Origin of the sequence: Kutzneria sp. NPDC051319 (genome assembly GCF_040682195.1) — a bacterium.
GTDB lineage: Bacteria > Actinomycetota > Actinomycetes > Mycobacteriales > Pseudonocardiaceae > Kutzneria.
This window is the reverse complement of the sequence record NZ_JBFBAM010000058.1, coordinates 20,707-61,678: the sequence shown is the minus strand read 5'-3', so window position 1 is coordinate 61,678 and position 40,972 is coordinate 20,707. Positions and strand designations below refer to the sequence as shown.

Below are 40,972 nucleotides of genomic sequence, written 5' to 3'. Positions count from 1 at the left end.
GGTCGCGGCCATCACGACGGTCGGGTCGGGCGGGTTGTTGCTGACCGGCATGAGGTACGGCGCCGAGGCGTACCAGTTGTTGGACAGGGCGTTCGAAGCCAGGGCGTCGACGGATGGGCCGCCGGTCGGCACCACTTCGGCGGCCTCGGCCACGGCCGCCGCGCCGCAGACGGCCATGGCCGCCAGGACGGCCGCGACAAGTCGGGCTTGCTGCATCAATTCTCCTTGTGTAGAGCGGGTTCTGCCCGAGTGGGGCGGTGGGCGGGACGAGTGTCGGTCCGAGAAGGACACCCGTTCGACGCGGTGCCGAACTTGGACTAGACCAATGCGAGTGTCAAGGAGTTGGCCCGCACCGGCTCGGTTTTGGTCCGTTCGGCCGCGGCCCGGCGGCACCGTCGGAACGATCACGTTCGCCCGAGATGATCATCATGACCGGTCCATTGAGGACGGTCGGTCGAAGCGCATCCCTTGGTCCAAGTCGTGGAAATTGCAATGGCTGACACGACCGGCCAGAAGCCACCGGAAGCCTTGACCGGCCGAACGCGTGTCGAGCACGATCGAGTGAGATCAGACGCGAACCGGGCAACGAAGTCAGGGGAGAGGTGTGCTGTGCTGATCGGACGGCTCGTCGCGACCGTGCTGGTGTCCGCGTTGACTTTTGTCGGTGTGGCCGGGGTTTCCGTTGCGGCGCCACAATCAGCCGGCCGGTGGACGATCACCGCCCCGGATGGTGCGGGGCCGACGGCAACCCTGACTCTCGATGGCACGGGCACGCCGTACCTGGCCGTGAGTCGTTCCGGCGCAACGGTTCTGTTGCCCGGCCGGCTCGGTATCACGACCGCGGACCATGAGTTCGACTCGGGTCTGACCTATGTGGGACGCCGGGATCAGCTCGTGCGCCAGTCCTATCGGATGGTCACCGGCAAGCAACGTGACCGGGCAACCACCATGCGCGAGGCCACGTTCACCTTCCGGGCGGCCGACGGCGCGACTCTCGGCCTGTCCGTGCGGGTCGCCCACGACGGCGTCGCCTACCGGTACCATCTCGACGGCGCCGGCCCGATCACCGTACAGCACGAGGAATCCACCTTCGAACTGCCCGCCGACGCCGACGCCTGGGTGCAGCCCTACCGGAGCAGTTACGAGAACGAACGCACGCAAGCGACGGCCGCGACGGCCAACATCGCCACGCCGAAGACCTGCTCCGGCGCCACCTGCTCGTTCGGCTATCCGACCCTGTTCAAGGTGGGCGCCAACTATGCCCTCCTCACCGAGTCCGATGTGGACGGCCGGTATGCCGGCAGCCACCTCGACCACGTCGACGGCTCGACCGCGTACCAGGTCGCGCTGGCCGACGGCCGGCCGGTCACGGCAGCCGGGCCGTTGGACACGCCGTGGCGCACCGCGATCATCGGTGACCTGGGCACACTGGTCAGCTCCACCCTGGTGGACGACCTGGCACCACCGGCCCGGCTGGCCGACACGTCCTGGCTGCGGCCGGGCATGGCCGACTGGTCCTGGCTGAGCGACCCGGACAGCCCGAGCGACCCCGCCAAGCAGCGGCAGTTCATCGACTTCGCCGCGGCTCACGGGCTCGAGTACACGCTGGTCGACGCCGGCTGGCAGGAGAGCTGGGTGCCGGAGCTGGTCCGCTACGCCCGGGCGCGGGGCGTGAACGTGCTGCTGTGGTTCGACTGGAACGACCTTCGTACCCAGCAGCAGCGCGACAACTGGTTGCCCAAGGTGAAGTCCTGGGGCGTGGCCGGCGTGAAGGTCGACTACATGGACTCCGACGCGCAGTCGCAGTTCCAGTGGTATGACGCGATACTCGCCGACACCGCCCGACTGCACCTGATGATCAACTTTCATGGTGCGACCATTCCCCGTGGCCTGCAACGCACCTGGCCGCAGGTGATGGGCGTGGAGGCGGTGCGCGGCGAGGAGAACGGGCAGAACCCGACCAGGGACGTCTGGCTCGCGTTCACCCGGAACATCGTCGGCTCGATGGACTACACGCCGACCTGGTTCTCCCGGCCGAACCGGCAGAATTCCCTGGCCCACGAGCTGGCGCTGCCCGTCGTCTACGAGTCGGGCTGGACCCATCTCGGCGACAGCCCGGCGGGCTTCGACGCCCAGCCGGTGGGCGAGAAGTACCTCGAACAGCTGCCGACGACGTGGGACGAGACCCGCCTGGTCTCCGGCTCGCCCGAGCTGACGGCGGCCGGCAACCGGCAGGTCGTGATGGCCCGCCGCAACGGTGACCGGTGGTTCGTCGGCGGCATCCTGGCCGGCGACGCCGGCACGATGACCGCGCCGCTGGGCTTTCTCGGCCGTGGCCGTTGGCTGGTGGAGACGATCGCCGACGGTGCCAACGGCCTGGAGCGCACCACGAGAACGGTGACCTCGGCGGACTCGCTCTCGGTTGCGGCACAGGCCGACGGTGGCTTCGCCGCCGTCGCCTGCCCGGCGCGACCCGACAGGACCACCTGCGACTCACCGATCGTGCTGGTCCCTCCGACCACCTTGACGCTCACCCCGTCGACCGTGCCGGCGGACGCAGGCTCGTCGGTGTCGATCGACGCGAACTTCGTGCTGCCACAGGGCAACCCGTTGCATTCGGTGCGGATGGCCATGGACACGGCACGATTGCCGTTGTCCTGGAAGGTGTCCGGCCACAGCGTCACCGCCGAGCGACTGCCGGCCGGCCGGGTGTTGACCGGCCACTGGCAGGTGACGCTGCCGGTCGATCAGCAGGCAGCGGTGGTGGAGGTGCCGGTCGTGGTCACCTACGGCAATCCGGCCGGCCGGGGAGATGCGATCCACGTCGAGCAGGTGGTCACGGTGACGGTGCCGCCGCACGGCAGCGTGCAGGTCAGCGATCTGCCGTTCGTCTCGGCGAGCAATGGATGGGGTCCGGTCGAACGGGATCTGTCCAACGGTGAGACGGGGGCGGGCGACGGCAAGCCCATCACCCTGCGCGGCACGGTCTATCCGAAGGGACTCGGCGCCAACGCGGTCAGCGATGTCTCGGTGTTCCTCGGCGGCAGGTGCGGGACATTCACCTCGACCGTCGGCATCGACGACGAAGTCGCGGCGTCCGGTCAAGGCAGCGTGACCTTCACGGTGCTCGGTGACGGAGTCCAGCTCGCGACCACGCCGGTGATCCGCTATGCCGACGGCGCCAGGCAGGTCACCGCCGACGTGACCGGCGTGCAGAAGCTCGATCTCGTGGTCGGCGACGGCGGCGACGGACCGGCCTTCGACCACGGCGACTGGGCCGCACCGATGCTGCACTGCGGGTAGTTCTCGCTGTCGCGCGCACCGGCGCCGTGATTGCTCGCCGGTCGGCGTTGACGCTCGACCGTCCGGCAGACACACTCTGGCCAGCGCGGTCCGGCCCTCGGCGGCGCGGACCGGGACGACAAGGAGATTGCCGGTGGGCGAGTTCACCGTGACCCGGACGTTGGCGGCCCCGTGCGAGCGGGTGTGGCAGGTCTTGACGCAGGCTCCGCATTTCGAGCGCTGGTTGCCGGCCAAGCCGGGAACCGCGGTGCTGGATGTGCGCACCGGTGGTTCCTGGCAGGCTACCGTCGTGTCGGAAGGCGGGGAAGAGATTCCCTTGACCGGGCGCTACGACGAGGTGCGTGCGGCCGAACGCCTGGTGATGACGGTACCCGGCGACGCCGTCACCGAGATCACGCTGGCCGCTGCCGGTGACACCACCGAGATCGCCTACACCTTCGACGTGCCTGAGGACATGCACGGGATGGTTGAGGCGAGCGTCGACACCGTGCTGGGCAAGGTGTCGCAGGTCCTCGACGAACTGGGCTAGCGCGCGAGTGCCGTTCGGCGCCCCGCCAGCACCCACCCGAAACGGTCAGACCGCGCGGGCGATCGCGATGGAACCGGCGAGCCGCTCGCCTGCCTCGTAGAACATGTACTCCTTGCCGTCCATGGTGCCGAACGAGGCCGAGGCGCACCGGCCGTTGTCGGGCGCGCCGGCCAGCGGGGCGTGGAACACGCCGAGATGGTTGCGCTTGCTGAAGTCGTTGCCCACCTCGGTGATCAGCATGTTTCCGCCCGCCTCGATGTTCTCGTGGTAGACGACGTACGTGGAGTTGTTGCGCTGCACCACCGCCGGCGAGCCCAGGTTGCTCGCGCCGACCTCTTCCGGCCGGATCAGCGGGGTTTGCGAGAAGGTCCAGTCACGGGCGTCGGCCGACCAGCCCCAGCCGATCGTGCGGTGGTTGGTGCTGTTGTTGATCATGAAGACCATCACGTACTTCGCGCCCAACGCGGGAAGATTCTGTTCGAACACGCGTGCGTAGGAGGTTTCGGTGGTGCCCGCGGGCAGCATCGAGGTGGAGAGCACGACCTTGTCGTAGCTGAACGTGACGCCGTCCTTCGAGCGGGCGAGGCGGGTCGTGGTGTTCTCGCCGTGGAAGTACAGCCACATCTCGCCGGCTTGCGCGTTCCACAGCACGTGCGGTGAGGATACGTGGGAGACGGTGTAGTACGGACTCCACACGTTCTTCACGATCGGGTTGTGCGGGTACTCGGTGAAGGGGCCTTCCAGACTGTCGCCGTAGCACAGGCAGATGCCGCCCGGGGCGTCGTGAGGGGCGTAGTAGAGGTAGTAGCGGCCCAACGGATTCGCCACCCGCCCCGCAGTGCCGCGGATACACGGGAAGATCAGCTCGCCGGTCGGGTTGTACCTGAACTTGGTTTTGTCGAAGGCCGTGCGCAGGTAGCGGTAGTCGGGGAACCCGGCGGGCGCGGCACTCGCGGACACGGCGCCCAGCATGGGCAGCGCGGCCAGGCTCACACCCGCTCCGGCGACGGCGCGCAGGGCTGCGCGACGGGAAATATCGGTCATGCGGCAACTCCCTCTGATCGGCGGCGACCCATCGCGACTGTTGGACGGCCGGCTCGCCGTGTCAAGGTGCTGATACGTATTAGTCCACGTCCGGCGCAGACAGGACACAAAAGGGCCGGCCACTTGAATCCGGTGCGGGCTGCGCAGATCCTCGGCTGATCCGCATTAGCGCCGGGAGGTGTGGAATGACAGCACGGGGACGAATGCCGAGGCAGACCGACATCGCCCGCGTCGCCGGGGTGTCGCAGGCCACCGTGTCGGTCGTGCTCGCGAGGAACCGAGCGGTGCGGATGGCCGAGTCCACCCGGCGCCGGGTGCTGGAGGTCGCCGAGGAACTGGGTTACGTGCCGCACCCCGTGGCCACCCGGCTGGCCTCGTCGCGGGCCAACCTGCTCGGCCTCTACACGTTCCGCGCCGCGTTCCCTACCGACGAGGCGGATTCCTACCACCCGATCCTGTCCGGGGTCGAGGAGCAGGCCGCGGCGCTCGGCCAGGACCTGATCCTGTTCACCGGCACGAGCGGGCCGGAGGCCGTGCAGGAGGCGGCGATCCGCCGCACCCGCATGGCCGACGGCTGCCTGTTCTTCGGCCGGCACGTGCCGGAAGGTCCGGTGTCGCGGCTGGTCGGCTCGGAGTTTCCGCTGGTCTACATCGGACGGCGGCCCGAACTCGACGGGCGGATCCCGTATGTCGGCGCCGATTACGTCACGGCGTCGGCGCAGGTGCTGGAGCGCCTGGTCGGCCTGGGACACCGCCAGATCCGCTATGTGCGCGAACCGGACGAGGCGCCTTCGTCGGAAGACCGTCAGCTCGGGGTGCTGCGTGCGGCGCCGCACACCGCCGTCGTCCGGCTCGGCGAGCCTGAGCTGCCGGTGGCCACGGTGCGGGGCTGGATGGCCGAGGGCGTCACGGCTTTGGTCGTGGAGGGAACCGACACGGGCGCGGCCTACCGTGCGGTGCGCGCGGCGGTCGACGCAGCCGGTCTGTCCACTCCGGACGACCTGTCGCTGGCCGTGCTGGGCGGTCCGGCCGGCGTGAGCGGTTTCGAGGTCCCCATGCGGGAGATGGGCCGGCGTGCGGTGCGCCTGCTCATCGATCTCGTCACCGGCAGGACGAGCACACCGCAGCAGCTGCTGCGGTGTCGACCGGTGGCCGGCTCTGAGGTCGGCCCACCACCATCCCGTTAGGACGGACCATGCCTGAACTCGGCGCCGATATCCTGGTCGCGGGGGGCGGGGTGGGCGGCGTCGCCGCCGCGCTGGCCGCCGCCTCGGCGGGGCATCACGTCGTGCTGACCGAGGAGACGGACTGGCTCGGCGGCCAGTTCACCGCGCAGGCGGTGCCCCCGGACGAGAATCCCTGGATCGAGCGTTTCGGCGGCACAGCCACCTATCGACGGTTCCGGGAGGGGGTGCGCGACTACTACCGCCGGCACTACCCGTTGCGGGCGGAAGCCATTGCGTTGCCCGAACTGAACCCGGGCGCCGGACGGGTGAGCAAGCTGTGTCACGAACCGCGGGTGGCCCTCGCGGTGCTGGAGACGATGCTGGCCCCGCACCGCGCCGCCGGACGCGTCACCGTGCTGCTGCGGCATCGTCCCGTCGCGGCCGACGTCGACGGCGACCGGGTCGAGGCCGTCACGTTCGAGGGCCCGGGCGGGAAACGCACCACGGTGCGGGCCGCGTACGTGCTCGACGCGACGGAGAACGGCGACCTGTTGCCACTGACGGGAACCGAGTTCGCGATCGGGGCCGAGGCCCAGGCCGAGCACGGCGAGCCGCACGCGCCGGAGAAGGCGGATCCCGGCAACCTCCAGGGCATCACCTACTGCTTCGCCCTCTCGCACCACGCCGGGCAGGACCACACCATCGACCGGCCCCCGATGTACGGCTTCTGGCGCGACTACACCCCGGAGTTCTGGCCGGGCCCGCTGCTCGGGTTCCTCGCCCCGGATCCCAGATCGCTGGAGCCGGTCGGCCGCACCTTCGAGCCCAACCCGGCAGCCGATCCGCTGGCGATCAGCGCCGACCAGAGCGCCGACGCGGGCGACAGGGAGCTGTGGGGCTTCCGACGGATCCTGGCCCGCAAGCTGCACCGGCCGGGCGCCTTCGACTCCGACATCACACTGGTGAACTGGCCCCTCAACGACTACTGGCTGCGGCCCGCCGTCGAGATCGAGGGCGTGAACACCGCGGCGGACGTGGTGCGGGCGCACCACGAGGCCAGGCAGCTGTCGCTGTCGGTGCTGTACTGGCTGCAGACCGAGGCGCCACGGCTGGACGGTGGCACCGGGTTTCCGGGGCTGAAGCTGCGGCCGGACGTGGTCGGCACCGACGACGGCCTGGCCAAGTCCGCCTACGTGCGGGAGGCCCGGCGCATCCGGGCCGTGACGACGGTCGTCGAGCAGGACGTGTCGCTGGCCGTCCAGGGGCCGACCGGACGCAAGCGGCACGAGGATTCCGTCGGCGTCGGCAGCTACCGGCTCGACCTGCACCCGTCCACCTCCGGGGACAACTACATCGACGTGCCGAGCGTGCCGTTCGAGCTACCGCTCGGCGCGTTGTTGCCGCGCCGGATGCGGAACCTGTTGCCCGCGGGCAAGAACATCGGCACGACCCACATCACCAACGGCTGCCACCGCTTGCATCCCGTGGAGTGGAACATAGGGGAGGTCGCCGGCCATCTCGCGGGCTTCGTGCTGCGCGAGGGCGGCGAGCCGCATCGCGTCCGCGAGGATCCGGCGGTGTTCGACGAGTTCGCGCGGCTGCTGGACCGGGCCGGTGTCGAGCGGCGCTGGCCCGAGGTCCGGGGCTACTGACCATCACCCACAGGAGGTGCGGACAATGGCGTTGCGTCCCGGTCCGGTGCGCATCGGCATCGACGTCGGTGGCACGTTCACCGACGCGGTCGCCGTCGACGCGCGGTCCTTCGAGCTGCTCGGGAAGGTGAAGGTCCCGACCAGCCACGACCACGAAGACGGTGTCGTCCACGGCATCCTGGAAGCGCTGGAGAAGCTGCGGGCCGACGTCGGGATCGGCGCACGTGACGTGTCCTTTCTGGCGCACGGCACCACCCAGGCGACCAATGCGCTGCTGGAGGGCGACGTCGCGACGGTCGGCATCGCCGGCGTCGGCACCGGGTTCGACGCCTTCGCGACCCGTCGGCTGAGCGCGTTCGCGAAGATGGAGCTGGCGCCGGGGCACCGGCTGCCGGTGCGGTTCGCGGCCGTGCCCGACCTCGCCGCCGCGGGCGCGGCGGTCGAGGCGCTCGCGGCCCTGGGTGCCGAGGTGGTCGTTGCCGTCGAGCCGTTCAGCGTGGACGACCCTGATGGGGAGCTGGCGGTCGTGACCGCGGCGCGGCAGCGGGGCGTGCTCGCCACGGCCACGCACGAGATCACCGGTCTGTACGGGCTGACCAAGCGGGCGCGCACCGCCGTGCTCAACGCCGGCATCATGCCGCGCATGGTCTCGACCGCCGACCTGGTTGAGACCGGCGTGGAGCGCGCGGGGATCACCGCGCCGCTGATGGTGGTGCGCGGCGACGGCGGTGTCATGTCGTTGCCGGAGATGCGTCGTCGGCCGCTGCTGACGGCGTTGTCCGGGCCGGCCGCAGGCGTGGCGGGGGCGCTGATGAGTGAGCGGCTCAGTGAGGGAGTGTTCCTGGAAACCGGGGGCACCTCGACCGACATCAGCGTGGTCCGGCGCGGCCGGGTGCAGGTGCGGCACGCACGTCTCGGCGGGTACGAGACGTACTTGCCGGCGCTCGACGTGCGCACCGTCGGTGTCGGCGGCGGCTCGCTGGTCCGGTTCTCCGGACATGCGGTGACCGGCGTCGGGCCGCGCAGTGCCCACATCGCGGGCCTGCGGTACGCGTGCTTCGAGCCGGCGTCCGCGCTGGCCGGGGCGAAGTTGGTGGTCGTGTCGCCGCGGCCGGGCGACTCGCCCGACTACGTGGCGCTCGAAGTGGCCGGCGGGCGTCGCTACGCGCTCACGCTGACGTGCGCGGCCAACGCACTGGGAGTGGTGCCGGCCGGAGCCTACGCCCACGCGGACGCCGAATCGTCGAGGTTGGCGATGCAACCGCTCGCCGCGGCATTGGGAACGTCGGTCGAGAAGGCCGCGCGAATGGTGTTGCGGCAGGCGGTCAAGCCGATCCGCGCGGTCGTCGACGACCTGGTCCGCGCCTACCGGTTGGATCGGCCCACCCTGGTCGGCGGTGGTGGTGGCGCCGCTTCGGTGACGCCTTTCCTGGGCGGCGACTCCGAGTACGAGTGGCGGATCGCCGCGCACGCGGAGGTGATAAGCCCCCTCGGCGCCGCACTCGCCCTGGTGCGGGAGTCGGTCGAGCGCATCGTGCCGAATCCGTCCAATGTGGACATCCTGGCCGTGCGCGCGGAGGCCGAGTCGGCCGTCGTGGCCCAGGGCGCCGACCCGGCGGGCGTCGAGGTGGACGTGACGGTGGACCCGTTGCGCAATCTGGTGCGCGCGGTCGCCACCGGGGCCACCGAGCTGCGCACCAAGGACCGGTCGTCCACTGTGGACGACGACGGGGTGCTGACCGCGGTGGCACGAAGCATCGGTGTCGCCCCGGAGGAGGTACGGGAACGAGCGGCGACCGCGCAGCACCGCGTGTTCGGCGCGCGGGCTCCTCGCTCCGGTGTCTTCGGCCGTTTCACGCGGCCGGTCGAGCACGTGCGGGTCGTCGATGGCGAGGGCGTGATTCGTTTCCACAGTGCCGGTGCCGTGGTGGAGACCACCGACGCCGGTTCGGCGCAGGCTCGGCTCGCGACCCTGGTCGAGCGGCACACCCGCTACGGCGACGGCGGTTCACGCGCCCCGGCGGTGTGGCTGCTGGTGGGGCCGAGGATCGTCGACCTGTCCGGCGTGCTCGACCGCGATCAGCTGGTCGCGCTGGCGGGTGCCGAACTGAAATCCCGCGCGGACGACGAGCCGGTGGTCGTGCTCCTGGAGGATCGCCGATGAGCGCCGGAAGCTCCGACCTGGACCTGGCGACCCGCCTGCTGCGGGCGACTCCCACGCACGAGCACCGCGCCGTGGAGCAACTGCGTGCCTGGGCTGGCGTCGCGCTCGCTTACGGTGACGAACTGGCTGCCGGGGCCGACATCGACACGGGCGACGTCCGCGTCGTCGAACGCGAAGGCGGGGTCGGTGACGGCGAACTGCTGCTCGCCGAATACAGCCGCGGCGCCGTGACGCTCTACACCGACTCCCTGCGCCGCGTGGAGGAACTCGCCCGCGCCAAGGGCTGGCCGGTCACCGGGGAGTCGCTGCGCCGGGCCGCCGTGGCGCACGAACTCGCGCACCACCGGCTCGATGTGCGTGAACTCAACCGCCGGCTCGGGCACACCGCGGCGCGGCTCGGACCGTTCCGCGTACGCGGACATGTGGCCGGCGCGGACGAGATCGCCGCGCACCGCTTCGCCCACCACCGCAGCGGTCTCGGCGTGAGCCCGCTGTTGATCACCGCTGCGCTGGCGGAAGGATACTGACCATGGGTATCGCGATTCTGGTGCTGATGGCCGTCGGGGTGGTGCTGATGCTCACCCGCGTCCTGCCCACGGCGTTCGCGCTGGTGCTCCTCGCGCTCGGCATCGCCCTGCTGGCCGGTGCCCCGTTCACCGGCGCGACGAACAGCATCCTCACGAGCGTGTTGCAGACCGGTTCCGCCGCGCTGGCGTCCACGATGATCGCCGTGCTGCTGGGCTCCTGGCTCGGCACGCTGATGGACGAGTCGGGCATCGCCGGCACGCTCGTGCGCAAGATCGTGGAGTTCGGCGGGGAGCGCCCGTCGTTCGTCGCGCTCGGCGTGTTCGCCGTCTCCATCCTGTGCGGCAGCATCACCGGCTCAGCCCCGGCGGCGATGTTGGCCGGCGTGGTCGGCATCCCGGCGATGATCGCGGTCGGGGTGCGTCCGGTGGCCGCCGGCGGCACGGTGCTGATGGGCATCTCGGCGGGTTCGCCCCTGGAGCTGCCGGTGTGGCAGTTCCTGTCCGACGCCGTCGGCGCGCCGGTCGGCGACGTGCAGTCGATCATGGTGCGCCTGTTCCCGATGGCACTGGTCGTGGGCATCGTCTACGTGTTCGTGGAGACCCGCCGGACCCGGCACGCCTGGGCGGTGCGGCTGGACCGGCCGAAGGCCCGCGTCCGCCGCGGTGACGCGCCGTGGTACGCGCTGATCACGCCGCTGGTGCCGATCGTGCTGGCACTGGGCCTGGCGGTGCCGATCGTCCCGTCGCTGCTGGCCGGCGTCGTCTTTGCGCTGGTGACCACCACGCGGTGGGGCGAGCTCAACGGACGCGCCCTGCGCTCGCTGTACAAGGCGTTCGAGGTCGCGGCGCCGCCGATCGCGCTGTTCGTGGCCATCGGGATGCTGCTTGCCGCGGTCAAGCTGCCCGGCGCCAAGAACGCGCTGACCCCGGTCGTGTCCGCGATCAGCCCGTCCGGCGCCGGGTGGTTCGTGGTGGTCTTCGCGTTGCTCGTCCCGCTGTGCCTGTTCCGTGGACCGCTCAACGTGTTCGGCCTCGGCGCCGGCGTCGCGGGCGTGCTGGTGACCGGCGGCATCTACCCCCTGCCGGCCGTGGTCGGGTTGATGGCCTCCTACAACCAGGTGTTCGGCGTGTCCGATCCGACGAGCACCCAGACGGTCTGGGCGGCGCAGTACGCGGGCGTGCGGCCGGAGCGTGCGATGGTCTCGACCCTGCCCTACACCTGGGTGGTGGCCATCGGCGGCATGGTGTTGACGGCGGTGCTGTACCTCACGCCGCAGCCATGATCTGCTCGTTGAGGTAGAGGAACGCGCCGATGCCGTGGAAGTCGTTGGTGGCGCGTGGCCGCGCTAGGTAGTAGGCCGCGTCACCAACGCTGGTCCCGGTGCCGATCAGGGTGATCTGAGTGGTTCCGCCATCGGCGATCGAGACACGGTCGCGCACGCCGGCGTATCCGCTGTCGACCACCGGCTGGTACTGCCGTCCGATATAGCCGCGCTGGACCGCACGGGAGAGCACGTAGGTGTAGAGGCTCGAACACGAGGTCTCGGTCCAGTTTCCGGCGAGCGTGGGCTTGACCGGCAGTTGGAACCACCGACCGGTCGCGGGATCCTGCCACTTCCGGTAGCCGTCGGCGAGGTGGCGCACGATGCCGATCAGCGCGCGGCGATCCGGTGACGTCCGGGGCAGTGCGTCGAGGACGTCGACAGTCGCCGCGCCGAACCAACCGACCGCGCGGCACCACACCTCGGGAGAAAGCCCGGTGGCCGGGTCGGCCCAGCTCTGCGTCCGGGTTTCGTCGTAGGCGTGGTAGAGCAGCCCGCTCGGATCTTCGAGGTGGCTGAAGTAGGTGAGCAACTGTTTCGCCGATTGTGTGGCGGCGAAGGAATCCCCGGTGGCCGCACCGTAGTTCGCGAGGAACGGGGTGAGCATGAACGCGCCGTCGGCCCACAGTTGCCCGGTGAACCCGGTGTTGTGGATGAAGCCGCCGTCAGACGTTCGCGGGTAGGTGTCCAGCCTGGTGCGAATGCGCGTGGCGGCCAGTGAGTAGCGGGTGTCTCCGCTTTCCCGGGCGAGGACCAGGAAGACGTTGCCGGCGAGCATGCTGTCGAGATCGTTGTAAGGATTGCCGGTGTCGCCGTCCGGGGCGACCTTCGCGGCTCCCCACGCCTCGATGTAGTCGAGATAGCGCTGGTCGTGTGTGCGCTGGTAGACGCGGTAGAGGCCGAGCAGGAACAGGGCGTCGGTGTAGCCCAGCCCCAGCGACGCCGCGGGGTGGGCGGTGATCGTCGAGTCCGCGACCGCTCGGGACAGGTCGGCGCGCGGCGCGGCGGCCGCCGTCGGGCTCAGCAGCGCGACTGCGGTGAGAATGGTGCACAGCAAACGGAACACCGTGCGGATCGCCAAGAAAACCAGCTCCTCTGCCGGGTCGGGTGCGGCTGGCCACCGGTGGTGGTGTGCCACCGGCACTTCCGCGATCGTCGGGGCAATCGGCCGGCGCGGTCAACCGCCCGTCGGGTAACCGCGCAGGACAGAAAGCCGGACTGATATTATTTCCGACTCCGGCTCGTTGACTTCGCCCGATGGCTGCGGTTTTACTGCTTCGGCTGGGTGTTCCCGCCGTTTCCACCGCTTGTGCGGTGTCCTGCCGCGCGTCCTGTTGAGGAGGCATCATGAGCAGAACCGGGTCCGTTGTCACCTCCGCCTCGCTCGTCGCGTTGGCGGCGCTCACCGCGTTGGCGGCGCCGGGCGCACAGGCCGCACCGGACACCGCCCGGCAGGTTGCCGCGCTGGCCACGCGGCTCGGCGTGGACAGCCCTGGGTCCTATGTGGACAACAGCGGCCAACTGGTGGTCACCGTGACCCGCGAGGCGGACGCCGCGACCGTGCGGGCCGCCGGAGCGCGGGCGCGGGTGGTCGCACGCAGCGCCGCGCAGCTCCGGGCCGCCACGGCCGAACTCGATCACACAGTCGCCTTTCCCGGCACGTCGTGGGGTGTCGACCCGGTCGCCGACCAGGTCGTGGTCACGGCCGACAGCACCGTGACCGGGTCCACGCTCGATCGGCTGAAGTCGGTGGTGTCGGCACTCGGCGCGGCCGCCCGGCTGGAGCGGACCGCTGGCGAGTACCGGACCACGATCGCCGGCGGCGACGCCATTCTCGGCGGGGGAGTCCGGTGCTCGCTCGGCTTCAATGTGAAGAAACCCGGCACCAGCACCGCGTACCTGCTCACCGCGGGCCACTGCGGCAACGTCGCGAGCACCTGGGCGACCTCCGGCGGCCAGATCATCGCCGCCCGGGTGGGCACCAGCTTCCCGGACAACGACTTCTCGCTCTTCCAGTACACGAGCGCCATCGACCGGCCGGGCACCGTGGACCTCTACGACGGCACGCAACGCGACATCTCCGGCGCCGGCAACGCCGTGGTGGGCCAAACAGTGGGCCGCAGCGGCAGCACCAGCGGCCTGCACCGAGGCACGGTGACACAAGTGAACACCACCGTGCACTACAGCGACGGCACCACCGTCAACGGCATGATCGCGACCACGGTCTGCGTGGAGGCCGGCGACAGTGGTGGCCCGCTGTTCGCCGGCAACACCGCGCTGGGGCTGACCTCCGGCGGCAGCGGCGACTGCACCAGCGGCGGGCAGTCCTTCTACCAGCCCGTCACCGAGGCGCTCAGCGCCTACGGAGTGAGCGTCTACTGAGCGCCTTGGTGCTTGTCGCCCAACGGGATCCGTACGAAGGAGCCGACCATGCTGTTGTCGAGGCGAGGAATGCTGCTCGGAACGGCAGGGCTGGGGGCGGCTCTCGGGCTCGGTGCCGGGCCGACCGCGGCTGCCGCTGTGCCGCCGCCTGCCGGCCCGTTCCCGTCGCTGCCGGCCCTGCCGGCCGGAGCGCCGGTGCGCCGCTTGTTCGCGCCGCTGGAGCAGAGGTTCGCGTCTTACCTGGTGATTCTGCCCGGCATGGCCAACGACGTCGAGGTCACCGACCTGGCGACGCTCGGCTATCTCGGCGGCGGGTGGTGGCGCACGCCGAGCACGCCCACCAACGCACGCGTGCAGGAGCACGTGTACACGTTCAGCTGGTTCCTCGCGAACTGCCGGCCATGGAACCCCTACTCAGGCAGTGTGCCACTGCGCAACCGGCTCGATGCCGCCATCGCCCACTACCTCGACCTGCAACACGCGGACGGTTCGTGGCCCGAGTACAGCAGCACGGAGGAGTCCAAGGCGGCGACCGGGTTCGGCATCGGCTACCTGGCCAAGACGCTGCGGAATCTCCGCCAGGCCACCGTGCTCGGGTCGCGGCGCGGCGAGATCGCCACCGCGTTGCACAGCGGCATGAGCTGGTTCCTGAACCCGGACAACCCGATCTGGGCGTCGCCGATCCAGTACGCGAACCAGAACGCGGCGGGCCTGTCTGGCGCGACGCTGGCGCTGGGGCTCGACCCGGACCCCGCCATGCGGGCGAAGCTCGCCGAACGCATCGCCTACCTGGCCGCGCACGGACAGAGCCCGGCCGGGTTCTTCTACGAACCGACCGGCATGGACATCAACTACAACTTCGAGGTCCTGCTCCCGGAGATCGCCGAGATCCACGTGCTGACCGGCGACCGGACAGTCGTGTCGATGGCCGCGAGGTTCGCCGAGTGGTTCGGCTACAACGTGCTGCGTGAGCCGGACGCCACCGGCTCGCTGACCTACGTCGGCATGTCCGCGCGCACCACCGTCACCGGCTACGACGACGTGGTGCCCGATCCCGACCGCACCAACCTGGGTTCCTTCTTCGTTCCCGAAGTGCCCGCGCTCGCACCGTTCTTCACCTCCGCCGAGGACCGGGCGGCCACCCGGGCGGCCTGGCATGCCGATCCCTCCCCAGTGGCGCCACTGGCCAAACAGGACACCTCACCGCGGATCATCGCGCACGCGCCCTACGGTGAGGCGCTGCCGTCCGCATCCACGAAACGCCAGGCGATCCGGCAGCTGCCCTACCTGCGCAGCACCGATTTCGCCGTCCAGCGCAAGGACACCGCGACCGACCAGACCTACACCTACGTGCGCCGGCCCGCGTTGTACCTGGCCGCCTTCTTCGGGACGCGGCCGTCGGAGCATGTGCGAGCCTCCGCCGGGCTGCTCTGGCACCCGGCAGCGGGCACGATTGTGCAGAGTCAGCAGGACGACGCCATGTGTTGGGCCAGTCTGCTGCCCAACGGCAACCCGGACGCGCGCAGTCTCCTGACGGCGAGCTACCGCGTCGGCGACCGGGCCTGGAACGGGGATGCGGTCCAACCGCGCTCCGCGCCGGTGACGGTCGACTATGCGTTGCCGGACGGCCGGATCAGTACCCGGCTCACCATCACGCGGAACACTGTGACGCGTGCGGTGCAGGGCACGAGCATGCTCACCGAGCAAGTTCCACTCGTGCTCAAGCCGACGGACATCGTCACGTTCGCCGGTGGGGCTCCGGTCGTGTTCGGACAGAACTCGTCGGCGACCGCGACCTGGCTGATGATCCGTCGTGGCACGAGCACGATCACCATCGAATGGGGTTGCGGGCTGGCCGCCTCGGTGACCGCGACCGACGTCACGATCCTGCGCACGGGCGGACGGCGGCTGCACGTGCTTCGCGTTCCGCACGGCGGCACCCTCACCACGACGATCACGTTGTCCTGAGCCCCAGGGACTCCTCGGTGACCATGGTGTCAGCACGTCCGCCTCGAAGGGCGACCGCTGCCAGCACCCCGGCGACCAGGGCCGCCGCGCCGCACACGAGGTAGCCGATCGAATACCCGTTGCCCAGGGCGTCCACCGCGAGTGCGGCGGCCTGTCCGGGCGGGCTGGCCGGCGGCACCGAGTTGACGGCGAGCGGACCGCCTTCCTGCGCTACGGCTGACGCGGCGCCCTTAACCTGAGGGGCGAGGGAGGAAGCCGCCAGGTTGGTGTCGAACACAGAGGCGGCGCGGCTGAGGGCGACCGCCCCGATGATGGCGGGGCCGAGGGTGAAACCGAGGTCGCGCAGCAGGCTGGTGGAGGCGCTGGCCATGCCCGCGAAATGGATCGGCACGGTGTTCACGGCGGTCGCGGTGATCGAGGAGACGGTCAGGGCGAAACCGATGCCGACCAGGGCCAGGGGCAGGATCAGGGACGTCAGCGCCGTGTCGTGCACGTCGAGGCCGGCCGCGAGGAAGTCGCCGACGGCCATCAGCAGCAGGCCGGCGCCGAGCAGCCAGCGCGGGTTCACCCGCTCCAACAGCCGGGACGTCAGGGGCGCCTGCACCAGGGTGATGCCGTTGAGCAGCACGAACGCCACCGAGGTGCGCAGCGGGCTCTGGTGCTGGATCGGGCCGAGCCGAATGCTGGTGGCGTACGCGGTGCCGAGGAAGCTGAACATGCCGACCACGGCGATGATCGAGGCGACGGTGAATGCCCGGTTCCGGAACAGGTCCAGTCGCAGCATCGGCGCGCGGGCGCGGCTCTCCGCGACCACGAACAGCACGAGGAACACGGCGGCGACGACGAAGGCGATGATCACCGACGGCGCCGACCACCCGTCGCTCTCGCCCTGGATGACCGCGTAGAGCAGGGCGAACAGTCCTATCAGGATGGTGACCTGGCCGCCCCAGTCCAGCGATCTGCCCTGCGGCGCGCTGGAGTTCTTGGCCAGCAGCTGGGAAACGACGGTGCTGAGCACCGCGAGGACGGTGACAACCACGAACGCCGCACGCCAGGACCCGTTGCCGGCGGCGACACCGGCGACGACGGGGGCGACGAAGCCGCCGCTGGACAGCGCGGCCGCCCAGGTCGCGATGCTCCGCGCCCGGTCCCGTGCGGTGTGCGTGCCGGCCGCGATCATCGCCAGCGAGGTCGGGAACACGGCCGCCGCGCCGAGACCGGCGATGGCCTGGCCGACCCACAGCAGGTCGATGCCGCCGGCCGCGGCGGCGACGATCTCGCCGAGCACGATCAGTGCCGAGCCGCCGACCAGCAGTCTCTTGCGGCCGAACAGGTCGCCGAGCACGCCGAAGGTCAGTTCGAGCACGGTGACCGGCAGCAGGAACGCGTCGGAGATCCAGGTCAGCTGGGAGCCGATCGGGTGCAGATCGGACTGGAACAGCCCGTTGAGCACCGCGGGCATGGCCAGCGCGATCTGGGCGAGACAGACCGCGAGACAGCTGGCGATCAAGGTGCCCGGGCCGAGGGAGCGCGTCGTGTTTGGTGAGTCGATCTGGCTCATCTGGTCACCGTCCTCGCGGGTCGCGGGTGCTGCTCTGCACTCACGACGTGGAGGGTGGCACAGAATCCGGCGAACGTACAGGATTCCTGTCAAACAGGTTTCCTGTTGATTGTGCGGCTCGTCCATTCGGTCGAGCGGGCTCGCGCGATGGGTCAGTGCGGCGGAGTGTCGGTCAGGGCCGCCCGGCACTCGTACATGTAGTCGCGCAGGTGGGCGGCCTGCTGTGGCGTCAGGCGGGACAGCATGCGTGTCTCGAGATCGGCGACGTCGTGACGGTGGCGGTCCAGCAGTTCTCGGCCGGCGGCGGTCAGCCGGAGCTTGAGCCGGCGCCGGTTCGTCTGATCGCGGCACCGGCTGATCAGGCCGCGGTCAAGGAGGGCGGCGACCATGTCGGCCATCGTCTGGGTGGTGACGAACGAGTTGCGGGCCAGTTCCGCCGAGGACATGTCGGTTCGCCGCTCCAGCACGGTCAGCGCGGTGTACTGCAGGGCGGTGATGCCGGACGGTCTGAGCAGGCCGTCCAGCTGCGCGCGGACCGCGAGTTCGACCTGCTTCATCACGTACAGCAGGGTCGGCTCGGCACGCCCGGTCGACATGGGGTCATCTTCGCCATGCATGTGTCCGATTACAACAGAACCCGCCGCCGGAAGGTGGTGTCGGTGGCGGCCAGGCGTGCCGTATATGTGACGTAAGCCAGACGATAGTCAACAACTTGTCATTTGTGTGGCATCATCGGGCCATGGCCACCACGTCAGGCGTCCCAGCCGGACCAGACCTCGGCGCTGCGCTCATGGCCGACGACCATGCCGCTCGGGCGCTGGGCATCACGATCGAGGTGTCCGCTCCCGGGGCCGCGACGGCACGGATGTCGACCTCGCCGGAGATGGGGAACGGTCACGGCATCGTGCACGGCGGCTACGTGTTCACGCTCGCCGACACGGCCTTCGCGTTCGCCCTGAACAGCCACGGCCTGCCCGGCGTGTCCGTGCACGCGGACATCGCCTTCCTGCTGCCCGCTCGCGTCGGCGTCGAGCTCGCCGCGCACGCCACGGAGCGCGTCTTCGACGGGCGGGCCGGGATCTACGACGTCGAGGTGCGGGACGACGACGGCGCACTGCTGGCCGAGGTCCGCATCCACGGCCGTATTCCTTCCGCCCGCACGCCTTGAGGGGCTGAGACCACACGAGGACCGATGACTTCTCCCGACAGCACCGTTTCTGTTGAGCGACACGGCTCCACCGCCGTCGTCCTGATGCACAGCCAACCCGTCAACTGCCTGAACCATGCCCTGCGCACCGACCTGCTCGCCACACTCGAACAGGTCGAACACGACTCGACCATCACCGCGGTCGTGCTGACCGGTGCCGACAGGACCTTCAGCGCCGGCGCGGACCTCACCGAGTTCGACCGCGGCGAGGCGTTGCTCGAACCATCCCTGCACCTGACGATCACCGGGACGCTCGACATGATGCGCACCCCGGTCGTGGCGGCGATCCACGGCGCGGCGCTCGGCGGCGGCCTGGAGCTCGCGCTGGCCTGCCACTACCGGATCGCCACGCCGGACGCCCGACTCGGCCTGCCGGAGATCACACTGGGCCTGATCCCCGGTGCCGGCGGAACACAGCGGCTGCCGCGGGCGGTCGGTTTCGAGACTGCCCTCAACCTCGTTCTCGGCGGTAGCACCGTGACGGGGACCGTCGCGCAGGGGCTCGGGCTGGTCGACGAGGTCGTCCTCGGCGATCTCGTCGACGCGGCGGTGCGGTTCGTCCAGCGCGTTGCGCTGACTGCGCCACCGCGGCTGCGCGACGTCGAGGTCCGGGCGTCAGAGCGCGAGGGGCTGATCGCGTTTGCCCGCCGCGCTGCCGGCCGCAGTCGGGCCACGCGGCCCGGGACCGGCTACGCGTTGGACGCCCTCGCCGCCACCGCCCTGCCGTTCGACGATGGCCTCGCCACCGAGCTCCGGCTGTTCCAGAGCTTGTGTGCCAGCACTTCCGCGCCGGCGTTCCGATACCGCTTCCTGGCCGAACGCAGGGCCGGTCGGGTCAAGACGGCCGGCAGCCGCGTGCCGAACGTCGCGACGGCGGCAGTGATCGGCGGCGGCACCATGGGGCGAGGCATCGCCCTCGCACTGCTGGCCGCCGGCATCTCGGTGGTCCTGGTCGAGACCGACCAGGACCGCGCCGACGCCGCGGCCGCCGCGGTCATGGCCGAGCTGAAACGCCGTCGGCTCAAGCCCGAGCAGTTCCGCGGCGAAGTGGGGCTGCGGCACATCGGCGATGCCGACCTTGTCATCGAGGCGGTGTTCGAGGACCTGGCGGTCAAACAGGCGGTGTTCGCCGAGATGGATCGTCACGCCAAACCGGGAGCGCTGTTGGCCTCCAACACGTCCTCGCTCGACCTGGACGCCATCGCGGGCGTGACCGGACGGCCCGCGGACGTCGTCGGGCTGCACTTCTTCAGTCCGGCCGACGTGATGCGACTCGTCGAGATCATCGAGGGCGCGGCCACCTCGGCCGACACGCTGGCCAGGGCCGCGCGGATCACCCGACAGCTGAACAAGATCGGGGTCGTCTCCGGTGTCGGCGACGGGTTCATCGGCAACCGCGTCATGGACGCCTATGTCCGACAGGCCATGATCCTGCTCAGCCGGGGCGTCCCGCCCGACCGGGTGGACGCGGTCCTCGAATCCTGGGGGATGGCCATGGGCCCGTTCCGGGTTCTCGACCTGGTGGGAAACGACATTCCCTGGCAGGCGCGGCAGGCGCGCGGCGCCACCGGACCGGAGTGGTGGCTGGCCGACCAGTTGGCCATCCGGGGACTGCTCGGCCGCAAGTCCGGCGCCGGCTGGTACCGCTACCCGCAACGCACGCTGAATCCCGAGGTCGGCGACCTGATCGCCGAGTGGTGTCGGGACCCGGCCGCGATCAGCGACGACGAGATCGTGCAACGGTGTGTCTACGCCCTGGTCAACGAGGCCGCCGCCGTCATGCAGGACGGCGTCGCCCGCCGCGCCTCGGACATCGACGTGGTTTTCCTCAACGGCTACGGCTTTCCGGCCGAGCGTGGTGGCCCGCTCCACCACGCGGACCACATCGGACTGGACCGGGTCATACGGGCGATGCGCCGGTTCGCCTGGACGCCGACGCCGCTGCTGACCGAGTACGCCCGCGATGGACTGTCGATCACGACCTGGGAGAAGGCAACCGCATGAGCACGCCACTGATCGTCTCCACCGCTCGCACACCACTGGCCAAGGCGTGGACCGGCGCGTTCAACCTCACCCACGCCGCGACGATGGGAGCGCACGCGGTCGACGCGGCGTTGCAGCGCGCGGCGGTCGATCCGACGGAGATCGACGATGTCGTCATGGGATGCGCCAATCCCGAGGGCGCCAACGGCCAGAACATCGGCCGTCAGGTCGGCATGCGCGCCGGGCTGCCCGACTCCGTGCCGGGCATGACGGTGAGCCGGTTCTGCGCGTCGGGCCTGCAGGCGATCAGCCTGTCCGCGGCGCGGATCGCGGCGGGGGAGTGCGAGGTGGTCGTCGCGGGCGGGGTCGAGTCGATCTCCTGTGTGCAGAACGAGATGAACACGCACATGATCACCGATCCGTGGCTGGCCGAGCACCGGCCGACGCTGTACGCGCCGATGTTGCGGACCGCGGAGAACGTCGCCGAACGCTACGGGATCTCACGCGAACGACAGGACGAGTACGGGGTCGCCAGCCAACAGCGTGCGCACGCCGCCCAGCGGACCGGACGGTTCGATCAGGAGATCGCGCCGGTGACGACCACGATGGTGGCCCAGCAGGACGACGGCGTCCGGACCCGCACGATCCGCATCGAACACGACGAGGGCGTGCGCCCCGGCACCACTCTCGACGGCGTGCAGCGCATCCGGACCGCGCTTCCCGGTGGGACCGTCAGCGCCGGCAACGCGAGCCAGTTCACCGACGGAGCCTCCGCCTGCGTGCTGATGTCGGAGCAGCGGGCGGCCGCGTCGGATGTCGAGGCTCTCGGCCGGTTCGTCGACTTCACGGTGGTCGGCTGTGATCCGGCCGAGATGGGCATCGGGCCGGTGCCGGCGGTGCGCCGTCTGCTCGAACGCAACCGGCTCACGGTCGAGGACATCGACCTCTGGGAGCTGAACGAGGCGTTCGCCAGCCAGGTGATCTACTGCCGCGACCAGCTCGGCATCCCGGACGAACTGCTCAACGTGAACGGAGGGGCGATCGCACTCGGGCATCCCTACGGCTGCTCGGGAGCGCGGCTGACCGGTCACGCGCTGATCGAGGGACATCGACGCGGCGCCCGGCGCGCCGTCGTGACGATGTGCGTCGGCGGTGGCCAGGGAGCCGCCGCCCTGCTTGAGATCTTCTGACGGCACGAGCACCGCGGCCCCCGTCCGACTCGACCGGACGGGGGCTGCGGTGCGTTCAGCCGCCGAGACCGTCGGCGCCGACCCGCACGGCGCTCTCGTCGATGGCGGACTCGCTGACCGGCACGACGTTCCCGTCGAGGTCGAGCACCGGTGTCGCCTCCTTGTACCAGGACTCGATCACCGCGTTGCCCCAGTAGTCACGGCGACGGTCGTCGTGGACGCTCCACCGGTAGGTCTCGTGATCGGGGTCGCCGGTGTAGTAGTCGGAGGTGTAGATCTCGACCCGGTGCCCGTCCGGATCCCGCAGGTAGACGTAGAAGGCGTTCGACACGCCGTGGCGGCCGGGCCCGCGCTCGATGTGGGATTCCGCGTGCAGCGCGCCGAGGATGTCGGCGATGTGCAGCACCTGGTGCGACTCGTGGGTCGCCATGCCCAGGTGGTGCAGTCGCGGACCCGCGCCGCCGGTGAAGGCCACGTCGTGCACGGTCTGCTTGCGGTACATCCACGCCGCGTACATCTCGTGCTCGTCCTCGATCGTCTCGGAACAGCCGAAACCGAGGGCGGTGTAGTGCGAGTACGCCGCCGGAATGTCCGGCACCACGATGTTGAAGTGATCGAGCCGGGCGATGGCCGCGCCGCGATGCAGGTCGTAGCGCTGGATCAGCCGCTCCGCCTGCTCGATGTCGTAGTAGAACTCCACCGGGAAGCCAAGCGGGTCGACGGTGTGCAGGGCGTCCCCGACACCGGGCGTGCCGTCGCCCTTGGCCACCCGGCGCACCGGACGGCCGAGCGCGGCGAAGTACTCCTCGGCCCTGTCGACGTCGGCGGCGCCGCGGACCCGGTAGGCGATGTGGTCGAGGGCGGCGACCGGACCGCGCCGCAACACGAGATTGTGGTGGGTCAGCTCGTCGGTGCCGCGCAGGCACAGCACGTCCGAGGTCTCGGCCTGGACGTGCAGGCCGAGCACGTCGACCCAGAACCACCGCGACTTCGCCAGGTCGGTGACGATCAGTTCGGCGTAGGAGGAGCGGACCACGTCCGGAGCGCTCGGCCGGCCTTTCATCGCGTGGCCTCGTATCCGCCGGCCCCGAAGCGAGGAACGGGCACGTCGGCCAGGCTGACGTGCACGATGCGCGACTCGGTGTAGAAGTCGATGCTGTGCGAGCCGCCCTCGCGGCCGACACCGCTGGCCTTGACGCCGCCGAACGGGGTGCGCAGGTCGCGGATGTTGTGCGAGTTGATCCACAGCATGCCCGCGTCCACGGCCGCCGCGACGTTGTGCGCGCGTCGGAGATCGTTCGTCCACACGTAGCCGGCCAGCCCGTACGGCGTCGCATTGGCCAGCGCGACGGCGTCCTGTTCGGTGTCGAAGGGCGTCACGCACAGCACGGGGCCGAAGATCTCCTCCTGGAAGATCCGCATCGACGGCCGCACGTCGGCGAAAACCGTTGCCTCGACGAAGTTTCCCGTCGGCAGTCCGGCCGGCCGTCCGCCGCCGACGAGCAGTCGCGCGCCCTCCTCGACGCCGATCCGGATGTAGTCGAGGACCCTCGCGTGATGCTCGGGATGGATGAGCGCGCCGAGTTCGGTGTCCGGTTCCGACGGCCGGCCGACCCGCACCGCCGCGGCCCGGACGGCCAAGCGGTGCAGCACTTCCTCGTAGACTCCTCGCTGCACGAGCATTCGAGAGCCGGCGGTGCACCGTTCGCCGTTGAGACTGAAGATCTGGAAGACCGCGGAGTCGATGGCGGCGTCCAGGTCCGCGTCGTCGAAGACGATGCACGGGCTCTTGCCGCCCAGCTCCATCGACAGCGCCTTCAGGTGCCCCGCGGAGTTGCGGGCGATGAGCTTGCCCGTGGTGGTCTCCCCGGTGAACGAGATCAGCGGCACGTCGGGGTGGTCCACCAGCGCCGCCCCGGCCTCCTCGCCGATGCCGTGCACGATGTTGAGCACGCCGGCCGGCACGCCGGCCTGCTCGGCGATCTCGGGCAGCAGGCCGGCCGACAGCGGCGACCACTCCGCCGGCTTGAGCACGACCGTGCAGCCGGCGGCGAGTGCCGGGGCGAGCTTCCACGTCTCCAGCATGAACGGGGTGTTCCACGGAGTGATCAACCCGGCGACGCCGATCGGCCGCCGCAGCACGTAGCCGATCTGGGTGCCGCCGGTGCGGAAGGCATCCTCGTGCACGCCGACCGAGATGTCGGCGAAGAAGCGAAAGTTCTCCGCCGCCCGGTGGGCCTGCCCACGCGCCTGGGTGATGGGCAGTCCGGTGTCGCGGGACTCGTACTCGGCCAGCAGACCGGCGCGTTCCTCGATCGCGTCGGCGATGCGCATCAGGATCCGGGAGCGTTCCCTGGTGCTCAACCGTCCCCACGGTCCGGCCAACGCCGCCCGCGCGGCCGTGACGGCGCGGTCGACGTCGGCGGCCTGCCCGGCCGCGGCTTGGGCGTAGGCCTGGTTGGTCGAAGGATCCAGCACGTCGAAGGTCTCGCCGCCCCGGCTCGCGACCCGTTGGCCGTCGATGTAGTGCGCGATGAAGCCGGTGAAGGCCGAGCCGGCGGTGCCGGGCAATGAGGATGCGAGCGTCATGACGTTGCTCCGATCGGTTCCGCGACGAGGTCCGCTGCCTGGGCGCGGAGCCGCTGGATCGACTCGACCACGTCAGGGCCGGGTTCGATCAGCGGCGGGCGCACGTGGGGCGAGTCGATGAGACCGAGATCGGCGAGCACCCACTTGGCCGGGGCGGGATTGGTCTCGACGAACAGCAGGTCGACCAGAGGATGCAGCCGGTAGTGCAGGTCGCGGGCCGCCGCGTGGTCGCCGGCGGTCCACAGCTCGTACATGTCGGCGACGGCTCGCGGCGCGATGTTGGCCAACGCGCTGACGAAGCCGCGGCCGCCGAGCGCCAGCAGCGGCAGGCACAGCAGCTCGATCCCGGACCACACCAGGAAATCCCGTCCGCACAGGTGCAGCACCCGGGAGAAGTGCTCGAAGTCCTTGGTCGTCTCCTTGATTCCCACGATGTTGTCGTGAGCGCGGCGCAGCCGCAGCACGGTGTCGGGTTCGATGTCCACCGCGGTCCTCGACGGCACGTTGTAGATCGCGATCGGCAGGTCGGGGAACTCGCCGGCCACGGTGGAGTACCACTGGAACAGCGCCTGCTGGGACGGCCGGGCGTAGTAGGGCGTGATCACCAGGGCGATGTCGGCGCCGAGTTCCTGGGCAAGCGCGGTGAGTTCCAGCGTCTCGTCCAGCTTCGCCGAACCGGTCCCGGGCAGGAACGGGACCCGGTCGCCGATCTCGTCGGCCACCGTCCGCAGCGCGGCCGCGCGCTCGTCCCGAGTGAGCGCGCCCGGTTCGCCGGTGGAGCCGCCGAAGGAGATTCCGTGCGATCCCTGGGAGATCTGCCACCGGACGAGCCGGCGCAGGCTGTCGTGGTCGAGTGCGCCGTCGGCGTGGAACGGCGTGACGACCGGAGCGATGGACCCGGTGACGGAACCGGGATCGGTGCGGAATCTCATGGGTGGGCGGCCTTTCCGATTGCGGCGTTGCGAGTGGCCAACGCGTCGACGGAGTGGATCTTGTGCTGGCGCGCGACCCGCTCGATGTCGGCCGCGTCGGCGCCGGACTCGATCAGGTCGGTGATCGCGTCGTGCTCGGCGATCGACCGGCGGATACGTTCCTGCGGCAGGTGGAAGGACGCGCGCCGGATGAGCGCCATCCGGTCCCACTCCACCTGGACGAGCTCGCGGAGGTGGGCGTCCGGGCAGTGCCGGTAGATGGCGAAGTGGAACTCGTGGTTGAGCTCGGAGAAGAGCCGGGGGTCGAAGTCCGGTCCGGTGTCGGCGATACGGGCGTTGATCTCTCGGGCGTTGGCGATGTCCGCCGCGGTCAGCAGGGGCGCGGTGATCGCCGTCGCGTAACCCTCCAGCATGGCCAGGATGTGCATGGTGTGCACGTACTGCGTCGCGTCGAACCGGCTCACGTGCGCCCCGACGTTGCGGGTCACCTCGACGTAGCCCTCGGCCTCCAGCCGGCGCAGCGCCTCACGGACCGGGATCGCGCTCACACCGAGTTCGCCGGCGATCTGGTTGAGCACGATCCGGTAGCCGGGGCCGTACGTGCCGTCGGTGATGCGCTGTTTGAGCAACTCGTAGGAGAGCGTCGACTTCGACTGCGCGGGCTCACTCATCGCGACTCCTCGTACTCGGCGCGGGCCGCAGGCGTCATCGGGTACCAGTCCGCGACCGAGGCGCCGCCGCGGATCTTGTCCACGACGTAGGCCTCCTCCCGCTCCTGGGCGAGGGCCGCGGCGGCGACGTCGTCGACCAGGTCGGCGGGGACGACGATCACTCCGTCGTCGTCGCCGACGAGGACGTCGCCGGGCAGCACGAGCACGCCGCCGCAGCTGATCGGGATGTCCACGTCCATCGGGACGTGCCGCCGGCCGAGCACCGCCGCGTGTGACCCCGCGGCGTAGGTGGGGATGTCCAGGTCCGCGACGGCACTGGTGTCGCGCAGCGGGCCGTCGGTCACGATTCCCGCGGCGCCACGGATCTGGGCCCGCAGCGCGAGGATGTCGCCGATCGTGCCCGCGCCGATCTCGCCGCGGGCCTCGATGACAAGGACATCACCAGACCCGAGACCTTCGACGGCCCGCTTCTGGGCGTTCATCCCGCCCCCGCGGCGCTGGAACTCGTCCTCGCGCAGCGGTAGGTAACGCAGCGTGCGAGCGCGGCCCAGCAGTCGCCGGCCGGCACGCACCGGCCGGACACCGGCCAGGAAAACCTCGTTGAGACCCCGTTTGCGCAGCTGCGAGTAGAGGGTCGCGGTGGACACGGCGCCGAGCGCCTCGACAGTGGCGGGCGCCAGCCCGGTCCCGTCGGCGGCCGCTTCCGGGACGCCGAGGTTGCCGGCCGGTGGCCCGGCGACGGCACGCGCCTCGTCGTCGATCCGCGGCATGGCGCCGATGCCGGCCAGGGGCACGGCGGCGGCGACGATCTCGTTGCGCAGCCGGCCGCCTTCGGCCACTTCGACCTCGACGACGTCGCCGGGCCGCACGACGCCGGCGCCCGTCGGCGTGCCGGTGAGGATGATGTCGCCGGGTTCCAGGGTGATCGTGCGGGACAGGTCGGCGATCAGGTACTCGAAGCCGAAGATCAGGTCCGCCGACGAGCTGTCCTGGACCAGGTTTCCGTTCACCCAGGTCCGCAGGCGCAGGCGGCCGGCGTCGACACTGTCGGCCGGAATCAGGCTCGGTCCGACCGGCGTGAAGCCGTCGCCGCCTTTGGACCGCAGGTTCGAGCCACGGTCGGGCCAGCGCAGGTCGTGCAGGCCGGCGTCGTTGGCCGCGGCGAAGAACCCGATGTGGCGCGACGCGTCCGCCCGATCGACGTTTCGGGCGCGGGTGCCGATGACCACGGCGATCTCGCCTTCGTAGGTGAGCAGTTCGCATCCTCGCGGCCGGACGAGGGGGGAGCCGGTCTCGCTCAGCGAGGACGGTGGCTTGAGGAAGTAGGACGGCACTTCCGGAACCCGGCCGCGCTCCGCCGCGCGGCAGCGGTGGTTCAGGTGCACGGCGATGATCTTGCTGGGCCGGAGGCCGAGTGAGTGACTCACGAGCCGATGATATCAAGAATTATATACGATCCGAGAGATGACTTATCACACCGTTCCGGGCGCGAGCGGCGCTCACAGCGAGCGGAAGTACTCCAGTGCCACGTCGGTCCACTCCTTGTTGCGGGCGGTGAACAACGCTCGGGCGCGCGCTCGGGGCCAGCGCGCCGGCAGCAGCGAGTCCGGTAGTTCGGGGTCGACGAGCGGGAAGTGCCGCCAGGAGGTGAACATCCTTATCCAGGCCGCGAAGATTGCGGCCGACGCGCTCGGCCGCGACCTGCCGTGTGTGGTCAGGAAGGTGGCGTACCGCTCGCGGAGGGCGTCAAGGTCCCAGGCGGCCTTGGTGATCTCGGCGGGGGTGTGGGTGGGGCTCATCGTGCTGATGAAAACGAAGGCGTTCACCGGATCGTCCGCGCCGCGCAGCAGGTCCATGGTCGCGCCCTGGTGCTCGACGTGCGGTGAGATCCACAGTCCGTTGCCGAGGGAGCCGAAGCCGAGCCAGCCCAACTGGGTTCGCATCTGGTACCGCAGCTCCCGTCGCTCCTCGGGCACGGTGAGGGCGGCCAGCAGCCAGCGGCCGTCCCACTCCGCGGGGGAGCCGAAGGCGAGCGCGCGGGCGCGCCCCTCTTCGAGCATCTTGCGGCTGCTGTCGCTGATGGTCAGCAGGGATCGTCGGCCGACCCGTTCGCTGGTGAGCCAGCCTTCGCGGATGGCTCGGGCGACCACCTGGCGGGCGGCGGGGGAGGAGATGTCGAGCGCGGTCAGCGCGGCGACCAGTGACTCCTGCCACACGGTGTCACCGTAGGGCGCGACCGCCTCGCCGAGCACGGTGAGCAGCGTGGCCCGTGCCGTTCCGGAGCTCGCGGGCGCCTCCGAGGATGCGCCCGGGGATGGGTTTGCGGTCACGATCCGAGCCTATCGTGGTGGCGGCCGAGGCCGGCCGACCATGGCCAAGATGTTACAAATGTCTGGCGATCGTGTCAGTTCTGTCTTACGATGCCGGGGTGGCCGGCGACACCGGTCGCGGTGAGGAGCACGTGATGACGGAGACCGAGCTGGCGCAGCTCGTCGCGGCGCTGTCCGACCGGTTGGGGCGGCTGGAGGATGTCGAGGCCATCAAGAAGCTCCACCGGAGCTATGTCCGCAGCCTCGCGGATCGCGAGTGGACCGACCTGCTCGACAGCTTCACCGAGGACGCGGTGGTCGACCTGTCCGAGCGCGGCCTCCGGCGCGGCCGGGCCGAACTGGCCGAACTCTTCGACGCGATGGGCGAGGCCGGCCACCCGCACGACGGATACGTGCTGAGCTCGCCGATCATCGACGTGGACGGCGACGAGGCGACCGGCAGTTGGACCCTGCACCGGCATCGATGCGAGTTCCCGGCCATGGGTGCGACGGTACGGGTGTTCGGGCCGTGGTGGGAGGGCCGATACGAGTGCTCCTACCGTTATGTCGGCGGTCGGTGGCGGTTCGCGGCCATGACGTTCCGGCTGGTCGCGCCGGACAGCGACGGCGAGGCCGCAGCGCCGACTCCGGTCCATGGTGCCAGCCATGCCGGCTGAGCTCACCGGCAGCCGGCCGGACCTGGTCCGGGAGCTGTACCGACTACGGGCCAGGCTCGACGAGCTGGAGTGCCTGCAGGCGATCGAGGATCTGCACCGGCGATTCACGCGCGCGGTCGCCGATCGCGAGTTCGCCGAACTCGCCGGATACTTCTGCCACGACGCCGTCATCGACATGCGACGGCACGGCCCGATCTGCGGGCGTGACGCGATCGCCGAGCATTTCGCCGGTATGGCAGCGATGCCGCTGACCGGCGCGGGCTACGTGCTCACCTCCCCGGTGGTCGTGGTCGACGGCGACAACGCGGGCGGCACGTGGACCTGGCACCGGTTCAACGCCGAGGCCACCGTCGGCGCCAAGTCGGTACGGGTCTGGGGCATCTGGGAAGAGGGCCGCTACCAGTGCCGCTATCGGCGCACCGACGGCGCCTGGCAGTTCGCCGGCATGCACTTCCGAGTGGTGTTGCCGGATTCCGACGACGCGAGGGAGAAGCGTTGATCATCGCCGACCTGATTCGGCGCAGCTGCGCGCAACACGCCGCGCTGGTGGCCGTCAAGCACCACGACCGGACACAGACCTACGCGCAGTTGTGGGATCGCTCGGTGCGACTGGTGAACGCGTTGCGGTCACTGGGACTTCAGCCGGGCGACCGGGTCGCGACGCTCGCGCCGAACTCGCTGACCACGCTGGAGGCGATGACCGGCCTTGCGCTCGGCGGCTACGTCCGAACCGCGTTGCACGGCATGAACGCGGCCGACGCGCACGCGTACATGCTTGCCAACGCCGGAGCGCGGGCGCTGATCACGACTGCTGAGCTGCACCGCCGGTTCGCCGACGCCTTCGCGGATGTCCCCGGCCTCGAACACGTCATCGTGCAGGACGCTCCCGACGGTGGGCTCGACTACGAGTCGCTGCTGGCCGCCGCCGGAACCGATGACGCGAAGGCGCCGGTAACCGGCGACAGCCTGCTGCACCTGGCTTATTCTTCCGGCTCCAGCGGCCGGCCGAAGGCCTCGATGCACAGCCACCGGTCGTGGATGCACGTCACGGCCGACCATGCTCTGATGCTGCCCCGGCTGACCGCGCAGGACACCTACCTGGCGGCCGCCCCGCTCACCCACGCCGCGTCCACCGTGATCTACGCCCTGCTGGCCCGTGGTTGCCGGGTTGTGGTCATGGACCAGTTCGACGCGGGGCTCGCCCTGGAGCTCATCGAGCGCGAGCGATGCACGGTCACCGTGATGGTCCCGACGATGCTGCGGATGATCGTCGACCACGAATCCGCGAACACCGCCGACCTGAGCAGCCTGCGAGCGGTCCTCTACGCCGGCGCGCCGATCTCGGCCGGCACCGCCCGCCGCGCCCGGGACCTGCTTGGCGACGTGCTGTTCCAGACCTACGGGCAGAGCGAGTGCCTGCCCGCGACGAGCCTGACGCCGCAGGACCACGCCGAGGGTGCGCTCTCGAACGCGGCCTTGCTGCGTTCGGCGGGCCGGCCGTGCCTGAACAGTTCGGTGCGCATCCTCGACGACGACGGCAACGACCTCGACGCCGCACAGATCGGTGAGATCGCCGTCCACACCGACGGGCGCATGCTCGGGATCCACGGGGACGCCGAGGCGACCAGCGCCAGGCTCACCCCTGACGGTTACGTGCGCACCCGCGACAGTGGCTATCTGGACGAGCGGGGCTACCTCTACGTCGTCGACCGCAAGGACGACATGATCATCTCGGGTGGTTTCAACATCTGGCCGGCCGAGATCGAGAACGCGCTCGGCCAGCACGCGGCCGTCGAGGATGTCGTCGTGGTCGCCGTGCCGCACGCGAAGTGGGGCGAGACGCCGCACGCGGTCGTCCGACTGCGGGAGCACGCGGCCGCGACCGGGCAGGAGCTGATCGACTTCTGCCGGGACAAGCTGGGGTCGATGAAAAAACCGACGGCGATCGCCTTCACGGTCGATCCGTTCCCGCGGACGGACCTGGGAAAGCTGAGGCGCCGGGAGATCCGTGACCAGTTCTGGCCGTCCGGGCCGGCAGACGCCCGCAACATCACCGGCGCGTGAGCGCGATCGTTGCGGCGTGAGCCCGCCGGCGTCGGGGAGCTGACCCGGCGGCCGGCGTTGTTCCCCTGCCACAACGGCTTAAGCAGCGGCATTTCACGCGGTCGAGATATGACAATACATTGACGGTCGCAAGTTCATCGAATAACATGAGGCTCAGAAGTCGCCGCTCGGCGACCGTGCTCAGCCCGACCGACCCGGACGCCCGAGAAGGCCGAGGCCGTCCAGTCCAGAAGCGAGCCAACATGATCACCTCATACCGCCGCGCCGCCGCCGCGCTGGAGCGTGTCCCGGACCTGGCGCTGCTGCTGACCCGGCTGACGCTCGGCGCGCTCTTCATCGACCACGCGCTGCAGAAGTACCGGGCCGATGGCGGAATCGCCGGATTCGGGGCCTTTCTGCGGTCCTTGGGCAACATTCCAGCGCCGACGCTGACCAGCCAGGTCGTCCCCGTCCTCGAACTGGTCGGCGGCGCCGCGCTCATCGCGGGCATCCTGACGCGTGTGTTCGCGTTGCTGCTGGCCGGCGAAATGGTCGTCACCGGCTTTGTCGTCAAAGCGTTCGACCTGCACCAGCCCCTCGTCGGTGCGACGACCGCCGGGGTGGAGCTCGACCTGCTCTACCTGGTGCTACTGGTGACCGCGCTGCTGCTCGGCCCGGGGCGCGCCTCCGTCGACCGCGTCGTCGGTCTGGAACGCGGGCGGCCACAACGCTCCCGCATCGAAGCACGGTGCGACAACGGCGAAACAACCGTCCATTCCGGACACTAGTACCCGAAAGAGGTTGGTTTGCATGACCGCCACCGAGGTCTCGGTCGACGAGTTCGACCTTGAGCCGCTGGGCAAGTGGAGCGAGCCGGCCGTGTTCGACGTCGACCGGATGCGCCTTCAGGCGTACGCCGGTGCGACGAACGACACCGTGCCCGCCCACCTGGCCGGCGACTACGCCAGTCCGATCTTCAATGTGGTGCCCGGATTCCGGGTGATCGCCCCGCTCACCGAGAGCATGCCGCCGCCGGCGAAGCGGATGATGGGCCTGCACGGCGAGCAGGACTTCCGGTTCCATCGACCGATCGAACCCGGCATGCGCCTACTGACCAGGGCCAAGCCGCTCGGCGTCGTTCCGCACTCGACCGGCTCCACGATCACCGTCCTCGGCGAGACGACGACCGAGGACGGGACACCGGTTGTCGACCAGTACGTGACGGTTTTCATCCGCACCGCCATCGCGGGCCGAGCCGTCGGCGACGGGCCGCCCGACTACTCCGTCGACCGGATCGGGGAGCCGATCGCCGTGGTGACCACGATGTTCGACCCGGACCAGACGTTTCGCTACATGGGAGCGTCCGGTGACACCATGCCGCTGCACTCCGACGCGGCGTTCGCGCGGAGCTTCGGCCTGCCGGGGATCATCAATCACGGCAACTGCACGCTGGCCTTCGCCACTCGCGCGCTGCTGGCGACGACTTGCGCCGACGACGTGCACCGGTTGAAGCGACTCGCCGTGCGGTTCAGCCGTTGGGTGACTCCGCAGGACGTGATGACCACTTGGATCTGGCGGGCCGGCGTCCGTGACGGCCGCTCGGTGTACGCGTTCGAGTCCGGTCTCACCGACGGGTCGCTGTGCCTGTCCGGAGGCATGATCGAAGTCCAGGACTGACCACCTGCCGTGATCTCTCTACACCACACGAAGGGCGACGCCGTGTTGACCGACGCCACGGAACAGGGCGGTGAGACGATGACGGCCGCGCGTCCACGGCTCGACGCGGCCATCCGTTCGAACACAGTCGTGCCGGTCGAACGGCGACGGGTCTCGTGGATGACGCTCGCGCAGGCAGGTGTTGTCGCCGCCGCGGTTGGCCTGTGGTGGCTGGTGTCGTGGCGGGTGGGTCCCGACTCGGTACCCACTCCGGCACAGACCAGTCGAGCGATGATCAGTTTGGTGGGTCAGGGCCAGTTCTGGACGGCCCTGCTCGACACCGGCGTGACCTGGGCGATCGGTCTCGCCATGTGTTCACTGGTGGGCACTGCGGTCGGCCTGTTCGTCGGGTCCAACCGATTCGCCAGTCGGAGCACGCGGTTCGCCTTCGACTTCATGCGCACCATCCCGCCGGTCGCTCTCGTGCCGCTGGCCCTGCTGCTGTACGGGCCGACCCGCGCGATGGTGCTGCTGCTGGTGATCTCGGGCGCGGTCTGGCCCCTCCTGATCCAGTCCGTCTACGCCGCCCAGCAACAGGAGGCGCTGCTCGGCGATGTGGCGAAGTCGTTCCGGTTGAACCGACGCACGCGGTTCCTTCACATCTTCTGGCCCAGCTGCTTGCCGTTCGTGCTGTCCGGGCTGCGTGTCACCGGAACCATCTGCCTGTTGCTGACCGTCTCGGGCGAGCTGCTCGGCGGCGCACCGGGTATCGGCGCCGAGATCCAACTCGCGCTCAACGCGGTCGACAACCCGCGGATGTATGCCGAAGTGGGCGCCGCGGCACTGTTGGGGGTCGCCGTGAACGTGGTTCTCGGTGCGCTCCGGACCCGGGTGCTGCGTTGGCATCCCTCGGTACGAGGAGGTCGATGATGGCACGCGGGATTCGTTCAGTGCTCGTCGAAGCGTGGTTGCCGGTCACCCTGCTCGCCCTGTGGTGGTTCACCAGCGCCGGCAGCACCGACCTCTACTTCCCTTCATTGAGCGCGATTCTGCTCCAGTTTCGACAGGACTGGCTCTTCCGGCACGTGGGCACCGATCTGGTGCCCAGCCTTGAAGTGCTCGCTCTTGGCTACCTGTCAGCCGTTCTGGCGGGACTGCTGCTCGGTGTCGCGTTAGGACTGTCGCGGCGAGCCGACGAGGCATGCCGGCCGCTGCTCGAATTTCTCCGCGCCGTACCCGGGGTCGCCCTGCTGCCCGTCTTCATAGTGCTGTTCGACCTGGGCGCGGAGATGAAGATCGTGCTGATCGCGACCGGCGCGATCTGGCCCGTGCTGCTGAACACGATCGACGGCGTGCGCTCGGTCGAACCCCTGTTGGTGGACACGGCAAGGACCTTCCGGCTGAGCCGCTGGCAGCGACTGCGCCGCATCGTGCTGCCCTCGGCCGGCCCGCAGATCTTCGCCGGCGCCCGCACGGCGCTGGCCATCGCCGTGGTGGTGCTGGTGGTCGGCGAGACGGTCGGCAGTTCCGGCGGGATCGGCTACTTCCTGCTCAACGCCGAGCGCAACTTCGCGATCACCTCGATGTGGGGCGCCATCGTCGCTCTCGGCGTCGTGGGCTACATGCTGAACGTGCTGTTCCGAATCGTCGAGGCCGTGACGCTGCGCTGGCACCGCAAACAGCGGGCACGGCTGCGTACGGAGGAATCATGGTGAACCCGGTGGCCAACGCCGTCGACGGGCGCACGCCCGGTGGCGAGCTCGACGTCCGTGAACTGGGACATCGCTACGGCGCCAACGACATCCTCGCCGGCATCGACCTGACAGTGCGGCCGGGCGAGTTCATCAGCCTGGTCGGCCCGTCCGGGGTCGGCAAGACCACCCTGCTGCGGTGTCTGAGCGGTCTGCAGCGACCCGCCGACGGACAGGTGCGCTACCGGGGCGTCCCGCTCACCGAGCCGGTCGCCGGCGTCGCGGTGGTGTTCCAGGACTACAGCCGCTCGCTGCTGCCGTGGTCGTCCGTGGTCGACAACGTGGCACTGCCGTTACGGTCGGCCGGCCGCTCCAAACAGGACAGTCGGGAGCTGGCCCGAGCTGCTCTCGCCGAGGTGGGCCTGGGCTCGGTCGATCCGCGGGCGTATCCGTGGCAGCTGTCGGGAGGGATGCAGCAGCGGGTCGCCATCGCGCGAGCGCTGGTGTACCGGCCGTCGCTGGTGCTGATGGACGAGCCGTTCGCCTCGGTCGACGCCCAGACCCGCGCCGACCTCGAAGACCTCGTGCGCCGGCTGCACGGCGAACTCGGCCTCTCGGTCGTGCTCGTCACCCACGACATGGACGAGGCGGTCTACATGTCCGACCGGGTGGTCGTGCTCAACGGAAAGCCGGCGACCATCGCCACCGTGCTCGACATCGATCTCGGCGCGACGCGGGACCAGGTGGCGACGAAGTCCACGGCCAGGTTCGCCCAGCTGCGCAGTGAGGTCTACCGCATCATCCATCCCGCCAGCAGCGCCGTGACGACGTCCGCGCGCTAGCCGCCTGCCGAGAGGATCACACCGTGCCCGTCTTCGCCCTCCTGGTCGAGTTCCAGGGAGATCCGCCGTCCGAGGAACTGCTCGCGGCACACCGCGACTGGCTTTTCCCCCAGTTCGAGCGGGGCGTTTTCATCCTGACCGGCGGCCTGGAGGCCGTGCCCGGCCGGTCGCCGTCGGCGCTGGCGATCATGACCGCGGACAGCATCGCCGCGGCCGAGTCGGTCATCGCCGGTGATCCGCTCGTCCAGGCCGGGAGGAGTGTCTGCCAGGTGGTGCCGTACACCGTGCGGGTACGCGCCGCCGACCTGGACACGTTCTTCGGCGACGACACCAAGGCGATCGACCGCACCAGCTGACCGCGTCCACCTGCAGATCGGAGCATCCGCCATGTCCACACCGTTTTCACCGTCGAGAGCGGCCATCGCTGTCGCGGCGATCGCCGCGACCGTCGTCCTGACGTCGTGCTCGGCCGCGAATCCCGCGACGGGCAGCCAGGACTCGCTGTCCAGCGCCGATCCCACCGCGGTGACGGTCGGAATCCCCGGCATGCTGCTCAACGCCGATGTCTTCCTGGCCGAGCAGAACGGGACCTTCGCCGGCGCCGGTCTCGCCGTCAAGAACCAGGTCATCACCGCCGGCGCCAACGCCGTGCCCCAGTTGCTCAACGGGAGCATGCAGTTCGGCGTTGTCGACGTGCCCACCGCGATCATCGCGACACAGCAGGGTGTCGGCATCTCGGTCGTCGCCCCGATGGCGGTCGGCAGCTCCGGTGGTCGCGGCTTCGGCGGCGTCATCGGCCGAAGCGGCTCGGGTATCGGCAAACCTGCCGACCTGGTCGGCAAGAAGGTCGCGGTCAACCAGCTCAACGGCACCTCGCAGACGCTGCTGACAGCGGCCCTGAAGAAGCAGGGGACCGACCCGTCCGCGGTGCACTACGTCGAGGTCGCGCCGGAACAGACCATCGCGGCCCTCAAGAACGGCCGGGTCGACGCCGCGGTGACCGGCGAGCCGCTGATCAGCATGGCACTCGGGATGGGCATGAGCTACGTGCTCAACCAGGAGAGGGACACGGTCGCGGGCGCCGCGACGTTCGTGTTCGTGGCAGCCAAGTCGTACATCAGCTCCCACCCGGCGGCGGTCGCGGCGTTCGCCAAGGCCATCACGGCGGCCAACGTCGCGGCCAATTCCGATCCGGCTGCCGTCAAGCAGATCATGATCAAACAGGACCAGGTTCCGGCCGCGCTCGCCCCGTCGATCGTCGCCCCGACGTTCGGTACCAGCGCCGTGTCGGTGAAGGACATCCAGACGACGATCGATCTGATGGTCGCCAACGGCCAACTCCCGGCTGACCGTGCCCCGAAACCGGAGGACGTCCTCACCAGCAGCTCATGAGCTCGGGACCGCCCTTCGGGTGAACACCACGCTCGGCGACGTGTGAAAACGCCACTGTTGACGCCGACCTCACACGGACCTTACCTTGCTTGGTGAGAGCGCTCTCACATTCCGTTCCGACCGGGCTGCCACCCCTGCACCGGGAGGTTCCCATGCCCAGAGCCGCCGTTCTCGCCGCCCTGACCTTCACCGCCGCCGCCCTGCTCGCACCCGCCGCCGCCGCGTCGACAGCCGGCCCGGCGACCAGCGTCCCGGCGCCTCCGGCCGCCGGTCCCGCCTCCACTGCGCCACCCGCCCCGATGGCCACCATCTGCGACAAGTACTGCGACGGCCGCGATCCCGCCCAGGCGCCACAGGACCGGCCGGCGGTCGCCGCCACCGCCGGCAACCGCCAGCTCTCCCTGCATCTCGACGACACCGACGACATGGGCTGGGGCGCGATCACCAACAGCTCCGCCGGCGACGAGCTGTGGCTGGACCGCTCCTTCGACGCGGGCCGCAGCTGGGCGTCCGGCTCCAAGATCGGCGACACCCGGACGCCGGCCGGCTATCCGGGCTGGCGCACGCTGATGTTCAACGTCGACGACTGGGCGAACCACGGCGTGGGGCTGCTGCGGGCCTGCGCCCAGCCGGCCGCCGCCACGTCGGTCACCTGCACCGACTGGCGCCGCACCACATGGAACTCCTACGACCGGCGCACCGCCGCCGCGACCGCGTTGATGGAGGACTACAACCTGAGCACCGGCCTGTTCGACACGACCGGCTGGTGGAACTCCGCGAACGCGCTGACGGCGGTCATCGACAACATCCGGGTGTCCGGCGTGGGCAGTTACACCTACGCCGTCTCCCGCACGTACACGCTGAATCTGTCGGCCCAGGACGGCAACTTCACCAACGCCTACAACGACGACACGGCGTGGTGGGGCCTGGCGTGGATCGCCGCGTACGACCTGACCGGCGACAGCCGCTACCTGGCCACCGCCCGCTACGACGCCGATCACGTCTACACGTACTGGGATGCCACCTGCGGCGGCGGGGTGTGGTGGAGTTCGGCCCGAACGAGCAAGAACGCGATTCCCAACTCGCTGTTCATCGAGCTGAATGCCGCTCTGCACAACAGGATCGCGGGTGACACCACGTACCTGCGGCGCGCTCAGGACGGCTGGACGTGGTTCCGCGGCACCGGAATGATCAACGCCCAGAACCTGGTCGACGACGGCATCAGCATGGCCACGTGCGCCAACAACGGCCAGCCCAGCTGGACCTACAACCAGGGCGTGCCGCTCGCGGCGCTGGCCGAGCTGTACCGGGCGACCGGCAACGCGGCCTATCTCGACCAGGCACGCACGCTGGCGAACGCGTCGACCACCAGCACTTCGCTCAACACCAACGGTATCCTGCACGATCCGGGAGAGCAGCCCGGTGGTGGCGGCGCGGACGGCCCGACCTTCAAGGGCGCCTACGTCCGAGGGCTGTCGGCACTGAACACCGCCCTGGCGGATCACCCCTACACGGCGTACCTGAAGCGGCAGTCGGATTCGGCGTATGCCAAGGACCGGAACGGATTCGACCAGTACGGCCTGCTCTGGGCCGGGGCGTTCGACCACGCCGACGCCGCCCGGCAGCACAGCGCCCTGGACCTGGTGAACGCGGCGCAGTGACAGCGTGAGGCCTCAGGACGGCCAGCTCCACGCGATGCCGATGATTCCGGTGGCTCCATCCGAAACGGCCAGATGCACGGCGTTGTCGTTGCTCAACGTCAGATCCGTCATGCGCAGTCGAGGCTTGGCCAGCCCGGTCCGGGCATACGAATGGCAGTCCACCGGCAGCATCCTGGGGTCGAAGCGGACCTCCAGCAGCGAGTGGTCCTCGGTCGTCCGGATGCCGTGCGCGTAATCCTCACAAGGCTCACCGGTCGGGTCGTGGAGCACGTACTCGACCACCCAGGTGTCGCCGATCCGCAGCGCCTCGGTGAACAGCAGCTCGGCGACCAGGACCGGCGCCGTGGGGTGGCGCAGCACGCGGCCGAGCCGGCAGTGCTCCAGAGAATGCAGCCGCACCTGGTCGAGGTCGCAGCCGGGGTCGCCGAAATAGCGCAGGAACTGGCGGTCGGCGCCGTCGCGACGCGCCCGCACCAGTAGTCGGATCCGCGCGCTGGTGGCCCGCCGCTCGACGTCGACCAGCACCTTGTCCTGCCTGGTGACCACGTCCAGGTCGAGCTCGCGCGCGCCGGGCAGCTGGTCGAGCAGCTCGCCCAGCGGGCCCGCCTGCTCGTCGAGCCGGCCATTCTCGGCTGCGGAGTCTCGCTTCGCGAGCAGCCGGGCCAGGGATTCCCCTGGGACCTGCAGAACCTGTTCGAGGGCCCGGATCACCCGCCCGGAGCTCGCGGGTCCCGGCCGGACGTGACCGTGCTGCCAGTCGCTGAGGCTGGCGGCCGAGACCGAGACGCCTTCGCGCCTGAGGTGGCAGCGCAGCCGTTCCAACGTGAGGCTGCGCTGCCGGATCGCCGCCCGCAACGCGGCATGGAACGGCCCGGTCTCCAGCAGGATCTCCAGCCGCGCGCCGGCGCCGTCCGCCGCGCGCGATCGCGTTCGGGTCATGCGCACCCCTCACGACAGTTGGACTAGACCAGTTGGCCAGTGTCGCCGAGCCTGCGCCGGCCTGTCCACACGGCTGCCCCGCATCGGCCGGACAGAACGGCGGACAGCGACGTCGAGCCCGCCGGCGACGCGCGGGAGGCGAAGATCGTAGAGGGGCTTCCGCCAAGGGACCAGATCCGAATATTCGGCCGTTGCCCGGGCCTGCGCGCGCCGCTTACAACCAGTGGGACCTCTTCCGCCCAGTCGAACGAGGAGTTGCCCCGCATGCGTCCTACTGTCAGGACCTTACTGGTCACAGCCGCGGCCACGGCGCTACTCGCATCGGCCGGGACGGCCTCGGCCTCGGCCCGGCCGACCCCGATGATCGTCGGCGGCGGCAACGCCACCGAGACCTACTCCTTCATGGCCGCTCTCAGCTCGACCGACGGCTGGGGCTGCGGCGCCTCGCTCATTCGGCCGACCTGGATCATCACCGCCAAGCACTGCGTGACGCTGGACAACGGCGGCCAGTCGACGCCGGCTTCCCTCAGCTTCCGGATCGGCTCGCTGTACCAGGACTCCGGCGGCTCCGTCGCGAAGGCCAAGCGGGTCATCCGGTACGGAACCGATGACGCGGACGTCGCCCTCGTCGAGTTGACCGCTCCGGTCCCGCAGAAGCCGATCGACATCGCCGCCGGCGCACCTGTCGGGTCGGCCACCCGCATCATCGGCTGGGGCTGCCGCAGCGACGCGTGCGACGATCCGCCCAACCCCGTGCTCCAGCAACTCGACACGTCGATCCTCGCCGACAGCGCCTGCGGTGGCGATCAGTACTACTTGTGCGTCAACAATCCTGACGGGTGGCGCGGCGCCTGCTACGGCGACTCCGGTGGTCCCGCCGTCATCAAGAACGGTGCGACGTGGGTTCTCGTCGGCGCCACCAGCGGCGGCACCGGACTGTGCGGCGAGAACCCGTCGTTCTACGTCGAGCTGCCGAATGTGCGGTCGTGGATCGAGAGCTACGCCGGACCGAACGGCGGCGGCAGCGGCGGCGATGCGAACCTCGCGCTGAACCGCCCGGCGAAGTCCGCTCAGCCTTCGTGCAACGCCGACGAGGTGCCCGCGAAGGCCGTGAACGGCAGCGTCTCTGGCGGCAACAGCGACAAGTGGTGCTCGGGTTACGCCGGCGCCAAGACGCTCGAGGTCGACCTCGGCGCCAACCATCAGCTGACCAGGTTCGTGGTCCGGCACGCGGGCGCGGGCGGTGAGTCGGCCACTGGCAACACCAGGAACTTCACGCTCGAGACCTCGACCGGCGGCGGCGTGTGGAGCGTGGCGGCGACGGTCACGAACAACACCGCGTCGACGACCACCACCACGGTGAACGTCAACGCCCGGTGGATCCGCCTGACCACCACGGACGCCGTGGCCCGGATCTACGAGTTCGAGGCCTACTGACCGACGGGCGCAACGTCGTTGGGGCACGCGGGGGTTTGCGCCCCGGCGCAAACGAAAAAAAAGGGGCCGGGGGGGGGGGGGGTAGCCCTCGAAGTAGGCCACCCCCGGGGTGGCGGCGGGGGGTTGCCGGCGGGA

35 protein-coding genes and 1 pseudogene are annotated in these 40,972 nt (G+C 70.0%); 24 read left to right on the top strand and 12 right to left on the bottom strand.

The genetic code is table 11. The features are described 5' to 3' along the window. A pseudogene (locus AB0M73_RS37145) lies at window positions 1-216 on the bottom strand (chitinase); the annotation flags it as partial. Window positions 217-609: 393 nt separating this feature from the next. Here AB0M73_RS37145 and AB0M73_RS37140 point away from each other — a divergent pair. After that, on the top strand, window positions 610-3,303 hold the full coding sequence (locus AB0M73_RS37140; protein WP_363901279.1) for a glycoside hydrolase family 97 catalytic domain-containing protein: 2,694 nt from the start codon (window positions 610-612) through the stop codon (window positions 3,301-3,303). A gap of 133 nt (window positions 3,304-3,436) precedes the next feature. Then, entirely contained in the window at window positions 3,437-3,832 is a 396-nt protein-coding gene (locus AB0M73_RS37135; protein ID WP_363901276.1) for an SRPBCC domain-containing protein, read from the top strand. 45 nt (window positions 3,833-3,877) lie between these two features. On the opposite strand, the gene AB0M73_RS37130 is transcribed toward AB0M73_RS37135, so the two are convergent. After that, entirely contained in the window at window positions 3,878-4,876 is a 999-nt protein-coding gene (locus AB0M73_RS37130; RefSeq protein WP_363901273.1) for a hypothetical protein, read from the bottom strand. Between the two features lie 203 nt (window positions 4,877-5,079). Between AB0M73_RS37130 and AB0M73_RS37125 the strand changes: the two genes are divergently transcribed. The 5 genes from AB0M73_RS37125 to AB0M73_RS37105 are packed head-to-tail and all read left to right on the top strand — an operon-like array spanning window position 5,080 to window position 11,668. Beyond that, window positions 5,080-6,063: a LacI family DNA-binding transcriptional regulator gene (locus AB0M73_RS37125; protein ID WP_363901270.1), complete on the top strand. Its 984-nt coding sequence runs from the start codon at window positions 5,080-5,082 to the stop codon at window positions 6,061-6,063. Window positions 6,064-6,071: 8 nt separating this feature from the next. Further along, window positions 6,072-7,694 (top strand): FAD-dependent oxidoreductase, encoded by a 1,623-nt coding sequence (locus AB0M73_RS37120; protein ID WP_363901267.1) that lies wholly within the window; start codon window positions 6,072-6,074, stop codon window positions 7,692-7,694. A 25-nt stretch (window positions 7,695-7,719) separates the two neighbouring features. Continuing rightward, complete coding sequence (locus AB0M73_RS37115) at window positions 7,720-9,858, top strand: hydantoinase/oxoprolinase family protein (protein WP_363901264.1); 2,139 nt, start codon at window positions 7,720-7,722, stop codon at window positions 9,856-9,858. Beyond that, a complete protein-coding gene (locus tag AB0M73_RS37110; RefSeq protein WP_363901261.1) occupies window positions 9,855-10,385 on the top strand; it encodes a hypothetical protein in 531 nt (176 codons plus the stop codon). The genes AB0M73_RS37115 and AB0M73_RS37110 overlap by 4 nt, the downstream gene beginning before the upstream one ends. 2 nt (window positions 10,386-10,387) lie before the next feature. After that, window positions 10,388-11,668: a transporter gene (locus AB0M73_RS37105; protein WP_363901258.1), complete on the top strand. Its 1,281-nt coding sequence runs from the start codon at window positions 10,388-10,390 to the stop codon at window positions 11,666-11,668. Here AB0M73_RS37105 and AB0M73_RS37100 read toward each other — a convergent pair. Continuing rightward, entirely contained in the window at window positions 11,652-12,788 is a 1,137-nt protein-coding gene (locus AB0M73_RS37100) for a glycoside hydrolase family 88 protein (protein ID WP_363901255.1), read from the bottom strand. The two genes, AB0M73_RS37105 and AB0M73_RS37100, sit on opposite strands and share 17 nt — an antisense overlap. Window positions 12,789-13,054: 266 nt before the next feature. On the opposite strand from AB0M73_RS37100, the gene AB0M73_RS37095 reads away from it, so the two are divergent. After that, window positions 13,055-14,089, top strand: a complete 1,035-nt coding sequence (locus AB0M73_RS37095; RefSeq protein ID WP_363901252.1) for a S1 family peptidase — start codon at window positions 13,055-13,057, stop codon at window positions 14,087-14,089. A gap of 48 nt (window positions 14,090-14,137) precedes the next feature. After that, entirely contained in the window at window positions 14,138-16,057 is a 1,920-nt protein-coding gene (locus tag AB0M73_RS37090; protein ID WP_363901249.1) for a hypothetical protein, read from the top strand. Here the strand turns inward: AB0M73_RS37090 and AB0M73_RS37085 are convergent. Further along, window positions 16,044-17,618, bottom strand: coding sequence for an MFS transporter (locus tag AB0M73_RS37085; protein WP_363901246.1), 1,575 nt, complete (start codon window positions 17,616-17,618; stop codon window positions 16,044-16,046). The two genes, AB0M73_RS37090 and AB0M73_RS37085, sit on opposite strands and share 14 nt — an antisense overlap. A 152-nt stretch (window positions 17,619-17,770) precedes the next feature. Then, window positions 17,771-18,214: a MarR family transcriptional regulator gene (locus AB0M73_RS37080; RefSeq protein ID WP_363901243.1), complete on the bottom strand. Its 444-nt coding sequence runs from the start codon at window positions 18,212-18,214 to the stop codon at window positions 17,771-17,773. Between the two features lie 143 nt (window positions 18,215-18,357). Here AB0M73_RS37080 and AB0M73_RS37075 point away from each other — a divergent pair, with 143 nt between their 5' ends. Genes AB0M73_RS37075 through AB0M73_RS37065 form a run of 3 tightly spaced genes read left to right on the top strand, consistent with a single transcriptional unit; the run spans window position 18,358 to window position 21,998 of the window. Beyond that, window positions 18,358-18,786, top strand: coding sequence for a hotdog fold thioesterase (locus AB0M73_RS37075; protein ID WP_363901240.1), 429 nt, complete (start codon window positions 18,358-18,360; stop codon window positions 18,784-18,786). A gap of 24 nt (window positions 18,787-18,810) precedes the next feature. Further along, complete coding sequence (locus AB0M73_RS37070; RefSeq protein ID WP_363901237.1) at window positions 18,811-20,829, top strand: 3-hydroxyacyl-CoA dehydrogenase NAD-binding domain-containing protein; 2,019 nt, start codon at window positions 18,811-18,813, stop codon at window positions 20,827-20,829. Further along, window positions 20,826-21,998 carry an acetyl-CoA C-acyltransferase gene (locus tag AB0M73_RS37065; RefSeq protein WP_363901234.1) on the top strand — a complete coding sequence of 391 codons (1,173 nt, stop codon included), beginning with the start codon at window positions 20,826-20,828 and terminating at the stop codon, window positions 21,996-21,998. The genes AB0M73_RS37070 and AB0M73_RS37065 overlap by 4 nt, the downstream gene beginning before the upstream one ends. Before the next feature lie 55 nt (window positions 21,999-22,053). Here AB0M73_RS37065 and hpaD read toward each other — a convergent pair whose 3' ends face one another. The 6 genes from hpaD to AB0M73_RS37035 all read right to left on the bottom strand — a co-directional run bounded on the left by hpaD (window position 22,054) and on the right by AB0M73_RS37035 (window position 28,520). Further along, window positions 22,054-23,061 (bottom strand): 3,4-dihydroxyphenylacetate 2,3-dioxygenase, encoded by a 1,008-nt coding sequence (hpaD, locus tag AB0M73_RS37060; RefSeq protein ID WP_363901231.1) that lies wholly within the window; start codon window positions 23,059-23,061, stop codon window positions 22,054-22,056. Beyond that, window positions 23,058-24,587: a 5-carboxymethyl-2-hydroxymuconate semialdehyde dehydrogenase gene (gene hpaE / locus AB0M73_RS37055; protein ID WP_363901228.1), complete on the bottom strand. Its 1,530-nt coding sequence runs from the start codon at window positions 24,585-24,587 to the stop codon at window positions 23,058-23,060. The genes hpaD and hpaE overlap by 4 nt, the downstream gene beginning before the upstream one ends. Beyond that, entirely contained in the window at window positions 24,584-25,519 is a 936-nt protein-coding gene (dapA, locus tag AB0M73_RS37050) for a 4-hydroxy-tetrahydrodipicolinate synthase (RefSeq protein WP_363901225.1), read from the bottom strand. Before dapA ends, hpaE begins: the two co-directional genes overlap by 4 nt. Beyond that, window positions 25,516-26,190: a GntR family transcriptional regulator gene (locus AB0M73_RS37045; protein ID WP_363901222.1), complete on the bottom strand. Its 675-nt coding sequence runs from the start codon at window positions 26,188-26,190 to the stop codon at window positions 25,516-25,518. The genes dapA and AB0M73_RS37045 overlap by 4 nt, the downstream gene beginning before the upstream one ends. Continuing rightward, window positions 26,187-27,617 carry a fumarylacetoacetate hydrolase family protein gene (locus AB0M73_RS37040; RefSeq protein ID WP_363901219.1) on the bottom strand — a complete coding sequence of 477 codons (1,431 nt, stop codon included), beginning with the start codon at window positions 27,615-27,617 and terminating at the stop codon, window positions 26,187-26,189. The genes AB0M73_RS37045 and AB0M73_RS37040 overlap by 4 nt, the downstream gene beginning before the upstream one ends. A gap of 72 nt (window positions 27,618-27,689) precedes the next feature. After that, window positions 27,690-28,520 (bottom strand): PaaX family transcriptional regulator C-terminal domain-containing protein, encoded by an 831-nt coding sequence (locus AB0M73_RS37035; RefSeq protein WP_363901216.1) that lies wholly within the window; start codon window positions 28,518-28,520, stop codon window positions 27,690-27,692. A 134-nt stretch (window positions 28,521-28,654) separates the two neighbouring features. On the opposite strand from AB0M73_RS37035, the gene AB0M73_RS37030 reads away from it, so the two are divergent. The 11 genes from AB0M73_RS37030 to AB0M73_RS36980 all read left to right on the top strand — a co-directional run bounded on the left by AB0M73_RS37030 (window position 28,655) and on the right by AB0M73_RS36980 (window position 38,461). Then, window positions 28,655-29,176 carry a nuclear transport factor 2 family protein gene (locus AB0M73_RS37030; protein WP_363901213.1) on the top strand — a complete coding sequence of 174 codons (522 nt, stop codon included), beginning with the start codon at window positions 28,655-28,657 and terminating at the stop codon, window positions 29,174-29,176. After that, on the top strand, window positions 29,166-29,675 hold the full coding sequence (locus tag AB0M73_RS37025) for a nuclear transport factor 2 family protein (protein ID WP_363901210.1): 510 nt from the start codon (window positions 29,166-29,168) through the stop codon (window positions 29,673-29,675). The genes AB0M73_RS37030 and AB0M73_RS37025 overlap by 11 nt, the downstream gene beginning before the upstream one ends. Further along, complete coding sequence (locus tag AB0M73_RS37020) at window positions 29,672-31,240, top strand: AMP-binding protein (RefSeq protein WP_363901207.1); 1,569 nt, start codon at window positions 29,672-29,674, stop codon at window positions 31,238-31,240. The genes AB0M73_RS37025 and AB0M73_RS37020 overlap by 4 nt, the downstream gene beginning before the upstream one ends. A gap of 176 nt (window positions 31,241-31,416) precedes the next feature. Beyond that, window positions 31,417-32,007, top strand: coding sequence for a DoxX family protein (locus AB0M73_RS37015; RefSeq protein WP_363901204.1), 591 nt, complete (start codon window positions 31,417-31,419; stop codon window positions 32,005-32,007). Window positions 32,008-32,029: 22 nt separating this feature from the next. Next, on the top strand, window positions 32,030-32,896 hold the full coding sequence (locus AB0M73_RS37010; protein ID WP_363901201.1) for a MaoC/PaaZ C-terminal domain-containing protein: 867 nt from the start codon (window positions 32,030-32,032) through the stop codon (window positions 32,894-32,896). A gap of 270 nt (window positions 32,897-33,166) precedes the next feature. Continuing rightward, on the top strand, window positions 33,167-33,805 hold the full coding sequence (locus AB0M73_RS37005; RefSeq protein WP_363901197.1) for an ABC transporter permease subunit: 639 nt from the start codon (window positions 33,167-33,169) through the stop codon (window positions 33,803-33,805). After that, entirely contained in the window at window positions 33,805-34,590 is a 786-nt protein-coding gene (locus tag AB0M73_RS37000; RefSeq protein WP_363901194.1) for an ABC transporter permease, read from the top strand. The genes AB0M73_RS37005 and AB0M73_RS37000 overlap by 1 nt, the downstream gene beginning before the upstream one ends. Further along, window positions 34,584-35,408: an ABC transporter ATP-binding protein gene (locus AB0M73_RS36995; protein ID WP_363901191.1), complete on the top strand. Its 825-nt coding sequence runs from the start codon at window positions 34,584-34,586 to the stop codon at window positions 35,406-35,408. The genes AB0M73_RS37000 and AB0M73_RS36995 overlap by 7 nt, the downstream gene beginning before the upstream one ends. 23 nt (window positions 35,409-35,431) lie before the next feature. Continuing rightward, on the top strand, window positions 35,432-35,764 hold the full coding sequence (locus tag AB0M73_RS36990; protein ID WP_363901187.1) for a YciI family protein: 333 nt from the start codon (window positions 35,432-35,434) through the stop codon (window positions 35,762-35,764). Window positions 35,765-35,795: 31 nt separating this feature from the next. After that, on the top strand, window positions 35,796-36,800 hold the full coding sequence (locus tag AB0M73_RS36985) for an ABC transporter substrate-binding protein (RefSeq protein WP_363901184.1): 1,005 nt from the start codon (window positions 35,796-35,798) through the stop codon (window positions 36,798-36,800). Window positions 36,801-36,952: 152 nt separating this feature from the next. Continuing rightward, window positions 36,953-38,461 (top strand): glycoside hydrolase family 76 protein, encoded by a 1,509-nt coding sequence (locus AB0M73_RS36980; protein ID WP_363901181.1) that lies wholly within the window; start codon window positions 36,953-36,955, stop codon window positions 38,459-38,461. Window positions 38,462-38,473: 12 nt separating this feature from the next. Here AB0M73_RS36980 and AB0M73_RS36975 read toward each other — a convergent pair whose 3' ends face one another. Beyond that, window positions 38,474-39,400 (bottom strand): hypothetical protein, encoded by a 927-nt coding sequence (locus AB0M73_RS36975; RefSeq protein WP_363901178.1) that lies wholly within the window; start codon window positions 39,398-39,400, stop codon window positions 38,474-38,476. A gap of 264 nt (window positions 39,401-39,664) precedes the next feature. Between AB0M73_RS36975 and AB0M73_RS36970 the strand changes: the two genes are divergently transcribed. Further along, a complete protein-coding gene (locus AB0M73_RS36970) occupies window positions 39,665-40,837 on the top strand; it encodes a trypsin-like serine protease (protein WP_363901175.1) in 1,173 nt (390 codons plus the stop codon). Window positions 40,838-40,972: the final 135 nt, after the last annotated feature.

Excerpts from the sequence above, each read along its gene's own strand:
- AB0M73_RS37130 (WP_363901273.1), bottom strand. The coding sequence starts at position 4,876 with ATGACCGATATTTCCCGTCGCGCAGCCCTGCGCGCCGTCGCCGGAGCG.
- AB0M73_RS37125 (WP_363901270.1), top strand. The coding sequence starts at position 5,080 with ATGCCGAGGCAGACCGACATCGCCCGCGTCGCCGGGGTGTCGCAGGCC.
- AB0M73_RS37120 (WP_363901267.1), top strand. The coding sequence starts at position 6,072 with ATGCCTGAACTCGGCGCCGATATCCTGGTCGCGGGGGGCGGGGTGGGC.
- AB0M73_RS37115 (WP_363901264.1), top strand. The coding sequence starts at position 7,720 with ATGGCGTTGCGTCCCGGTCCGGTGCGCATCGGCATCGACGTCGGTGGC.
- AB0M73_RS37110 (WP_363901261.1), top strand. The coding sequence starts at position 9,855 with ATGAGCGCCGGAAGCTCCGACCTGGACCTGGCGACCCGCCTGCTGCGG.
- AB0M73_RS37105 (WP_363901258.1), top strand. The coding sequence starts at position 10,388 with ATGGGTATCGCGATTCTGGTGCTGATGGCCGTCGGGGTGGTGCTGATG.
- AB0M73_RS37095 (WP_363901252.1), top strand. The coding sequence starts at position 13,055 with ATGAGCAGAACCGGGTCCGTTGTCACCTCCGCCTCGCTCGTCGCGTTG.
- AB0M73_RS37090 (WP_363901249.1), top strand. The coding sequence starts at position 14,138 with ATGCTGTTGTCGAGGCGAGGAATGCTGCTCGGAACGGCAGGGCTGGGG.
- AB0M73_RS37085 (WP_363901246.1), bottom strand. The coding sequence starts at position 17,618 with ATGAGCCAGATCGACTCACCAAACACGACGCGCTCCCTCGGCCCGGGC.
- AB0M73_RS37080 (WP_363901243.1), bottom strand. The coding sequence starts at position 18,214 with ATGTCGACCGGGCGTGCCGAGCCGACCCTGCTGTACGTGATGAAGCAG.
- AB0M73_RS37075 (WP_363901240.1), top strand. The coding sequence starts at position 18,358 with ATGGCCACCACGTCAGGCGTCCCAGCCGGACCAGACCTCGGCGCTGCG.
- AB0M73_RS37070 (WP_363901237.1), top strand. The coding sequence starts at position 18,811 with ATGACTTCTCCCGACAGCACCGTTTCTGTTGAGCGACACGGCTCCACC.
- AB0M73_RS37065 (WP_363901234.1), top strand. The coding sequence starts at position 20,826 with ATGAGCACGCCACTGATCGTCTCCACCGCTCGCACACCACTGGCCAAG.
- hpaD (WP_363901231.1), bottom strand. The coding sequence starts at position 23,061 with ATGAAAGGCCGGCCGAGCGCTCCGGACGTGGTCCGCTCCTCCTACGCC.
- hpaE (WP_363901228.1), bottom strand. The coding sequence starts at position 24,587 with ATGACGCTCGCATCCTCATTGCCCGGCACCGCCGGCTCGGCCTTCACC.
- dapA (WP_363901225.1), bottom strand. The coding sequence starts at position 25,519 with ATGAGATTCCGCACCGATCCCGGTTCCGTCACCGGGTCCATCGCTCCG.
- AB0M73_RS37045 (WP_363901222.1), bottom strand. The coding sequence starts at position 26,190 with ATGAGTGAGCCCGCGCAGTCGAAGTCGACGCTCTCCTACGAGTTGCTC.
- AB0M73_RS37030 (WP_363901213.1), top strand. The coding sequence starts at position 28,655 with ATGACGGAGACCGAGCTGGCGCAGCTCGTCGCGGCGCTGTCCGACCGG.
- AB0M73_RS37025 (WP_363901210.1), top strand. The coding sequence starts at position 29,166 with ATGCCGGCTGAGCTCACCGGCAGCCGGCCGGACCTGGTCCGGGAGCTG.
- AB0M73_RS37010 (WP_363901201.1), top strand. The coding sequence starts at position 32,030 with ATGACCGCCACCGAGGTCTCGGTCGACGAGTTCGACCTTGAGCCGCTG.
- AB0M73_RS37005 (WP_363901197.1), top strand. The coding sequence starts at position 33,167 with ATGATCAGTTTGGTGGGTCAGGGCCAGTTCTGGACGGCCCTGCTCGAC.
- AB0M73_RS37000 (WP_363901194.1), top strand. The coding sequence starts at position 33,805 with ATGGCACGCGGGATTCGTTCAGTGCTCGTCGAAGCGTGGTTGCCGGTC.
- AB0M73_RS36995 (WP_363901191.1), top strand. The coding sequence starts at position 34,584 with ATGGTGAACCCGGTGGCCAACGCCGTCGACGGGCGCACGCCCGGTGGC.
- AB0M73_RS36985 (WP_363901184.1), top strand. The coding sequence starts at position 35,796 with ATGTCCACACCGTTTTCACCGTCGAGAGCGGCCATCGCTGTCGCGGCG.
- AB0M73_RS36980 (WP_363901181.1), top strand. The coding sequence starts at position 36,953 with ATGCCCAGAGCCGCCGTTCTCGCCGCCCTGACCTTCACCGCCGCCGCC.
- AB0M73_RS36975 (WP_363901178.1), bottom strand. The coding sequence starts at position 39,400 with ATGACCCGAACGCGATCGCGCGCGGCGGACGGCGCCGGCGCGCGGCTG.
- AB0M73_RS36970 (WP_363901175.1), top strand. The coding sequence starts at position 39,665 with ATGCGTCCTACTGTCAGGACCTTACTGGTCACAGCCGCGGCCACGGCG.